This window comes from Rhizobium sp. BK289, assembly GCF_014193575.1.
In the GTDB taxonomy this organism is placed as follows: Bacteria; Pseudomonadota; Alphaproteobacteria; order Rhizobiales; family Rhizobiaceae; genus Rhizobium; species Rhizobium tropici_C.
Genome location: NZ_JACHZO010000018.1, coordinates 1 through 55,265 on the forward strand (window position 1 = coordinate 1; position 55,265 = coordinate 55,265).

A 55,265-nucleotide genomic window follows, 5' to 3' on the forward strand; every position below is an offset into this window, starting at 1 on the left:
CATACTTGCTGACAAACCGCTCGGTCATTGCCGTTTTCCTCCTCCAACCTATCGACAATCCCGTATGCGGATAGAAATAATTTCGGTCATATTCCGCTGCAAGCTTTTGGACTCGCGCCACCAGGCTGTTCGCTTTCGACCGGACAGGACGTGCTCTTGACTCCATTTAAAATGAGAACATAATAGGAACAAATTGCCGGAGCGAAAACCGGCCGCGCAATTTTCATATCGACAAATCAGCAGTTTGGCACCCTATGTTTTTGGGGTGCAGGAGACGTATTGCCTCATGACAACCGCATCAGCTCAAACAGATGAACCGCAATCCGATCAGGTCGCTTCCGTTCTCGAGCTCTTCGAAGGCAATGCTTGTGCTGCAATGGGCGCTCTGCTCGCCGAACTGCAATTCGTTCGAGGACAGCTGGCACTTTGCGAGGCCGGAATGAGCGTTGGCTTTACGCGCGGCTGGGTTCCTAGTTTCGAAATCGGAGGAGATAGCAATGTTTGAATATTCAAGAGATCCACGGCCGAGAGACGGTGTTCTCACTATCGCTCAGGACGAAGCGCAGGCGCTTTATGACTTCGTCGGCTACTTGGGCCGGCATGCCTTCGATACGTTCAGAGACGATGTGCCTGGCTTCCGTGGCAAGTCGCCTGACATGCTTCGCCATCTCGGCAGGATGCGCGACCTCTTGGAAAACGTCATGGACTACCCGACCTTGGACGAGGAGCTTTGCTGGGATGAGCCGCAGCCGCTCGCGACAGACGAGGTTCATGGCTTGCTACTGACGGAGGTCGGAAATCGGTCGGGCATCCGCTTTCTCGAGATCGCGGTTTACTGGAATGACGAACACCGAAGTTTCGGGACGCTTCAGCTTGCCGTTGATGACGAGGCCGGCGAAACTTGCGGTCTGTTCGAGGTCGAGGATCTCGCCGACGAGCAGGTCAATTGCGGTCCGGGCTGGTCGCAATCCGGTGCCGATCTCGGCGAAACAATCCGCATCTTCATCAATGCTTTTCCGATGCAGCAGTTGGAAGCGCGCAACGAAGATTGCATCAACGAAATGCTCGCATCGAAAGTCGCCTGATTGTTCGCCAAAGACGACGTAGATACATGCGACATCGATCCGGAAGATACGACGTGCTGCAGTGACCGTCGCTTGGAACTGAACAATTCGCATCTTTGAGCATTGATCCTTGGTAACCCGAAAAGGAGAAATTGCCATGGATTGGAATCGCGTCGAAGGCAACTGGAAGCAGGTTAAGGGCAAGATCAAGGAACAGTGGGGTAAACTTACTGACGATGATCTTGATCAAATCGCCGGCAAGCGAGATCAGCTCGAAGGCAAGATCAAGGAGCGGTACGGCCTTGCGAAGGACCGCGCCAAATCCGACGTTGACGATTGGTATGGCCGTCAGACCTGGTAAGAAGTCGAACGCACCGGTCTGGTATGGCCTCGGATAAAGCCCTTTAGAGAAAATTTCGAAAAGTCTTTGCCAGCTGGCGATGCGATCGCATCTGCCTGACCCGAATGTCCTTCGCACGATAGATCCGTTGCGTGATCTCACGGCCCTGCCTCGGATCCCGAGGCAGGGCTATTGCTGCTGGGCAATGGGCCGTTCACTTCAGCACATCGGCTCATTCTCGGACAAGACGTCGTCACCGTGCATGCCTTGCTCAGGCGACAATTCGATTTCATCGAATGCGTGCCGACGCAAAAGCGTGAAAATTGCTTCGTTTATGTCTCGTCCGTCGAGGAGATTGGGATTGTCGCACAACACATCAATCGTCCGCTGAGCGGCACGCCTTGCTGCGATGTCGGATGTGGCAAATTTGCGCGCCCAAAGTATCAAAGCTTCGCGAAAACCGGGATCGTTTGGAATATATACGAATTTCCGAAAGGGCATAATGCCATCCGTCCGTGTCGCAGGCGGGAGCACGTATAAGCCCTCAGTCGGCACTGCCTACTTACTCGGTTGGTGACGATGCTTCATCTTACGCTGTAAGAATGGGGAGTCCACCCCTTTCCTATGAGCGAGCAGAGATCTAAGGCCTAAGTCCTTCCACGGCTGGGGCTTTGGTCCGTATCCACCAGCAGTGCTCGTGGCAGCTTAGCGCGCCGGAGCGGTATGTAATTGGAATGGAAAGCCATGAAAAGAATTGCAATCGCAGCGCTGGCGCTCGCCGCGACCTTGGCGGCGTCGTCGGCATTCTCTCAGGTCTATTTTGAATATGGAGTTGGGCCTCGCTACGACTACGATGCGCCGCCACGCTTTTATCGCGATCGGCCGGCCTACGCAGATGATGGATACTATGACGCCCGCGCTCCAGGTATCATCGACGGTGTTGGACGGAGAGGCACTACGGTTAACGCCATCATCATCGGGTCGTCGTGCGCGAAACGGTTTGCGAGTAGTCGGTGCGAAGAACATAGCCCTTGGTCCGCCCATGGCCATCGCCCAATGTGAATGGCGGCATTCACAAACCTGATGGCCTTTCGCTCCCGTCAGTCATCGAGTCCAAGTCGACCGCAGCCCCTCCTACTGAAAGTTCCTACTCTTCACCTTCAACCTCTCAATAAGCCGATCCGGCTCATAAATCTCCCGTGCCTTCATTATCGCCCGCTCCCGCGAATCCGGGCTGCCGGGCGTCCCATGCGCGAACTCGTCGCCGCGACCAGTCGGCAGCCTGAAGGCCTCATCGCGATCGGCAAGGCCGGAGAGATCGGATGTCAGATCGAACAGCTGCTGGGCGACGAGATGGACCACCTCCCCTTCCCGCTGAATGCGGCCGTTGATCGCCATCATCGAGGATCCGAGGACGATGCGCCGGCGGCGCTCGAAGAGGCTGGGCCAGACAACGACATTGGCGGGGCCTGTCTCATCCTCGACGGTGAGGAACATGACGCCCTTGGCTGAACCCGGCTTCTGGCGCACCAGCACGAGACCAGCCGTCATCAGCCAGCGGCCGTCCCGGGCGGACATCGCCTCCTGGCAGGTGACGATATCGCGGGCGGTGAGATCCCGGCGCAGGAAGGCGAGCGGATGCTGACGGAGGGTGAGCCCGGTGTGGCTATAGTCCTGGATGACATTATGCCCCTCCGTCATCTGGCGAAGCTGGACTTCCGGCTCCTGCTGCTCGGCGATCGTCCTTTGCTCGCGCTCGGCGGCCGCGGCAAAGAGCGGCAGGGGCTCGTCGCGCAGCGCCTTGATCGCCCAGAGCGCATCACGGCGCTGCAAATTGAGTGAGGGCAGAAACGCGTCCGCCTCGGCAAGCTCAACGAGGGATGCGGCCGCCACGCCTGATCGCCGCCAGAGATCATCGACACTGTCGAATGGGTGGTCGGCGCGGGCGGCGATGATGCGGGCCGCATCGACCTGAGCAAGACCATGGACCATGCGCATACCGAGGCGAACGGCATGGCGGTCGCTGCCCTCGACCGGTTCCAGCGTGCAGTCCCAGCGCGAGCGATTGATGCAGACCGGCCGGACCTCGACACCATGCTGGCGGGCATCGCCAACGATCTGCGCCGGCGCATAAAAGCCCATGGGCTGCGAGTTCAGAAGGGCCGCGCAGAAGGCGTCGGGATAGTGGCGTTTCACGTAGGATGAGGCATAGGCGATCAGGGCGAAGCTCGCGGCATGGCTCTCCGGGAAGCCGTATGAGCCAAAGCCTTCGAGCTGCGAGAAGGTCTTTTCGGCGAATTCCGGCGTATAACCGTTCCTGACCATGCCGGAGACGAGCTTGTCCTTGAACTTCGACACGCCGCCGGTGAACTTGAAGGTCGCCATCGATTTGCGCAGCTGATCGGCCTCGCCGCCGGTAAAGCCAGCACAGACCATCGCCACCTTCATGGCGCTCTCCTGGAAGAGCGGCACGCCCAGCGTCTTGCCGAGAACGGCCTCGAGCTCCGGTGTCGGATAGTCGACCTTTTCCTTGCCTTCGCGCCGACGCAGATAGGGATGCACCATGTCGCCCTGGATCGGGCCGGGCCGGACGATCGCGACCTGGATGACGAGATCATAGAAGGTGCGCGGCTTCATGCGCGGCAGCATCGACATCTGCGCCCGGCTTTCGATCTGGAAGGTGCCGAGCGTATCGGCCTTGCGGATCATCGCATAGGTCGCCGGATCCTCCTGAGGGATTTGAGCCAGATCGAGATCCAGATGCTTGTGGTCGTGGATCAAGGCAAAAGCCTTCGACATGCAGGTGAGCATGCCGAGCGCCAGCACATCGACCGTCATGAACTTCAGCGCCTCGACATCATCCTTGTCCCATTCGATCACCTGCCGATCGACCATGGATGCCGGCTCGATCGGCACGAGATCGTCGAGCCTATCGTGGGTTAGCACGAAGCCGCCGGGATGCTGGCCGAGATGGCGCGGAGCGCCTATCAGCTGCTGTGCCAGTTTTAGGGTCAGAGCCAGCCTGCGATCGTCTGGATTGAGGTTGAGCTCACGCAGGCTACGTTCGGTCACCAACTCCTCAGACCACGACCACATGCCCGACGACAGCGACTTGATGACATCCTCCGGCAGGCCGAGCGCCTTGCCGACGTCGCGGATCGCGCCCTTGGCGCGGTAGCGCGTGACGGTCGCGCAAAGAGCCGCCTTGTCATGGCCATAGGTCTTGTAGATCCACTGGATTACCTCCTCGCGCCGCTCATGCTCGAAGTCGACGTCGATATCCGGCGGCTCGTCGCGCTCCTGGGAGACGAAGCGCTCGAAGAGCAGATTGTTGGTCTCGGGATCGATCGAGGTAATACCGAGGATATAGCAGACGGCGGAATTGGCCGCCGATCCCCGCCCCTGGCACAGAATGCCCTGGGCGCGGGCATAGCGGACGATCGAAAACACTGTCAGGAAATAGGGGGCGTAGTTCATGATGCGGATGAGATCGAGCTCATGCCGGACCACTTTTAACACCGAAGGCGGCAAGCCCTCGGGATAGCGGTTCGGAATGCACTCCCAGACATAATGCTCGAGAGATTCTTGGGCATTCTTGCCAGGAACGATCGCCTCCTCCGGATATTGATATGTGAGCTCGTCCAGCGAGAACGTGCAGCGCTCGATGATCTCGAGCGTGCGGGCGAGCGCTTCGGGATAGCGCGGAAAGAGTCGCTCCATCTCCTCCGGCGGCTTGAGAAAACGGTCTGCGTGCCTCTCCCTCTCGAAGCCCACTTCATCGATCGTGGTGTTGTTGCGGATGCAGCTGACGATATCCTGCAGCTGCCGGCGCGACGGCTCATGGAAGAGGACGTCATTGGTGACAACCGTCTTCACCTTGTAGCGCGCCGCAAGGTTGGACAACTCGTGCAGCCGCAGCTGATCATTGGGCCGCCGGCGCAGGCAGAGCGACAGATAGGCGCGATCGCCAAAGATCTTGGCAAGCTTCCGAAGCTGAAGGGCACAGGTCTCGTCGGCAAGATCGGGCACGAGAATGCCGATCAGGCCCTCGGCATAAAGAGCGACGTCGTCGAGATGCAGGATGCAGTTGCCCTTGCCGCCTCTGCCCTTGCCAAGCGTCAGCAGCCGGGTCAGGCGGGAATAGGCGACGCGATCGGTGGGATAGACCAGGATCGACATGCCGTCGGCAAGATCGAGACGGCAGCCGACGACGAGGCGCACGTCAGTCGCCCGCGACGCCTCCAATGCCCGGACGATACCGGCGAGCGAATTGCGGTCGACGATCCCAAGCGCGCTGATGCCCAAATCCTTGGCCGTCCGGAACAGCTCGTCGGCCGACGACCCGCCGCGCAGGAAGGAAAAATGAGTGGTGACCTGCAGCTCGGCGTAGCTCATGCGAAGATCCCGTGGCAAAACCAGCGATGCGAACCGGTGGCCGCATCGACACCATCACCGGAGCGGAAGATCCAAAGACGTTCGCCACTCTCGTCCTCCACCACGAAATAATCCCTCACCGCGTCGAATTCGGAACTCCTGGTCCACCACTCCCCGAAGATGCGCTCTGGACCATCGGCGCGTTTGACCCGCCGGCGTTTGCCGCGCCAGGTGACGGAGACAGGCGGATGATCCGGCAACAGCGCGATGACGTCGATTGCTTCCGGCCGCGCCAGCAGCCGCACGGGACGCGGCCAGTGATGCACCCAGGTTTCCGTGATGTCTTCGGCTGCCGCCGAGATCCGCCGGACGCTGCGTTCGGGGACGTCGGAGGCCACCGGCGCGACGCGATAGACGCGCTGGCCGCGATTGCCGAAGGTATCGATCAACGGCGTGATGTCCTGATCGTTCTCATTGATGAGCGCTGACCGCTGCTGCTCGCCAAGCGGTTCGGTCATGACGGCGACGAGTGTCAGCTTCTCGATGCCAAAACCTGGCTCGATCTTTTCCGTTCGATCGCGAAACAGTTTGGTCAGCCATGCGATGTCGCGGGCCGGTTTCGCCGTGCCGGCGCGGATCGCCTGCCTGCTGCCATCGACCTTTTCGACAATCAGATCTGTGCGACGGACACCGAGCCCGTTGCGCTGTAATTCCGCCACCAGCCTGACGATGAGGCGGCCGACATATTTGTCGATGGTCTCGGCCGCACCGATTGGTTCGGCAAAGGCCCTGACGACCTCGATCCATTCCGGCGCCCGGATGGGATCGATCGGCTCAGCGACACGGCCGAACATCTGGTCGAGGCGCCTTCCGATCTCTGGACCGAAGCGCAGCGCCAGCGGTGCGCGCGGTGTTGCCGCCAACTCGCCAATGGTCTTGAAGCCGAGGGTGCGAAGGCTGGCGACGATCTCCGGCGATAGCCGCAGCTGCGAGATCGGCAGGTGTTCGACGGCGCGGGCGGCCTCTCCAGGCGGGATGATGACAGCCTCGCGGCGGGTGGCGCGGGCACAGGCATGGGCCGCACCCCACGTGTCGGCGATCGCCGCGTGGACGGTGAGCCCCCGCGCCCGGAAGCGGTTGACGATCCCGGTCAGCATCGCAAGCTCGCCGCCCCGCAGATGATCAGCGCCTTCCGTATCCATGACGATGCCATCCGTGCCGTCAACGGCGACGATCGGAGAATATTGCGAGAGGGACCAGAGCGCGATGCGTTCGAGCGCTTCCGCATCGGCTGAGGGATCCGCATCGACGAACTGCAAACCATGCACCATCGCCTGTGCCTTGGCGGCCGGCATGCCCACACGAATGCCGGCTTCCCTGGCCTTTGCATCGGCCGCGGATATCCAACGTTTGGAGCCGCTGCTGGCGATCAGCACCAGCGCCCTGTCAGGCGATAATTCTGCTTTCTGATCCATGCGCCTGATCCGCTCGATCGGCAGGTCCGGCAGATAGATGGATACGACCCGTGGCATCGCACGCTCCCACGATAAACTCAGCGCACTCACCCGCCTTCACTCTGATCAGCTCCAGCAGCCATCGCGGCCGCCCAAGGCCCGGAACCGGCAATTCCTCCGATGGCAAGACGCTTACCCGCCACCGCGTCGTCGACGCCGTCGGCTGCCCGAAATCCGATGCTTCCACCTGCCGGCGCCAGCGCCGGACCACCAGGCCCATCGTCCCTGTCTTTTCCGCCGCGAGCTGCAGGCGGCGCGACGCCACCATCGGCAGCCGGACGATCTCACCGACGACGGCGCCAAGCCCACCAAAGGCCAAAGCCTCTTCCATCGAGGCGAGAACGTCTTCCTCGCCGTCGGCTTCGACAAAAATGACCCGATCCGGGTGCAGGCCTGCCTGCGCCAGCGCCGGAAAGAACAGGTCCGGCCGTGTCAGGCACCAGACGATCTTTCCCCTGGTCCGGGCCACAATGCCGGCGGCAAACAGAGCAGCCGCAGCACCATCGACGACGCCTGTTCCGCCGCCTGCGAACTCATGCACGGCGCCATAGGCAAGACCGCCACCCGGCAATACGGCGTCGATCTCCGGCACGCCGAAGGCGAGGCAGCCGCGTCTCCTGTCCGCGTTTCCTTCCAGTAACGCGATGCGGTCCTTCAGATCGGATATCACCCGGTTCCGGGCAGCAGTCATCATTCACGGGTCCTTGCGAGGTCGCGTTAGCATCGACGTGATGTCGGTCAAGTGTATTTGTTCACTAAATGTTCCAACTCGATTCGCGAGTCAAGCAACCCGAAATAGGAATATTATCCCTCTATTTTAGTCGACTTTAAGATTCCTGTTGGGAATCATGGACATGACTTCGACAGGACGCTGGCGAAGCTTGGGAGAAATTTTCGGCGCCAATCCGCCAACAGCTGCCAGTTGGCGTTCCGGCGGTTCGTCGGCTACCATGTCGGCCGGCTTCAAGGGAGGTGGAGCGTCGATGTGCAACTTGTACCGCATGGAAGACAAGGACTGGGTGAACAAGTGGGCTCAGGACGCCGAGAGCCTGATCAACCTGATGCCGGCCTACCAGATGAACCCGGACCAGATGGGGCCGATCGTCCGCAACACCGCTGATGGAGGCAAGCAGCTCGTCCATGCCCGCTGGGGTCTTCCATCACCACCTTTCGCCCTCGTAAAGGCGGCCGAAGCCAAGGCTGAAAAGCTTCGGGTAAAGGGCAAGGAATTCGACTTCGACCAACTGCTGCGTGAGCAGGTCGACCGTGGCGTCACCAATGTCCGCAATCTCAAGCTTCCGCACTGGAAGCGCTGGTTTGGTGTCGAGAACCGCTGTCTCGTTCCCGTCACCAGCTTTGCCGAGCCGGATCCTGCAAGCCAGGAGGCGGGCGGCAATGTGCCGAATGCCTGGTTCGCGCGCGATGAGAGCAAGCCGCTGATGTTTTTCGCCGGCATTCATGTTCCGCAGTGGACATCGGTGCGCAAGGTCAGGGATGGGATGACGACTGACGATCTCTATGGGTTCCTGACCACTGACGCGAACGATCTCGTCAAGCCGATCCACGGCAAGGCCATGCCGGTGCTGTTGCTGACCAGGGAAGAGACCGATGTCTGGATGAGGGCGCCGTGGGAGGAGGCCAAGGATCTTGCGCGGCCATTGCCGGACGGTGCGTTGATCGTCACGGCCCGCGAGCCCTACGGATCGACCATCGTCACCGTGGAAGGCGAGTTGGTCAGTCCGTCAGCTGTGCCATAGCGCTGCCGGAGTGCTGAGAATGTTCGTCATTAGAGAGCTTCTTAATCGAGGCGAAATCCTCGAGTGGGCGGTCATGGAGGGGTTTCAGGAGATCGTTCAGGCCGACACTCTGCATGTCACGGTCAGGAAGTTCACCGACCTGAACCTCTGCCAACAACTGGTGCCTTCCGCCAAAGGTTTGACGGTCCGTGCGAGCCGACGAAGAATTCTCCTGAACTTCGGCGGCGTTGTCGTGCTGGCCTTTGCCTGCGGCAAGCTTTCGCGCCGTCACGCTGAGTTTCGCAGAGCCGGAATGACATGGTTTTATCGAGACTACGCCCCTCATGTTTCGTTTGCGCTCGACGACCTGGATCTACGCGACATCCGGCCGTTTTACGGCGGTCTCCATTTCGGACCGGAGGTCGTCAAGCCAGATCCGCTCCTCAATTCATTGCCGAACTGCTGAATAATGTTCCTGGAGCAACTGTCCAGCACGCCGGAAGGATAACAGGCCCTCCATGAGGCGAAGACGATCGCCCAGGCGCTTGGGCCGGCGGTTGCCGATAAGCTCCACCGGATCGAGGGGCTGTCGCTCGTTAACCGATTGAGCGCACAGGGTAGAGCTATCGCGTCAATATGAGTTGAAGCGGACCCTGAACAAGGGGCTGGGATTGGGGATGTAGTTTGCTAGCAAGTGGGTGTCCCGCATTAAAGCACCAAACCATTTAGCTCGGCGATCCCGACCCTTTTGTGGGCGAGGAGGAGTCTGCTATTGCGCCGTTTGCTGAGCTTCACGCTCACGCCAAGCGTAATGCTGAAAGTCGCCGTCAGGCCGAGAAAATCCGTGCGCTTGTGAGTTTGATTGATGAGTTGTCCGGCGAAATGGGTTCGTCAGACTTCCGCCTGGCAGTTCGCCAGCATGGCTACGACTTCGACCAGACCGCATTCGATTCGCTACCCCAAGGCGTCCGTGACATCATCGTAAAGTCGCCCGAATGGAAGGAGCTGAACGGCCAGCATCGCCCGCGTCACCGCCTGCTATGACGGACGGCCCGTTTGACGACGAGATTTCCTTCTAGCGATGGCGGACACTATCGACGAAAGCCGTGCTTCCCATAAGGTGCGGCTTTCCGCTTTGCGGGATGGATGGATCTCCGCCGAAAATGCGCGGGTAGAAGCTTATCGCGCATTTATGGACGCCAACAAGAACTCGCCACTTCGGATTGAACTTGACGCGCGACCAGAAAGGAACACGCCGCGCTGGAGTGCTATAGGAAAGAGCTTTGCGCAGCCGCCCCTCCTATTACAAAAATTTAATCTATGCTTTTTCTAATTTAAACAAAAATCGTCACCACATGAAATTCATCCGCCGGGGAGTCCCGCGTAAACGCCTGGGAGGCAAATATGTCTGCGAAGGTTAGACGGGCTGCAATAGTGGCTTCGGCATGCGTCATCAGTCTTGCATTTGCTCAACAATCTGATGCTGGAGGTATGTTTGGCAATGTTATTCACGGCGCTGGCAAAATTGCCGGACAGGCAGTGAAAGACGCTGGTAACGGCCTTAAGGCTGTTGGCAAGGTGGTGCACGTGACGAACAATGGGGGCAGCGGTTGGCATAATGGTATGCGCGATGACACCATCGACGACGGCCAATGCTCAATACCTCAGGAACATACAGGGGGTGACGAAATGCTTAAACCTCTTGCGCAAGGGATTGCCGTATCGTCCACCGCTCTTTTGACTCCCGCAAAAGATTTGAAACCCGATGAAAACGTGGGAAAACCAACAATTGAAAAGGGAGATCCCAATGCACATGAAACAGTTTCCAGCACGAAGCAATGCACCGGCATGGATTGCCCTTCAGCTGTTGACGTCCCTTGGGGAGACTTGCCATTCGCTCACGAGATAGACAATCCTGACAGATGGCATCCTGCTGAATCTCAGGAAACATCCGAACCCATCGATTAATGCACTTCGGCCGCCCTAAGATGCCCTGAGAAAGGAAGGGGAATCCCTTTTGCCCATCCGTCGCCTGATCTCGGACATCTGACTATCATCTACTCCGTAGACGAACTTCTTTGCCTGCCCTATGGCCGCATCGTTTGCGCCTCGAACCAGTTTACCGAGCGGGACAGCTTCCACCTCACTGAGATATTGCTGGGTGGTACAAGCGATAAACAGTTTTGTCGGGCTGATCGGAATGGCAAAATGTCCGTCATACCGCCCAAGCCCGTTGGTCATCATCACAGGCCGGTCGGATGTGACAAGTTTTCGAGCCATTCGGCCCGTGTCGATCACCCGCCAGTACATGTTTCGGATCAGTCGCAGAACATTGCGGTGTTCGACGAGACGCGCCAATGTCAGGACCGCAGATCTTTCCGCATGTGTCGGATCGTGCCGATTAATCCACTCCTCGAACCGTTCCGGATCATCCTCGCGCCGATACTCCTCATATCTTCGTTGGATTTCGGCATCTGGTGCCAGCAACATCTCACGAAATTGCCGCTTGAACTTCGCCACTTCTTCGGGATTCCGGAACACCAGGGACACAAGGAAACGCGCCCATGAATGGCGCAAGTTGGCATTCGTGGGGATTTCTCCTGCCAACAACAGGTCCCTGGCCTTTACGGCTGAATCATCCACGAAGCTCATGAAGAACCGCTCGACGTTCTGCTTGGTTTCCTCCGTCACACCCGGCAGCGTATACAGATTGATGGCGTATCCCGTCTGCTTGGTAAAGATGCGCTTGGTCGAAATCTGGTTATGATGACCCCGCTTGAACTCCTGAAGCCGTTTGTCATGGTCACTCAGCCACGGCCGAAGATAGAATTGTGGAATATAGTGATGTTTCAAGCAGACTCACTTTCCGGGTGCAGCCCGGCCTTTATACCACTTGTTCCAGTTGGTACCCTTCCCCTTCGCGGATCAAACCACTCTCCACCAAATTCTTGCATGAAGGCCTGCGCGTCTCCTCGGCTTGAAAAGCAATGCACCAGATAATGCTTATCCTCATAGAACACGGGGTGTCCGCGCTTGCAGCGGGACGAGCCTTTGCAGAATTCCTCGTGAATATAGAAGTTCGTATAGCCGCAGAGGTCAGCCAGCAAGGCGACCTGATAGGGCCATCCACGGTCTACGGCAGCGGGAGATAGTTCGCCCTTACGTCCGGTCATACGCTGTATGCTCACTAAATGTTCTGATGGGTCAACTGGAGCCACCTCGTTACGCCGAAAAGCAGATTTTACGCGTTGTGCGATCATTATTATGGCAAGGTAATACACGTTTTTGGCTTCACCGGCTCCATTCGCACCCGCCCTCAACGTCAAGGCTCGCATCGCCCGGGTCGAGAATCCTTCCGACAAGGGCCTGCAGTTCCGCCTCTATGCCGGTAGCGTCGAGCTGGGCGCCGCCTGACAGAAGACCTCCGGTGAGGGCCGCGAGTATCTCTCGGTCAAGCTCGACGATCCGAGCTTCCCGGCCCCGATCTATGCAACGCTCGCCGAGGTGGACGGCGAAGACGGTCTCCAGCTCATGGTCCCGCTCGAACCGGATTGATTGACATCACGAGGCTCCGCCAGCGGCGGGGCCTTTCCCGCTGTCGGATGGCGGTCCGCGATCAATGCACGTCGAACCTGGCGAGCATCTTGCGCAACTGCGCGTTCTGTTCGACGAGCTTCGTTGCAAGCTGACGCCGCAACGTAGCGACCTCCGCATCGAGGTCGGCCATTTCATCCGCGAACGATCTTGGACCGGCAGCGACGGCGGGAGCCTCCTCTAAAGCCGTACCGATCGAGTCCACCGGCTCCACGATCGACGCAACCTTCTTCCGCCGCGTGGGCGCTCCCTTAGTCGTTCCCTTGACAGCCTCGGCTCCCGCGGAAGCAGTTGATGTTTTATCGGCGCGCTGTGCGGTAGTGAGGCTTGCGGGTTCGTCGTCACCGACTGCGACTACAGGAGCTTCTGCCGCAATTGATGCCGCTGTTCCGGCTTCAGTCATAGCGGTATCAGGTTCGGGTCGGCTTGCCTCGACCTGCGCCTCGGAGCCGTCGACTGCCGTCGCGCCGATGCCAGATTGTCCCTCTTCGGGGACAGGCTTGTATTCGAGAGCAATGGTCTTCGCTTCGACTGTTGGGCTCTCGTCACGACTGTGTGGTTTCGGTTTACGCGACACCAGGTCAGCTACAAATCTCCATGGTGTTCTCATCACATGTAACCTTCAAAGCATGGCGGCAGACATTGCCACGGTCATTCATTGTCACCGGGACCTATTGATCCCGACCAATCAGACGAAAGATCGGCGACGCCATCGCATGGAAATACGTGGCGCCGCTCCAAACCAGAAATCAGGCCTTGCCGAGCCGCTTGCGCAGATCTGCATTTTCGGCGCGCAGCTTTTCGGAGAGCTCCTTACGAAGCTGCTTGTTCTCTTCCTCAAGCTTGATGAGGTCGGCGACATCGTCAATGACGTCGGCAGCGGTAGAGACCGGAGCGGGAGCAGCAGCCTTAACGCGGCGCGCGCGAGCGGCTGCCACCTTCGGTGCGGCAACCGCCTTCTCGGCCTTGACCGGAGCCACTTTGGAGCCACGCTTTGCGCGCGTCTTCTTGGCCGGCTTTTCAACGGGTGCAGCAGTAGCATCGACGGTAGTGGCTTCGGCAGCGACTTTCGGCTTCCGTGGCTTGCGTGTCTTCTTCTCAGCGGGGGCTGCGACCGGCTGTTCTGTCATCGCAGTGGTCTCAATCGTGGTTTCATCGGCCATCAGTGTTCTCCTCTGTCAGGCGGGCAAGCATTTGATTCGTCGTGACTTAAAGTCAATGCGGAGAACCGTGTTTTCGCGTACATTTCGTGCTTGCAGCGCCGCCATGTGCGAATTCCGTTCGTTGCCTGACAATGGTCCGATCCATGCCCGCTCGGTGAGGTATGACTGACCGAGGAGCGGCTGTGCATCGATCGGCTTTCCGTTACGGCAAAGTCTCTTGTTCTTAGCCTTGTCGGCTGAGCCGCCGTTACTCTCCGACGAAAAAAGTCAGCCAGGTGATTTGCCAAACACCGCCCCTGCTTCGACGGTAGGACAGAATTTTTTTTGGGGTCTTCCTCACTTTGTGTGGTTAACAAATCGTTGGCATTCGCGCCGCTAAGGCCGGGCATGCGAACGAAATCGAAATGGTCGCCCGGTGCGGGCATTAAGGTGCAAAGCGTCGTGTCTGACGGCGGGGGTGATTGGATCGTGTCTGCTTGCGGACCATCGTCGGGCATATGCCCTGATTGCGGACATCGGAGCGCAAGTCGGCACGGCTGGTGGTACCGCAGTCTCCAAGACCTGCCGATCCAGGGCAACGACGTGACAGTAAAGCTCCAGTTAAGCCGCTTGCGTTGCAGATATCGGCAGTGCAAGCGGCAAACATTCACGGATCAGATCCCGGCGATTGCCTCGCCTTACGCAGGTAGGACAAGGAGGGTCGCCGAATTAGTCGGCCTGCTGGGTCATAGCACCGGTGGACGGCCCGGAGAGCACTTGATGAGACGGCTTGGGATGCCGATCAGCGACGACGCCATTCTTCGGCACGTGAAGCGAAATGCTTCACGGCTCGATGAAGAACCCTCGGCACGGATCATCGGTATCGATGACTGGAGTTGGCGAAAATCGAGGCGCTACGGCACGATCATCGTTGATCTCGAACGCCGGTGGATCATGGATAGATATCGCCGGCGCCGGTCCTCAAATTGCAGTAGCCAAACTCACGTATGTTCGACATGGAATGTTGGGTCAACAAGCTAAGTACGCAAAGATCTGGTTGATGTTTTCGATGCGGCACGAGAAATCGAGGGACTCTGCCGCTTCAAAATCGGAACGTCGCCCTTATCAAGGCCGTTGTTTCGGTCAGCAATGGCCAGATACTAGAACCATTAAGAACGGCGCTCTTGAAAGGATCAGAACCGCACATCATGCTATTTGGATCGGCTCAACGTCAGCCTTAAGATGCAAGGTAGATCAATAATTTAGCGTCCCGTCGATACCAGTTTTTCTGGCACCGCCGACGTAAACGCTTCCATTCTCATCTACCTTGACTTTGATCCGCCCATTTCGGCCAATGCAACGCCCTTGGGCCGCGACATACTCCTTGTCTGGAATCTCAACTGTTACGCGGGCATATCCCACGGATTCATGAGCATCACCCCCATGCCATCGAAATCCTTAACGTTTCGCGTAACCAGTATCATGCGCCGGGTGAAGGCTACCGCAGCAATGTAGGCGTCATTGATCGGCTTGGGATCGGGAACATGCCATTTCGCTGCCTGAACGGCCGACGCCTCGTCCAGCGGCAGGATGCGGCCGGAAAATGCCGTGAGGACGATATTTTCCAGCCAGCCGCGCAGCACCTTGCCTGCGACTGCGTCATTATGTTCGACCAGCCGGACGCCAATCTCTAGCTCGTGCAGAACCACGGATGAAATAAAGCATTCGGCCGGATCGACTGTTTCGTTCCAGACCACGACATTGGGGTCGGCCTTGCCGCTCGCGACCTTGCGGAGCTCGGACACGACGTTGGTATCGAGCAACAGCATCAGGACAGGTCAACCGGCCTGGCATATTCAGTACGCTGCGGGAGCGGCAAATCAACGTCATCCCCACCTGGCGCGGCCAGCATATCACCGAGAGTCCGCATTTTGCCGGTAAGCCGCTTGTACTCATCGAACGACAAGAGGACGTGCGCGGGGCGTCCCCTGTCAGTGATGATCACAGGTCCTTCCTGTGCGGCCCGCTTCGCGCGCCCAAGATCCTGATTGAGTTCACGGCCTGAAAGCATGGTGACGGTCATGGTAAGCTCCAAAGTTCGTGATCTCGATATTTGTGGTTACGTAACTACATTTAATTCACGGAAGCCGGAAACGCAAGGGGAGCGGTGCAACGGCTCGTCTCTCAGAGTTTTGGGGCCACCGTTTTGATTATCACCGGGGTAAGATTTGAGAGGTTCAGGGACGGCAACGCCCACAAGTGCGGAAAGCCTTCGAAGCCACTGTCGTCGGGACGGCAGGCTTTGAAATCATGTCGACCCGAGCTTAGTGACTGAAATAAAGGCGCAGAGCAGTCGTCCCGCACTTGGCTGTAGGGCCACTTTTCAAAGATCCACCCACAGTTAACAAAATCGGGTCCGTTAATGTGAAGGGATACGAACTTTCAGTGCAACAGAAAAAGCGAGCTCGACCCGCGTTTGAAACTACGAACTTTTGAGGGGCTTGGGTTTGCAAACAGCGTCATGACCAGATGGGCGGTGATCCGATAAAGGCCTTGAGCCTCTCCGTGAACACTCGAACCTTCGCCGAGGGCTCATGGAGCGCGCGCAGGAGGTGGATGCCCGGAGGCTTGCCGTTCCACGCCTCGTCGTCCAGCGGAATGCGGATCAGTTCGCCTGCCTTGATCGATGGTCCTGACACCCAAGCCGGAAGAAGGGCGATCCCCATTCCAGCGATCGCTGCACTGTTCAATGCCTCGAAGTCGTCCGAGCGGAAGGCGACGCAGTCGCAGACCTTAACGCTGGCTGGGCTGCCCAGCAGATCCGACCAGCCCAGCAGATCATTGCCGTGAAGCTTGTCGAGCAGTCTGTGCCTTCCCAGGTCTTCTGATGACTGTGGCATCCCCAAGCGCTCGAGATAGACCGGGCTTGCGGCCAAGACCCGCGTTAGAGGCGCGATCTTTGTGGCGATCAGCGAGCTGTCTTGAAGCTCCCCCATGCGGATGACCAGATCGAGTCTTTCGGCCACGGGATCCGCGAGGCGCTCTGTCAGATCGAGTTCCACCCTAAGAGCTGGATATTCGAACATCAACGGACCCAGGATCGGAATGACGTATCGTTTGCCGAACGTCGGGAAACAGGCAATCCGCAGGGTGCCACCGACAGCACCGTCGAACGCGGCAACTTCGGCATGAGTGTCGGCCAGGTCATCGAGCAGACGCTGGGCACGGTCATAGAGATGCCGGCCGGCATCGGTCATGGAAAGGGCCCGGGTGGAACGAACCAGCAGTGGAACGCCAAGATCCTGCTCGAGTGCATCGATCTGTCGAACAATCGCCGAAGGGGTTACCGCACGCCGACGGGACGCAGCTGAAAAGCTCCCGGAGCGAACAACCTCGACATACACGGCCAGATGTTCGGCAAAGCGTGGATCTCTCATCTTTGCCTACAGCGCAAAACGGTTTCGAGCATTGAGGTCGTTATCACCAAAGAACATCCGGAGCACATTCCTTCTCGTCAACAGGGCGCTTGTCTAGCCCATCACTCAACAGAAGGAAGTCCCCCATGGTCAAGGTTCTCGACACAATTCTCTCGCAGTCGGCATATTCGGCCGAGATCGATGTCCCCTTCGAAAAGATCGATATCGCCGATTGGCTCTTCACGCTGCCGGAAGCCGAATATCTGCGCTGCTGCGCGCCGGATCATATCGCAGCCGGCATCACGTGGACGGATGATGGGCGCCGCATGTCGATCAACGTCGAACAGATCGGCTCCGGGCTGGTCGTCCAGCACTATGTCGCCGAGGTTGCCGAGGCTGCCTATTGCCGCATGAACTCCATCTCGGATGTGTTCACAGCGAACGGCCGCACGCAGGTCAACGTAGTCTGGGAACTGATCGCCGAGAAGATCGACGAAAACCGGACGCGTTACACCAATCGGGTGACCGCGCATCCGACGGATGCCTTCATGACCTTTTTGGAAGAGCACGGCGTCACTTACGAGGACGCGGCCGCCGCCCGGCAGGCGGCCGGTGGCGATCACAATCGACGCGAAACGCCGTTCTTCGCCGCAAGCATCGCACGCCGTGCTCTCGCCAGGTAAGGAAAAGACCAATGAAGGCGATCATCTTCGACGACTTTGGTGGGCCGGATGTGCTCCGGCTTGCCGAGGTTCCCTATCCCGAGCTCCGGTCGACCGACATCCTCGTGAAGGTCATGGCATCTGGCGTCAATCGGGCTGACCTCCTTCAGCGCGAAGGCCATTACGGCTCGCGCGCCTTTGGAGACAGCCCTATCCTCGGCCTCGAGGTCGCCGGAGAGGTCATCGCTGTCGGCAAAGCCGTCTCGAAGTTTTCCGTCGGCGACCGTGTAATGTCGATCGTTGGCGGCGGAGCCTATGCGGAAGTTGCCAGAGCAGACAGTGGCCTGTCCATCCACATACCAGGTGCTATGTCCTATGTAGAAGCGGCGGCTGTCATGGAGAGCTTCGTTACCGCCTACGAAGCTCTGTGCCATCTCGGCCAGATACGACTACAGGAGAGCGTGCTCGTCCATGCCGCCGCCGGTGGGATCGGATCTGCAGTGGTCCAGCTTGCAGTGGCGATGGGAGCCAGAGTGTTCGCAACCGCCTCCGACAGCAATATCGACAAGGTTCGTTCTCTTGGCGCCGAGGCTGTGTGGGATTACCACCGGCAGGATTTCGAGGCGGAGATCATCGATGCGACTGGATCCTGCGGCGCCGATGTAGTCATCGACTTCGTTGGCGGAAGCTATCTCGCCCGGAATATCCGCAGCCTTGCTGAAGGCGGGCGCCTTGTGCAGGTCGGGCTGCTGGGCCGGGACGACAACGCGATCATTCCGCTCGACACAGTGCTCTACAAGCACCTGAGGGTGATCGGGACGGTTATGAAGTCGCGCGCCATTGAGGAAAAGCGCGCCATGGTTCGGCGTTTTGCGGAGAACACGCTACCGATGTTCGGTGACGGACAGCTTCGACCACTCGTCGGGGAAGTCTTTCCACTTGATAGAGCCGCAGATGCCCATCGTCGCATGGAAGCAGGTGGTGGGTTTGGGAAGGTAGTTCTTGAGGCGGGATGAACGGCGGGGAAGGGGTGAGCTCTTAATAAGGAATCGAACCGATGTTTTCGTGTCGCATCCCATTGCAGCGCGACAACAAAGATGAGACGCGGATCTCAGCCAGATTGTCGCTCTACATCCCATATTCTCAATGGCTTAGGCATCCAATCCGGCATAGTCGGATTTATGGAACCGGCGTGCACCTTGGACTCGGTTGAAGGATCGGAGCCCGCTGTAAACCTCCAGGAATATGACGATTGAAGCACATTATACCTGGGCATCGCGGTCTTTCAGATTCGTTCCCTGCGCTTTGGCGATGGGCGCTCAGCCTGCTGGCGGAACGCCCCGACAGATCAGGCCGCTTTCTCAGGCATGTTCGCCAATCGATAGGCGATCAGGTCCTCGATGGTGATCAAGTGAAGATGGTGACGTTCGGCAAAGATCTCGAGTTCCGGAAGTCGGGCCATCGTGCCGTCGTCGTTCGCTACTTCGCAGATGACGCCGGCCGGCGAAAGGCCTGCAATCCGAGCCAAATCCACGGCTGCTTCCGTGTGCCCCGGACGCGACAAGACGCCATTTGGATGGGCGCGAAGAGGGAAAATATGACCAGGACGGGCAAATTCCTCCGGGCGTACACCATCCCTGACGAGAGCTTGGACGGTTGCTGCTCTGTCAGCGGCGGATATTCCGGTGGTCGTTCCGGGGATGTAGTCGACCGAAACGGTGAAGGCGGTCTTGAGGACTTCGGTGTTGCGCGGCACCATCAACGGAATGTCGAGTTCGTCGAGCCTCTCACCCTCCATCGGAACGCAGATGAGACCGCGGGCATGGTTCATCATGAAGGCGATCGCCTGCGGTGTGACCGCTTCCGCAGCAATCACCAGATCGCCTTCGTTTTCGCGGTCGCGATCATCCACAACTACGATGATCTCGCCCCGCGCAATCGCAGCGATCGCATCTTCAATTTTCGAAATTGCCATTTTCCTGCCTTTCAAGGGTTGCCGTTCGAAACGGCGTGCATGGCCGGTCAAAGCCACCATTTTCCCTTGGGCGAACAAGCATGTGAACGCCGCCACGACGCGGCGTCTCCTGCGTTGCTCTCTTCCATCCGGACTATACCGTCGGCTCCGGCATCTCACCGGATCTGCTGACCCTTCCGAGGGCTCGGAAGGCGCTCGCGGGCTCGAGGAAACTCCCCATACCGCCGGTGGGGAATTACACCCCGCCCTGAGAACAATTGAAAGATAAGGGATCAATGCCTCATTCCGCAAGAGGCTTTGATCGCCAAATCGTCGAGAATCCGATCCGCCCAATGAACGCACCGTTCCTCATTGTCGAACTACGACATGATCAAGCCGCCATCGACATTGATCGTCTGGCCGGTGATATAGGCCGCATCGTCGCTGGCAAGGAAAGTGACGAGACCGGCGACGTCCTCTCCAGATCCGGCCCGTTTCATCGGAATGCCCTCGACCCATTCCTTCATGAGTTCGCCGGGGCCGTAATTGCCCAAGAGCTTGCCCCAAGCCTGGTCGTTATAGGCCCACATGTCGGTTTCGATGATGCCGGGGCAAAAGGCGTTCACGGTAATGCCGTCTGTCGCGACCTCCTTTGCAAGGCTCTGGGTGATGCCGACCACGCCCATCTTCGATGCCGCGTAATGCGGTGTGTAGATGAAGCCGTCCCGCGCCTGGCCGGAAGCGGTATTGATGATGCGGCCGCCGCGGCCATGTTTGCGCATGCGGGCAATCGCCTCCTGGGCGCAGAGGAAGACGCCCTTGGTGTTGACCGCCATGACCTTGTCCCATTCGCCCTCGGTCATGTCCTCGATGCGGGCAATGGTGATGACGCCGGCATTCTGGATGGAAACATCGACGGCGCCGAAGGCTGTCTCGGCCGCCTCGTAGAGACCCTTCACACTGGCCTTGTCGGTCACGTCACCGACGAAGGAAATCGCCTTTCCGCCGTCAGCCCTGATCGCATCGGCGACCGTATGGACGGAATCCTCATTGGCCGAGACTACGAGATTGGCGCCCTCGCGCGCGAACCGTCTGGCGATCGCGGCCCCGATGCCGCGGCTTGCGCCGGTGATGACGACAGTCTTGTTTTCGAAGCGTTGCATTCTCTATTCCTTTCGCGATGACAGCCACGCCAGGCGCCGGCTCAAGGGGCCGATCGCCCTGCCTGTTGCTGGCGATTTCAAGCGGCCGCCGTAATAATCCCGGCAAACTCCGATGCCTTCAGCGACGCGCCTCCGACGAGAGCGCCATCGACGTTGGAAACGCCGAAGATCGCCTTTACATTCGACGCCTTGACCGAGCCGCCATAGAGGATTCTGACACCCTGCCCATTTTCTCCCAGCCGCTTTTCAAGTGCCTGGCGGATAGACGAATGTATCTCCTCGATCTGTTCCAGGGTCGGAACCAGTCCTGTTCCGATCGCCCATGCTGGCTCATACGCGATTGTCGTGTTCGAACTGGTTGCAGTGTTGGGAATTGATGCTTCTAGCTGGGCACGAACCACTTCGATCGCCCTGCCCTCGTCCCGTTCTTCTCGCGTCTCGCCGACGCAAATGATGCTTACCAGCCCCGCCCCATGGACGGCGGCGGCCTTGGCCGCAACTGCGGCATCCGTCTCCCTATAAGCCGAGCGCCGTTCGGAATGTCCCAGAATTACGAAACGAGCACCGATTTCGGCGAGCATCTCGGCGGAAACATCTCCGGTATAGGCGCCTGAGGTCCGCGCGTGGCAATCCTGTGCCCCAATGGCAATCCCTGATCCTCTCACCCGTTCGGCTGCTTTCTCGACCAGCGTGAGAGGCGGGCAGACGACGATGTCACATGCCGCCTCGCCCGTAATTCCCTTCAGCGCCTCGATCTCAGCTAGGGAGGAAGCGAGACCGTTCATTTTCCAGTTGCCGGCAATCAGTTTCTTCATCACATCACCAGCAGCAGAAGCCACCATCGACGAGGAGATCGACGCCCGTTACGAAGCTCGCGGCATTCGAAAGCAGGAAGACGGCGGGGCCGACCATCTCATCGACCGTTGCCATGCGCTGCATCGGCGTCTGCTCTTCGAAAAGTTTGGTCTGGTGAACCATTTCCGGACGCGTGTTCATCGGCGTCGCCGTATATCCCGGCGAGATGGTGTTGACGCGGATGCCGCGACCGACCCACTCCATCGCCAGCGACTTCGACATGTGGATCACACCGGCTTTTGAGGCGTTGTAATGGGCCTGGCTCAGGCCGCGATTGACAATGACGCCGGACATGGAGGCAATATTGACGATCGATCCGCGTCCATTTTTCAGCATGGCGCGCGCTTCTGCCTGGCAGGACAGGAAGACGCCCTTCAGGTTGATGTCCATCAGCGTCTGGTATTGGTCCTCTTCCATCTCCTCCGCAGGGTTGGCGTTGGCGATACCGGCGGCGTTGACGGCAAGCGTCAAGGCGCCAAGCTCCGCCTCTGTGCGGGCAATCGCATCCGCAAGAGAAGATTTGCTGGTGACATCAGCCGCGATCTGGATGGAATGGCGACCGGCCGCTTCGATATGCGAAGCCGTGTTCGCTAGACCATCGTCGGATCGACGGTCCAGAAGCGCGACGTTGGCGCCGCACTGCGCAAGGCCGATTGCGATGCGCTGCCCAATCCCGCTTCCAGCGCCGGTCACAAGCGCGACCTGTCCACTAAGATCGAAAAGCTTCGGGGCATTCAGAGTGATGTCGGACACCGCTCTTCCTTTCTGTTTGTCTAGATTGTCGCGAGTTCCATGACAGAGACGTCATTGGCCTCGTCGCGGTTCAAGATACCTGCCTGCTTGCCCTGGGCGAGCACGAGAATGCGGTTTGATACACCGAGAACCTCTTCGAGATCGGAGCTGACGACGATGACGGCCACCCCCTGCTTTGCGAGGTTGACGATGATGTCGTAGATGCTGGCGCGCGCGCCGACATCGATGCCTCGGGTCGGCTCATCGAGGACGACAACTTTGGGATCGCGCATCAGCCACTTTGCGATAACGACCTTCTGCTGGTTGCCGCCTGACAGGTCCGAGGCATATTGCTCGGCCCGACCTTTGACGCCGAACTTCGCCACAGCCTTCTCGGCGAAAGCACGCTTGATGCGTGATGTGATCCAACGCCCACCGAGCTTGTCGAGATTGGCATAGATGATGTTCTCGCTGATGCGATGGCCGACGACGAGGCCCTGCTCCTTACGATCCTCGGGCACCATGACGATGCCCTTGGCGATCGCATCCGCCGGATCGCGAAGCTTGAGCTCTTCGCCCTCCAGTTTGATCGAACCGGCGCTGATCGTGTCCGCACCGGAAATGGCCCGAACAAGCTCCGTACGACCGGCACCCACAAGACCGGCGATGCCGAGGATCTCGCCGGCGCGAACATCGAACGTTACGTTTCGGAAGGAGTCATCAGGCGAGCTCAGTCCTCTGACCTGCAGAACAGGGCGATCCGTCGGTTCGGGAAGAGCCGGGAACATCCGGTCCAGCGAACGGCCGACCATGCTTTCGACGATCGTGCGAACGGGTGTGGCACTGTCGGCGAACTCCTGGACGCGCTCGCCATCGCGCAGGACGACGATGCGATCGGTGATCTGCTTGATCTCCTCCATGCGATGGGAGATGTAGATGATACCGACACCTTCCGAGCGGAGCTTCCTCACCTGCTCGAACAAGGCCTCGGTCTCCGCCCCGCCAAGTGCAGCGGTTGGTTCATCGAGGATCAGCAACTTGGCATTGAGCGCCAGCGCCTTGGCGATTTCGATGAGCTGCTGATTGGCCGTCGACAGGCCCGCGACCTTGCGCGTCGCTGGAATATGCAGGTTCAGGCGAGCAAGTTGTTCCTGCGCACGCCGAACCATCTGGGGGCGATCGACAGCCCCGTTCTTCATCGGCCATCGACCGATGAAGACATTTTCGGCGATCGAAAGATGCGGCAGGAGCTGCAGTTCCTGATGGATCAGGACGAGGCCCTTGTCGATCGCCTCGCGTGGAGTGGCTGGGGCATAGGGCTGCCCCAGCCATGTCATTGTTCCCTCCGAGGGTGCGCGCGAGCCGGCGATAATGCCCGACAAGGTCGACTTGCCGGCCCCGTTTTCGCCGAGAAGCGCGACCACCTCACCTGGATAGATATCAAGGCTGACATTCTTCAGCACCTGAAGCGGTCCATAGCGCTTGGATATGCCTCTCAGGGAAAGAACGGGCTCGGTCACGGCGCACCTCCTCAAGATTTCAGGACCATTACGGATGGTTGGCGATGAAGCCGGCCACGTTTTCCTTGGTCGTCAGCGTCGCGTCCATCAATTGCACCGCAGGCACCTTCTCGCCGGCGACGAGCTTGACGGCATTGGCGACCGCATCGCGGCCCATCTTCTGCGTCTGCTGGGTCGCAGTGACGTCGAAGACACCCTTGCTGACCGCTTCCAGAGCTGCCGTATCGCCATCGAAGCCGCCAACGACGATCTTCTGGGACGGGTTTGCGACCTTGATCGCCTGTGCGGCGCCAAGTGCAAGTGCATCGGCCTGAGCAAACACGATCGATACATCCGGATTTGCCTGCAGCATGTTCTGCATGATCTGGAAGCCCTCGTCCTGGGCCCACATGTTGGAATATTGCTCGGCAACCACCTTCACGCCGGGATTTGCCTTTAGCGATTCAGCGCAACCCTTGCTGCGGTCGACCTCAGGCGTCGTGCCCTTCTGACCGTGAATGATCACCATCTTGCCCTTACCGCCGGCCTGCTTGAGGATGTAGTCGCAAACGGCCTTGGCCGACGCGACGGAATCCGTTGCAAGGAAGGTGTCGCCAGGCGCGCCGTCGGCATTGCGGTCGACGTTGACGACGGGAATACCGGCATTCTTAGCGAGCTTTACGGGAATACTCGCCGCCGCAGCACCAGCCGGAATGTAGATCAGGGCATCGATATTCTGGGTGAGCAGATCCTGAATCTGGTTGATCTGCGTCGGACCATCCCCCTTGGCATCCACCGTTACGACCTGAATGCCACGCTTCTTGGCTTCATCCTCGACGGACTGCTTGATTTGGTTGAAGAAGTTTGCCTGCAGGTTTGCGACGGCAAGGCCGATCTTCTTGGTGTCTTTTGCCTGAACAGAACCCAACGACATCGCCAGCACGGCGGCCGAGGCCAGAAGAATGCGCGCAAGTTTCATTTCATTTCCTCCTTTTTTGTGAACCCTTGGGCATATCCTCCCCCTCGGGCAAATGATCCGCTCCAAACCTCTCGGAGAGGAAATCGCTGGGATCCGCCGAACGCGGACCCGAATGTCAGGCCCGTCGCCTGCGGATCGTCTCGGCACCGACCGCAAGCACGATGACGATGCCGATGATAACCTGCTGCAGGAATGGCGAGACGTTGAGCAGATTGAGGCCATTGCGCAGGACACCGATGATCAGGACGCCGATCAGCGTGCCGCCGATACCGCCCGATCCACCGGAAAGCGAAGTGCCGCCAATCACGACAGCCGCAATCGTATCGAGCTCATATCCAAAGCCGCTGGACGGCTGAACGGAGTCGAGACGAGCCGCCAGCACGATGCCGGCCAGACCGGCAAGGACTGCGCTTGCGACATAGACCGCAATCGTCACGAGCTGAACATTGATGCCGGCAAGACGAGCCACTTCCGGATTGCCGCCCACGGCATAAAGCATGCGACCTTCCGAGCGGAAGTGAAGGAACACCCAGGCCACGGCGACGACCGCCAGCATCAGGAAGACCGTTGCCGTCAGCACGCCGAAATGGCGATCGATCGCGAGCATCATGAACCAGTCGGGAAATCCGACGATCTGCTGCCCGTCCGTAATCATGTTCGCGACGCCGCGCGCGGCTGACATCATCGCCAATGTCGCGATAAAAGCCGGGACCCTGAAGAGGGTGACGAGAAATCCGACGATCAGCCCGCTGACCGCGGAGGCGACGAGCGCGACGGCAATCCCTGCGACAAGCGGCAGGCCGGCGATATTTGCCGTCCAGCCCATGACCATCATGGACAGCGCAAGAACCGAACCGACGGAAAGGTCGATGCCGCCGATCAGGATGACGAAGGTCATGCCGACGGCCATGATCCCAAGCACAGTGATCTGATCGAGAATGTTGAGGCCGTTGCGGAGCGAAAGAAACGCATCGGTGCTGAGGCTCAAGAAAACGCAAAGAGCGAGCAATCCGACAAGCGGTCCGGTAGCGCCGGTGAGCTTTTTCAGCCATGTCACGGACGGACGCTTTTCTTCGCTGACGTTGATCGCCACCATCATTCCTCCCAGAGACCTGAGGCTAGCGGCCATGCCTGGCGGCTAGGTTTTCAAACTAGAATATTTATTCACACATGCTGGAAAATGCATTACCAACTCACCTTGGCGCTGTCAACCGAGTCTTTTCGGCCTGTTTTGACAACAACTCATCCACGGGGGCTTGACTAACGACCCTCCTGTGCAAAAATATAAATAGATGAATATTTATGCACAAGAGGAAATGATGGAGCCTTCCGAACTTGAACGCGTTGCTCGGCAGATACGTCTGCGAGACCTCCAGGCAGTCTACGAGGCAGGGGCCGGACATATCGGCGGCGAGATGTCCGTAATCGATCTCCTGACCGCGCTGTATTTCCGCGTGCTGCGTATCTGGCCGAATCAGCCGAAACATCCCGATCGGGACAGGTTTGTGCTTTCGAAGGGGCATACTGCATGCGCGCTCTATGTCACTCTGGCGAAACGCGGCTTCATTCCGGAAGACGAGATTTCAACGTTCCTGAAGCCGCATTCGCGGCTCAATGGCCACCCCAATTGCAACAAGGTGCCGGGCGTCGAAACCAATACTGGTCCTCTCGGGCACGGCCTGCCGGTTGCGGTTGGCATGGCCAAGGCGGCGAAACTGTCGGGCGCCGGCTACCATACCTACGTGATCACCGGCGACGGCGAGATGCAGGAGGGCTCCAACTGGGAGGCGATCATGGCCGCGGCGCAGTTCCGGCTTGATAACCTCACCCTGATCGTCGACCACAACCGTTTCCAGCAGGGAGCGGCACTTTCGGATACGAACGACATCGCGCCGCTTCGCCCGAAGCTCGAAGCCTTTGGCTGGGACGTCAGCGAAATCGACGGCAACAACATGCATGAGGTCGTCCCGGCGCTCGAGCGCCGAAGCGATCGTCCCCACTGCATTGTGGCCCACACCAACAAGGGACACGGAATCTCTTTCATGCAGGACCGCGTCGACTGGCACCACAAGGTTCCGAACAAGGAACAGTACGAAGTCGCATTGGCAGAATTGTCGGAGGCACTTTAATGAACGCGCCCGTGAATGCACCCAAGCTCCATGACTGCCGCGACGCTTTCGCATCGACGCTCGAACGCCTTGCCGCCGAGAACGAAACGATCGTCGCGGTCTGCAACGATTCGGTCGGCTCTTCGAAGCTCGGCGGCTTCAAGTCGAAGTTTCCCGACCGCCTGGTCAATGTCGGCATTGCCGAGCAAAACATGGTCGGCGTCGGCGCGGGCCTCGCCAATGGCGGACGCCTCCCCTATGTCTGCGGCGCCTCGCCATTCCTCACAGGTAGATCGTTAGAGCAGATCAAGGCCGACATCTCCTACTCGAATGCCAACGTCAAGCTCGTCGGTATTTCCTCCGGCATGGCCTATGGGGAGCTCGGCCCGACCCATCACTCCATCGAGGATTTCGCCTGGACGCGCGTTCTGCCCAACCTTCCCGTGATCGCGCCATGCGATCGCATCGAGACGGCGGCTGCGGTGGAATGGGCGGCAAACTACAATGGCCCGTGCTTCCTGCGCCTGTCGCGGGTCGGCGTGCCCGACCTTCTGCCGGAAGGGCACAAGTTCGAACTTGGAAAGGCCAATCTCCTGCGTGAAGGTTCCGATGTCACGCTCATCGCAAACGGAACGCTGACCCATCGGATGATGAAAGCAGCAGATATTCTCGCGCAGCGCGGCATCAAGGCCAGGGTGCTCAATCTCGCCACGGTTCGCCCGATCGACGAGGATACCATCATTGCGGCCGCGAAAGAAACCGGCGCGATCGTGACGGCGGAAGAGCATTCGATCTTTGGTGGGCTGGGATCGGCAGTGGCTGAGGTCGTCGTTGACAATGCCCCGGTCCCGATGGCGCGCCTCGGCGTTCCCGGCATCTATGCGCCGACCGGCTCGGCCGAATTCCTGCTCGACGAATTCGGCATGGCTCCGTCAGCTATTGCAGATGCGGCGCAAGCCCTTATCAAGCGCAAATAGACGAACAGCACGCATTGGAACCGAGGCGGATTGCCGCCCGTCCCTGTCATTAGAGCCGGATGATTTTAGCTCGAATCGAGCTAAAATCTGAACCCGCTCTGAAATCAAAGAAGTAGACCATGATGTCGTCCGAAAGCCGCTCAGACTTTTCGGCACCATGCTCCGGTGGAGGATATGATGCGGGCCATTCTGGCAATCGACCAGGGAACCACCAATTCGAAGGCGGTACTGGTCTCCGAGAACGGAGACATCATTGCCAGAGGCTCGGCTCCGGTAGGCATCTCCTATCCGCAGCCCGGCTGGGTCGAGCAGGATCCCGATCGGATTTACGCATCCGTCTGTGAAGCGATCGCACTATGCCTGCAAGTCGCGCCTGGCGCGACAATCGAAGCGATAGCGATCTCCAACCAGCGAGAATCCGTCACCATTTGGGATGCCGAAACGGGCAAGGCGCTCGGACCGGTCTTGAGCTGGCAATGCCGGCGCACGGCGCCGGACTGCGAGCGTCTCATCGCCGATGGACATTTCAAGCGCGTCGAGGCGCTGACCGGCCTCCCCCTTGATCCTATGTTTCCCGGCCCGAAATTCCGATGGCTTCTCGATCGGGTGGCGCATAGGAAAAAGGTCCGCATCGGCACGATTGACAGCTGGCTTATTCATTGTCTTACCGGTGGCCGCAAGCATGTCTGCGACGCCTCGAACGCCGCGCGAAGCCAGTTGTTCGACCTTGAGGCCCAAGCCTGGAGCGAAGAACTGGGCGCGATTTTCGGGGTCGATATCCGGCTCCTTCCGGACGTGCTCGACAGCTCCTCGGACTTCGGAACCACACGTGACCTTCCCGGCCTTCCGGACGGCACGCCGATCAGATCGGCCGTCGGGGACAGTCATGCGGCTTTGTTTGGCCACGGAGCCTTCAAGCCAGGCGATGGCAAGGCGACCTTCGGAACGGGGTCTTCGGTCATGACCACCCTTCCGCGCTTCATTGCGCCGCGCAACGGCATCACCACGACCGTCGCCTGGCGCATCGCCGGACAACCGACCTTCGCATTCGAAGGCAATATCCTCGTATGCGCTGCGAGCCTGCCATGGATGGCCGGCATCCTGGGTCTTCCGGACGTTGGCTCCCTTGTAGACCTAGCGGCAACCGCCGAGCCCGATGGCCCGGGCTTCGTGCCCGCTTTCGTAGGTTTGGGCGCACCTTACTGGAATTCCGACGCCCGCGCCCTTTTCTCGCAGATCAACTTCAGCACAACTCGCGCGCAGATGGCGCGCTCGGTTACCGACTCGGTCGCTTTCCAGGTTCATGACGTGATTGCGGCGATGCGGGCACAGAGCGGTGGTGATCTCGGCACGCTTTATGTCGACGGCGGCCCTAGCCAGAACCGCTTTCTCATGCAGTGCGTGTCAAACCTGGTGAAGCACGCTGTCATCCAGTGCGAGGCACCGGAAGCATCGGCGCTCGGAGCGGCTTATCTTGCAGGCCTTTCGATCGGCCTGTGGCCGGATCTCGATGCCATCGCGGCGCTTCCGAGAAACAATACGATCATCGAGCCGGAGAGCATCGACGGTCCAGCCCTTCTGAACAGGTGGAATGATGCGCTGGCCCGCTCGACGTTGCGCACAACTCCGGTTAAAGGTGAATAAAAATTCACCCCGGGATCAACGATGGCTCGCCTTAACGAACTCCGCCTCATCTCAAGAGTTGCCCAGATGTACCACATAGAGGGCAAGCGGCAGGCGGACATCGCGCAGCACCTTCGCCTGTCGCAGGCAACCGTGTCGCGAATGCTGAAGCGGGCCGAGGCGGAGGACATCGTGCGCACGAGCGTGATCCCGCCCGTGGGCACCTATAGCGAACTCGAAGGAGCCTTGCGCGCGAAGTACGGTCTTCCGGAAGCCATCGTCGTCGAATGCACCGAGGACCGCGACGGCGCCATCATGGCGCGGATCGGCGAAGCTGCTGCTCATCTTCTGGAAGTGACACTTGCACCCGGCGAGATCATCGGCGTCTCCAGCTGGAGCCAAACCATTTTCAAGATGGTGGAAAACATCCATCCCCAGAAGAGCGCCCAGGCCAAATATGTCGTCCAGACGCTTGGCGGGATGGGCGACCCGTCGGTCCAGACGCATGCCACCCAGCTGACCACTCGCCTTGCACGGCTGACCGGCGCCGAGCCGAAGCTTCTTCCGGTACAAGGTGTTACGACCTCACGCGAGGCCAAGCTTTTGATGCAAGCAGATCCGTTCGTACGGGAGACCATGGATCTTTTCGGCAGCATCACCCTCGCCATCGTCGGTATCGGCGCCGTCGAGCCATCGGAACTGCTGGCAAGATCCGGCAATATCTTCTCGTCGCGAGAGCTCGCCGATCTTGCCGAGGCAGGGGCAGTCGGCGATATATCGCTGCGGTTCTTCAACAAGGACGGCAAACCTGTCAAAACGCCGCTCGACGAGCGCGTGATCGGCTTCCCGCTAGAAGATCTCGAACGGGTCGATCGGGTCATCGCGCTTGCCGGCGGAGCGAAGAAGACCGCAGCAATCGCCGGCGCCCTAAGGATCGGAGTTATCGATACGCTGATAACGGACAAATTCAGCGCCGAGCGCCTGATCGAACTCTAGGCAACGACCGACAGATTGGGCTATCTCATTCTACTGATCCCATGCTGGGAGGCCCCCGCGTGCCGATCCCGAGGAGAAGCGAGGGCCTGCGAGCGACGTCAAACTACCGAGAAGCCGAAAGCTCAAAAGCGCTTGACTTCAACACGCCGAATAGAGAAGAGCCACAATTCTCGCGTTGCAAAAATTGTCACGACGCATGCCGCATCGACGACGCGTTCGACCACCTGGTCATACCTTTGCAACCAACAAAGCCGCTCCTGTTTCCACATCGAACAAATGCATCTGGTTCATGTTGAACGACAGCGGCATCGTCGTCTGTGGTTTAGGTTTGCTCTCCGGGTCGATGCAGGCGCATAGATTGGCATCGCCGATGGAAAAATAAACCATAGTTTCCGGACCAAGGGGTTCGACCAGATTAATCCTAGCCTCAACGTCTGCCAAACCTGGGCGCTGCTGACGATCGCAGATTGATTCCGGCCTTATGCCGAACACAACCGACTTCCCGGCATGGCGGGCGCACTCGTTGACGCGCGCGTCTGGAACGGCCAGCGAAGTACCATCTTCCAGAACGACCACAAGTCCGCGGCCCCTCGACGCCAATAGCGCCGGAAGGAAGTTCATCGCTGGCGAACCGATAAAACCAGCAACAAATTGGCTAACCGGACGATGATAGAGTTCCTGCGGAGGTCCCGCCTGCTCGATCAGGCCGCCATTCATCACGACGACACGATCAGCCATCGTCATTGCTTCCACCTGATCATGGGTGACATAGACCGTCGTCGTCGGCAGCAACTGATGCAAGCGTTTGATTTCCGTGCGCATCTGAACGCGCAATTTCGCATCGAGGTTGGAGAGCGGTTCGTCGAAGAGAAAGACCTTGGGATTGCGCACGATGGCGCGACCCATCGCGACGCGCTGGCGCTGTCCACCTGAAAGCTGGCCTGGCCGGCGGTCGAGGAGTTCGTGAATATGCAACGTCTCGGCCGCACGCTGGATGCGGGTGTCGATCTCGCCCTTGGCGAGCTTCTGCTGCTCAAGGCAAAAGGAGATGTTTTCCCTGACGGTCATATGCGGATAGAGCGCATAGTTCTGGAACACCATGGCGATATCGCGCTTACCGGGACCAAGACGGTTCACGACCTGATCGCCGATGACGATATCGCCGGAGGTGATATGCTCCAGGCCTGCGATCATGCGCAGTGTCGTCGACTTGCCGCAGCCGGACGGACCGACGAAGACAACGAATTCATTGTCTTCGATTTCCAGGTTGATACCACGAACGGCTTCATAGATGCCGTATGATTTGACGAGGTTTTTCAGCTCCAGTCGTGCCATGATGCGCTCCTATATTTCCTGCAGCCAGATCGCCATCGCGCCGGCCTCGCGATTGGCCCAGAGATGATACGGGATTGCCCGGAAAGGCCTCGCCTTCAGCGCTGGTGGCAAGATCCGGTAAAGAGAATTGGCCCAATCCGCGGTATCGGCCTCGAGCGCCGTTCCCTCGAGGACGGCAGCACCACCGAGCAGTGCCGCGTCGTACCGGACACTGAGCTCCGCGGACGCTTGAAGACGAAGTCGTTGAGGCTCGCTTCCAATATCAGTCTCTTCAACGCAGTAGACGACTGGCCCGCGTCTAAGGGCGACACGACCGCCGTTCTCAGAGACCGCGGGATGGGCGTACAGGCGGTCGACCGGCATTGACAGGGCGATACGCACTTCATCACCATTGCGCCATTCCCGATCAAGTGCCGCATAGCCTTTGAAAGTGCAGGCGTCCAAGGCGATCACTTCGCTGTTGACTGACACCGAAGCCTCCCGGCACCAGGAAGGAATTCTCAAGCGCATGATGAAACTGGTCGGTTGGTCGATCGAAACCTGGAGCCTGATGTCGCCGTCCCATGGATAATTCGTATCCTGGCGCAGTCGCAGCAAGCGCTCGCCAAATGAAAGCTCCGCTACGTTCGTACCATAGAGATGAACGGCAAGCTCACCCGGCTTCGTGGAATAGAAATATTGTCCGAGCGAGGTGATGAAGCGGGCGATATTCGTTGGGCAGCACGGGCAATAATGCCATTTCCAGCGGCGGTGCTGCCCATGACTTTCAAGCACATTCTCATAGAAATAGTGCTCGCCGTCCCGCGCGATGCCCGAAAGAGCGCCATTGAAAAGAACCGTTTCAAGCTTGTCGGTGAACTTGCCGTCGAGATCGGTCTGGGCCATGCGATGGCTCCAGAAGCCAAGGGCGACCGCAGCGCAGGTCTCGGCATAGGCCGTTTCATTCGGCAAGTCGAATTCTCTGGTGAATCCCTCGTTCGAGGCAGACGGGCCGAGACCGCCGGTGACATAGAGCTGCCTTCCGGTCAAATTGTCGAAGAGCTTGTCGCAGGCGTCCTTCAGGCTCCGATCGTTATTCTCGTAGGCAAGGTCCGACATTGCCGAAAACAGATACATGGCGCGGACGGCGTGGCCGACGACCTGTTCCTGCTGACGCACGGGCATATGCGCCTGGCTATAGGCGTAGGTCTGGTAGACGTAGTCTTCCGGACGCTCACCGCGCTTGATCGCCTCCTCATCATAATAGGACGGCATCTGTCCTCTTTCATCAACGAAATAGCTGGCAAGCTTCAGATGTCGTGGGTCCTTAGTGACGCGATAGAGCTTGACGAGCGCAAGCTCGATCTCCTCATGTGCATCATAGCCACGCAGCTTGCCGGGCTCGCGTCCAAACGTATCGATAATATGATCGACAGCGCGGATCATCACGTCGAGGAAGCGGCGCTTGCCGGTTGCTTCGAAGTATGCGACGGCGCCTTCCAGAAGGTGACCCATTGAATACATCTCATGCAGGTCGCGCAGGTTCGTCCAACGCTTGTCCGGCTCCCGGCGGATGAACCAACTGTTCAGATAGCCGTCCGCCATCTGGCCCTGTTCGAGCTTTTCTACGATGGCGTCGATCTTGGTTTCCAGGTCAGGATTGGGATGCGCCCTCAAGGTATAGCTTGCGGCCTCGATCCATTTTCCAAAATCGGAATCGAAGAAGTGCTGCATAGACAGCCCGCTCGGCTGGATTGGCCTGGCGAGAGGGCCGGCTGGTTTGTCGAAGTCGAGGACTTCAAGGAAGCCCTCCTCTTTGAGCCGCTTGTGTTGGGTCGGAATGGTGACGTCGCGCACCGTTTCCGTCCAACCCTTCCAGAAGCCGCCATCGAAGGTGACGCGGGAATGGTCGACGGGCACAAAGCGCTCTGTTTCCGGCGCCGGATTGGATTGCTTGAGGGAGGACGAAGACATGGGAACTCCTTGGGCGGCAAGGCCGCCGTCATTTCACGGCGCCGGCGGTAAGGCCGCGCACGTAGTAGCGTTGCAAGAGTAGGAAGAGAACGATGCAGGGGACCATCGTGACGGCGATGCCGGCCTGAAGCGCGCCCCAGTCGATGATGCCGTAGATGCCGGAGGAGACGTTGACCAGCATGATCGGCAACGTGAACTTGTTCTGATCGGAGAGAAAGATCAGTGCTGCCAGGAATTCGTTCCACGAGTTCAGGAAAGCAAACATAGCAACGGTCGCAATACCGGGAAGTGCGATCGGCAGCATGATGCGCCGCAAAATGGTCCCTTGCGATGCTCCATCGATGCGCGCTGCTTCGATTAGTGCCTTGGGCACCGCATCGAAGGCATTCCGCATCATGAAGACTGAGAAGGGCAGCTGGAACGTAACGTAGATCAGCACCAGCCCGAAGAGGCTGTTCTGGAGGCGAGCCACTTTCAGAATGAGGAAAAGCGGCGTCAGAATCGATTGAAACGGGATCATCATCGTCGCCATGATCAGCGCGAAGAGCACCCCCTGCCCCGGAAAGCGAAATTTCGAGAAGCCGTAGCCCGCCGGAACGGAGACCGTGACCGTCAGCAGCACCGTGCCGGCGGCGATCAGGACCGAATTGCTGGCATACACGTACCAACCAGCGCCGACATGTTCGAGGCGGCGATAGTTCTCCAGCGAAAAGGCTTTCGAGAACAGCACAGTCGGATTGGCAAGGGCCTCGGCTGCCGGCTTGAACGAATTGGCAAAAGACCAGACGATCGGCATCACGAAGAAGAGCGCGAAGGCGACCGATAGCAGGATGAAGGCGGCGTAGCTCAGCCGCTCGACGGTAGGCTTGGGCTGCGGCGTGTAATTTAGACGGTCCATCAGCCCTCCTCCGGACGCTGTCGCAGAAAGACGAACTGAACCGTACTGATTGCGACGAGAACGATCAGCAGCGAAAGCGAGATCGCCGAACCATAGCCGAGGCGATAGGACGAGAAGGACGCAAGATAGATCGAAAAAACCGCGGAGATCGTGCTGTTGGACGGTCCGCCCTGTGTGATGATGAAGAACTGGTCGAAGGCAAGCATCGACGAGGTGACATTGAGCACGAGAGCGAGCACCACGGAGTTGCGCATCAATGGCAGGGTGATACGGCGAAAGCGGCTCAAGACGCTGGCCCCATCGATTTTCGCCGCCTCGATCACGTCTGTGGAGATGCTTTGCAGGCCGGTCAGCAAGATGATCATCGTAAAACCGGACGTCTTCCAGACCACCATCAGGATGATGACGGCAAGTGCCGGCCAGAAACTTTCGAGCGGTCGCGGCGCACTATCGACCAGACCGACGGCGCGTAGAACCTGAGCAAAGACGCCATTATCGGGATTGAGGAGCCACATCCACAAAGTCGATGCCGCGCCAAAGCCGATAACGACCGGCATGAAGTAGATCGTGCGGAAGAAACCGGCAATGCGAAGAGGGCGATCAACCAGGAGCGCCAACGGAAAGGCGACCAAAAAAATCGCTATAGTGACCAACAGCGTATAAAGCAACGTAAAGCCGAGGGAATGCCATAGCTGGGCATCACCCAGAAGCTCGGCATAATTGGCAAGCCCGATGAATTTCGCCCGACCAAGAAGTGGCCAGTTATAGAAACTCATCCATACCGTCATGATCAGCGGCACGAGGAAGAGTAAAACGATGAACAGGAAACCCGGCAGGATGAAGGCAAGGCCAAGCCAGCCTTTCGGCTCTGGCTCACCATGCATGACGGCAGGCTTCCTGCCGCGACGCAGCGACAGGCTCACGGCACCGCTCCTTTTTCTTGATCCGTCGAAAGGGTGTGGAGGCAAAGCGTCACGGGACGCCTTGCCGTTGGTCAACCAGGAGAGTTAGTTCGGATTGGTTCGCTCGAGGATGCGGGAAAAGTCCGCCTGGGCCTTGGCGATCGTGCCGTCGACATCCTCGCCAAAAATGGTTCCCTGGATCAGATTGAGGAACGGGCCGGTGCGGCTAACGAAAAGCTCATCGGACGAGAAAGTGTAGGGCGTGCGTGCCTTGGTCAGCACGTCATAGGCGACGAGGTTGCGCTTGTCGAACTTGGCATAGGCCTCGTTCGCAAGGTTGGTTCTGGAAGGCATGCCCGATTCCTGGGTGATGTAGACTTGCTGCTCGGGCTGCATGTAAAAGTTGACGAAGTCGAGGGCGACTTTCTTCTTGTCACCGCTGATGCCTTTCATCAGCGCCAGTGCGTCGCCGCCAGCAAAGCTTGACGCGCCGCCCTTCGGTCCGGGAATAGGCGCGACGTTGAACTTGACGTCCGGATACTTGCTCGTCAGCAGATTGACGATGTAGGAGCCGGTCATGAGAATGCCGACCTTGCCGGATGCGAAGGCTTCCACCGCATTGTTGCCGTTGCCCGACCTCGACGTCGGGTGGATTGCACCAGCCTTTGCCATGTCGCGATAGGCAGCAATGGTGTCGCGCAGGGCGGGAGTATCGACCGTAGCCGTGCGACCGTCTTCGCTGAGGATGTCGGCTCCTGCCGCCCAAAGATGGGGCAGGAAGTCATAAATGAGCCAGCTGCCGGAATTTGCGACGAAGTAAAAACCGTAGGTGTCGTTGCCAAGCGCGGTAATCTTCTTTGCATCCGCGGCGATTTCTTCAAGCGAAGCAGGCGCCTTCTTCGCGTCAAGACCAGCCTTGGTGAATAGATCTGTGTTATAGGCGATGATCGAGGCGTCCGGCAGGGCCGGCACGCCATAGATCTTGCCGCCATAGGTCGCAAGGCGTACGTGCGAAGGGCTAAGGGCGGACGCATAGGGCAGGCTCTTGACGAAATCGGTGATATCCTCAAGGCTGTCCGCGGCAGCAAAGGTCGGAAGGTAGATCAAATCGAGCACGGCGCCATCCGGCGCCGCACTGCCAGCGATCGCGGCTCCAAGTTTCGGCACCATCTGTTCGGCGGTAATCTGCGTGACGTTCACCTTGTCGACATGGGTCGCATTATACTTGTCGGCCAATCCCTGAAGCACCGCACCCGAAGAGGTGCGCACCCACAGGGTGATGTCGGTCGCATTGGCTAGCGTCGCACTTGCCATCAATGCGATCGCAGAAATCGTCAACTTTAACTTGAACATGGAAGTTCCCCTTTTCCTTGTCGCCAACAGCCTGCAGATGGCGTGATCGAAACGTTAGTGGACATCCTTTTCGATGTCGACAGTCTGTATACAGGTTTTTGGAAGGAATCTGATAAAACCTTTTAACGTCACGATTATTTCTGCTAAAAGGTTTTATCTGCAGTTTTCAAAAGAACCGATTCGAGCCGAGAGAAAAATGCACCGACAGACTATTCGGGATGTTGCCAGGGCAGCGGGTGTCAGCATTTCGACCGCTTCAAATGCATTGAACGGCACCGGACGAACGAATGCGGAAACGGTAGAACGCGTTAAACGTGTGGCCGAGGAGATCGGGTTCAGGCCGAACGCGCTTGCGCGTGGGCTCTTGACCAAGCGCAGTCACGCCATTGGCATGCTGACGAACGATACCTATGGCAGGCTGACACTTCCGATGGCCGCAGGCGTTTCGGAAGTGCTTGTCGATCACGGTCTGTCCGTCTTTCTCTGCGCGACAAACAACGACCCGCGCCTTGCTCGATTGCATCTCGAAACGCTCCTGGACAGGCAGGTGGACGGCATCATCTTCACGGCAACCCGCCTTGACCTGAAACCGCCGCCAGAGCTTGCAAAGCTCTCGATACCCGTCGTCTATGCTTTTGCCGAGGGTCCAGAAAACAGTATCAGCTTCTTTCCCGACGATGCCCAAGGTGCTCGCCTTGCGGTCGAGCATCTACAGGCTTTGGGCCATTCGCGGATCGCGCACATAACCGGACCAGAGGATTACCTTGCGGTGCGCGTCCGCGCGAAGGCCTATCGCGACTGTGTCGGCCCTGGCGCCGTAGTCCTTTATGGAGACTGGTCAGAAGAATGGGGCCACGAAGCCATCGAGCAGATATTGTCGCGCGGCGGTGATTGGCCCGACGCCGTATTTTGCGGGAACGATGAAATTGCCCGTGGCGTAATCGACGCATTGCGTGACAAGAATCTCACCGTCCCGGGAGACATCGCGGTCGTCGGCTTCGATAACTGGGAAGTCATTTCTCGGCAAACCAGACCGCCACTGACCACGATCGATATGGAATTGAAGGAGATCGGGCACAGTGCCGGTCTCACCATCCTAAGTCTCACAAGAGGCGAAACCGTTCCCGCAGGAATTACGCGCCTGCCATGCCGACTGGTTGTGCGCCAATCCAGCGGTGGCCAAACTGACTAAACTTGTGATCGGTCAAGCCAGCACCAGACCGTCAGTCTCAATCAGGTCGAGTCTGGCTGCCGAAACTGGCGCTCTTGATGGGATCAGAACCGTCGACGCGCTGAGGTGAGAGAGCTAAGCGCTGTATTATGAGGAACTATCGTCAGCCTTAACCGCGTTCGCGTAGAAGCCGCTGGCCAGGAAGCGGAACCACTCGATAGCGGCTCCACGAGTTATTTTTAGCCCGGATATACCGACCTCAGACCGTTTCAAGAAAGGTGCTGCCTATGACGGATCCGGTCCAGACGGTGGGAAGTTCTTCGGACAATGACCTCACCATTTCATTTCATGGCACTGCAAGACGCCCTTAATGGTATCCGTGTGAAGTCGATGGCGGCTAATCTGGCATGGCATATAACCATCGAAGACGTGTTCATCAAGGCTCTCCGTGGAGCGGTGTCCCAGCGCTGTTCCTTTGAGATCGATCAATACTTGTTCACTTCTCTCGCCAGAAGGAGAGGATGCAAGTGCTGGCAGTGAATAATCAAGCCGCCAGGGAATTGATCATCAAGCCAATTCCAACAAACAGGGCGAAGAGCAATATGTCAGCGAGCAATCGCCGGAGAATGCTATAAGGAGTATAACGCAAGCGTCGGATGTAATCTTCGCGGTGGCCTTTCATGCACTTCACCTCACAACATCGCATCTGATTTTTTGCATGAGGCGACCTATCATGAGCTTGTCGCAGGATTTTCCTCGCGGCAACGCGATATGTATCTAATTGTAACGAGATCTCGCATTGCCGATGAATAGGGTTGAAGGGTCCCTCATAGGCTTTTGGGACCTGGAGATCGCTTTGTCGATAGCCACCAGCGTCAAGTCCTTTTTCCTCCGTGGTGATATGTCAGCGGCTTTCCGAGCCACGATGCGTATACTTCTTAAATCCAATCCGACAGTTGCCGATATCGGCTTTTCAAAGAAGGTATACCTATTCAGCCGCAGTCAGACCCAATGTCACCACAGTCTCTGCGATTTTCGGGAAGTCTCCGGCAACGACTTGCGTCCGCCCATGCGTCGCCTTTCTTAGCGCGTTAATGCGAGCACTCGCGTCGTACCTGCATGGACAGGTTTTACCAACGCCACAACCGAATCTTGGCCCCCGAATAATGGCCTCTGATTTGAATTTGTACTCCCGGCTAACTGGGTCGAGAGCAATAGGTGTCGATTCCGCTGTCTTCAGATACAGCCGATTGGGCGGTTCAGGCTCACCTCGGCCTGCTTGTATCTTCGTTGCAGACTGTTTCCTGAGGCGACTATGCGGATCGTATGGTGCGGCTGGCATATTCATTGTGGAGGCGCTGTTGATTCAAAGCATCCTGTTTGGGCGCAATGCCAAAGGTTCTTGAATACTCTCGGCTGAACTGAGACGCGCTCTCATACCCCACCTTGTAGGCCGCTTCGGCAACATTGGCAGCCTTCGTGACCATGAGGCGGCGGGCCTCCAACAGGCGGAGTTGCTTCTGGAACTGAAGTGGCGTCATCGAGGTCAGCGCCTTGAAATGCTGGTGAAACGAAGACGGGCTCATCCGCGCGACATCAGCCAATTGATCTACGCGCAAAGTTTCCGCGAAGTTAGTGTGCAAAAGGGCTACGGCTCTTACAACACGCTCGATGTTTGATTCCGGGCAGGCAAGTTTGCAGATCTCTCCGCCATGTGGGCCACTCAACAGCCAATAGCAAATCTCGCGCACGATCGAAGGCGCCAGGATCGGGATTGCCTTCGGCGTTTCCAGCAGCCGAACCAGGCGGAGGATGCAGTCGGCAAGTGGTTGATCAACTTTGGCGATAAAAGCGCAAGGACCGGTCGTTTCCGATTGGGCTGGCGGTGTGTCCAACTGTTCAAGGACTTGCCGCACAGTTGCCACATCGAAGTCGATCAAAACGCCAACATAAGGCGTTGCGGAACTTGCCTCCACGATCCTTCCGGTTGCCGGGACGCCAACACTGACGACCAGGCACTCCATGCTGCGGTAATTGAGATGTTCATCGCCGAACTGCAACTCCTTCGCCCCTTCCAGCACGACACAGAGCGACGGCCGATAGATGTTTCGCATCGGCATCATCGACTGAAACGAGCGGACGATATTGAAACCTTCTATGGCCGTCGGGAACAGGCCTTGCCCACCACCCTGTTCTTCGATGTAGGCGGTGACGGCTGAGAGCAATGGGGTATTCAAGCGAGGCTCCGGCTGTTTCAGGGGCCACGGCAACACGTGGCTCCTCGCCGGCATCATCGCCTCTCCTGCAGGAATAGGCAAGTTTCTTGAAGGTTCGGGCATTCTGGTCATTGGACACTCCATCTAGCTTAAGGATGCAACCAAGCGAGGAGTGACCCCAAGATGACAGAAATTGTCGCTCGGTCAATAGACCCTTTAGAGACACGAGGACCGCCTGATGCCTCCAGCCGGGAATATGTAAAAGGCTTGCGTATGGCCGCCATATGCATGGTGCTTCTGTTGATCAATGCGTTCTCGCAGATCGATCGGATCCTTCCCTTCATCCTTGTGGAGAAAATCAAAACGGACCTGTCGCTGACCGACACCGAGATGGGCCTACTGACCGGCCTCGCCTTCGCGGTTTGCTACGCGCTTCTCTCTTTGCCGCTTGCCCGTGCAGCAGATCGGAGATCTCCGCGGTTCGTGCTGGTGTCCTGCGTCCTGATCTGGAGCGTCATGACAACACTCGGTGGTTTTGCAGCCAGTTTCATGTTCCTCGCCCTCACACGCTTCGGTGTCGCGTTCGGCGAGGCTGGCGCCGTCCCCGCAGGTCATGCTCTCATTGTCCGCAAAATCCGACCTGAGCGCCGCGGCCTCGCTATTGGTCTGTTCGCAATGGGCATCCCACTCGGCACGATGGTGGGATTTGCCGCAGGCGGCGCGATTGCAGACGTCTTCGGCTGGCGCGTGGTTTTAATGGGTGCCGGAGCCATCGGCATCTTGATCGGGTTGCTAACAATTCTTGTCGCCGGTCCCACGCCACCGCTTCACGGCAAAGCCGCTCGCAATGAACCCTTCCTGCGAACCAGCCTTGACCTGTTGTCGTCTCCGGCGTTCCGCTGGTTCACTGGCGCCATTTTCCTGGGCTTCGCAGGTGCCCCTTTCTACGCCTTTTCCATACCGTTTCTGATCCGCACCTACGGTTTCACCGCGACAGAGGTCGGCGTTTCGTTCGGCATGTTGCAAGGGTTGATGGGGATCATCGGGACATTGGGCGGGGGACGCTGGTTTGATCATGCTGTCCGCTCAGGCACCGGCAAGGTGCTCGGTCCGCCGGCGATTTTATTCTTGATCGCCAGCGCAACGACGACTGCGGCGCTGTTTGCACCGACCGGCTGGATGTCCATTGCACTCTTCGTGCCTGGAATGCTCTCGTTTTCATTCATGCTTCCGTGGGGCTTCGGCGCCGCGCATCTGATCGCCGGTCCTGGGCGTCAGGCACAGGCGACCAGTCTCGTCATGATCGGCTCCGGTCTTGCCGGTCCGGCGCTTGGCCCGTTGATCGTCGGCATCGTCAGCGATGCGGCCACAGCAGCCGACATTCCCAATGGCCTCGCGCTCGGTTTGCTCATCGTACCCCTGGCGAGCGTCATGGCGGGGATTGTCTACCTGATCGCAGACCAGCGGATCGCGAATTTCCTTCGCCAGCGCTGAGCGCGAAGCGCGGCTGCGGACAACGGCTGCGGCACCTCGAAACTTTCTCAAAGGAGATACCACGATGTCTAATACCGATAATTCTCGCCGCTCGTTTCTGGCTCTGGCCGCCGCTGTTCCTTCAGCTCTCGCCATGGCGAGCGTTGCGTCGGCGCAGACGTCCGACGCTGGCACGCGACTCGGCGACAAGGGTGGCGCGGTGGTCACCGGCTCTTCGCGCGGCATTGGCGCCGCGACGGCCCGACGCTTGGCGCGAGATGGGTATGCTGTGACGGTGAACTATCTGACGAACCGGGATCTTGCCGAAGCGGTCGTGCGCGACATCGAGGCGGCTGGCGGTCGCGCCATCGTCCGCCAGGGGGACGTTGCGGATCCAGCTGCAGTCAAAGCTCTTTTCGATGCCAATGACGAAGCCTTCGGCGGCGTCGACATCGTCGTCAACAATGCCGGCATCATGAACGTTGGTCCTTTCGCTCAGATGACCGACGAGGCCTTTGACCGGATGATGGCCACCAACGTCAAAGGAAGTTTCAACGTGTTGCGCGAGGCTTCACGACGGGTCCGCGATGGCGGACGGATCATTAGCCTGAGCTCAAGTATCATCAAAATGAGCCCTCCCGCCACGGCGGCCTACGCTGCAACCAAGGCGGCGCAGGAGATCTATTCAAACGTTCTTGCCAAGGAACTGGGCGGCCGCAACATTTCGGTCAATGCGATATCGCCGGGTGCCGTCGACACTCAACTCCTGCGCCAGCATGGGGAAGAGGCACTTCGCGGCATACCGGAGGCTACCCCGCTTCGTCGCCTGGGTCAGCCGGAAGATATCGCCAATGTTATCGGCCTTCTCTGCTCGCAGGACGGGGCTTGGATCGATGGTCAAAACATCTTCGCGAATGGCGGCATCGCCTGATGGGCAACCGCTGCGGCGTGTATTGGCGCTGACGTCGTCGATCCGGACGCTGTCAGCGAGATAACTCCCGAACATCCGGCCTGGATGAGGTGAAGGGGCCGGGCGCCGCCTCGGCAGGTCGGTCGATACCATCGAATAGGCTCGGATCCGGAACCACCCCATTCTGGAGCCGCGAAAGGTCGCTTCACCCCACGGCGATCTCCCGTCCGTCCGCCGAAGGCATGCTCCAACAACACGTCTTCGGCGGACGGCTTTTGCCCCATTAGAAACAGAAGGAATGGACGATGCCACAACCCTGGACACTAAACGATATGCCATCTCAGAAGAGCCGGACGATCTTGATCACCGGAACGGGCGGTCTGGCCTTCGAAGATGCAGTTGCGATGGCTGAAGCCGGTGGCGACGTGATCATCGCGGGGCGCAATCCAACGAAAGGCGCCGAAGCCGTTCGGCGCATCAAGGAAAGGGCGCCGCAGTCATCGGTCACTCTTGAAATCGTCGACCTCGCCAGCCTCGCATCGATCGAGGCGCTGGCGAAAAGACTGAAAGAAACGCGCGACCATATTGATGTTCTCATCAACAATGCCGGCGTGATGACGCCGCCGACGCGTCAGACGACCAAAGACGGCTTCGAACTGCAGTTCGGCACCAACTACCTCGGCCACTTTGCCCTGACGGGCCAGCTCCTGCCGCTGCTCATGCGGGCACAGTACCCGCGGGTCGTCACGCTTTCCAGCATTGCTGTTCGAAGCGCAAGCGCCGCAATCAATTTCGACGACCTGCAAGCGGAGCGTGGCTATAAGCCGATGCCTGTCTACACTCAGTCGAAGCTGGCATGTCTAATGTTTGCGTTCGAACTGCAACGGCGGAGCGAAGAAGCGGGCTGGCGGGTTACCAGTATCGCTGCCCACCCAGGCGTATCGCGCACCGATCTGCTTCACAATGCCCCTGGGCGCCATAGTGCCCAAGGCCTCCTCAGGACGTTCTTGTGGTTTTTGTTTCAGCCTGTTGCACAAGGCGCGTTGCCGACTCTGTTTGCGGCTACGTCTTCCGATGCCCGCGGCGGCGGCTATTACGGGCCTGACAGGCTAAGCGAGACCCGTGGTCACCCAACGGAAGCACAGATTCCGCGACAGGCGATGGAAAAGCATGTGGCGCATAGGCTGTGGGAGATTTCAGAGAAGCTCACGGGCATCTCGTTCAGTGCGCAGGTTCCTCTTCCCGAGCGCTCCAGTCTGGACGAGACAACGATCAGACGGGAGGGGTGAGAGATGGACCCGCTCGGAAATCTTGTCGGCTGGATTGCGTTATATGGCATGTTTGGTCTCTTCGCGATCGGGCTTGCGGAGCGTTTCTTGCCTGCCCTGCCCTCCTATGGGGTCCTCGTCGCCATAGGTATTGCGGCCGACGATGAGGTCTGGTCGCTCCACACTGCCGTCATCGGGACGACGGTTGGAAGCTTGATCGGAGCTCTCGGCCTCTATCTTCTCGTGCGTGCAGTCGGAAAAAAGCGGACTTCGGCGCTTCTCTACTCTGTCGGTGGATGGGTGGGACTATCACGACCCCGTATCGACTGGACACTATCCTCCCTGCGCGAGCGTGAACGGGCGCTGACGATCCTGTCGCAGCTCATTCCTACCGTGCGATTGATCTCGCCGGTGGCGGCTGGGCTTTTAGGCACAAGTACGCTGCGGTTTGTCGCTGGCGCATCGATCGGCATCGTCCTGTGGAACGGCTTGTTTATTGCCGGCGGTTACCTGGCTGTACTGGCCATCCCCGGCATTAATTCGTCCGCACTCGCCCTGAAAATACTGATCCTGCTTGTTACTGCGGAACTGCTCGTCGCCTCGGTGTGGCGGCTTCAGCGGCGATATCGAGCGCGCCCGGCTTTTGGAGCAAGCAAGCGATGATGAACCGAACTGCAGATGCATTTTTGTTTTTTCGGGCGTGGCTTTCTGCTCCCCTTCGCGTTGCCTCCGTCACTCCGTCAGGGCGCGCATTGTCTTCCCTTATGACCGCAGAGATATCGGCGCAGACGGGCACAGTCATCGAGTTGGGTCCTGGAACCGGGGTCTTTACGGAAGCCTTGCTGCAACGGGGTGTTGCCGAAGAAAATCTCGTGCTGGTCGAATATGGTGCGGAATTCGCGAACCAGCTCAGCAACCGCTTTCCAGCCGCAAGAACTGTTCAGATGGATGCTGCTCGGTTGCGAAAGTTGCCAATTCACGCGAAGGCGCCTGTGGGTGCTGTTGTCAGCGGCCTTCCTCTTCTATCGATGCCGTCGCGCAAGGTGCTCGCGATCGTGGAAGGGGCATTTTCGCTCCTACGCCATAATGGAGCATTCTACCAATTCACCTACGGACCGCGATGTCCGATTGCCAGACCCTTGCTCGACCGTCTAGGCCTGAAGGCGACGTATGTCGGCTGGACCTTTGCCAATATCCCGCCCGCAGCCGTCTATCGCATCACGCGACGAAGACTGCGGCAGGGCGTGCAATCGGAAGCGTCTAGATCTGTTACCTTATGGTAGAAGGACTCAGCTGCACGATCCTGAGCCTTTCGGATGCGAGAGCGCCAGTTGCGTCAGAGTTTCATCACGCTAATCGGCTGCAGCACCGCTTCTTCCAGAGCCGACATCCGGATTGGATCGGCAACGGCGTAGGCCGGGTCGGCGATCATATCGACGAAAGTTGACCGGTTTGGATAGCGCACCAGCGCCACCGCATCCCAGGATTGGCCGGGTTCGGCGCAGAGTGCGGTCGCCCCATCGCCGGCAAAAAGGATTTCGGCGCCGTAGCGGGCAACGATGGGACCGGCCATGGCAAGGTAGTCGAGATAACGCTGCCTTCCGCCGTCAGCTTTGAACCGAAGCAGGTTCAGCATGACGATGGGCTGGCCGTCGTCTTCGGCAAGAAAACGGTCAATATCGGCGGCAGTGACTTTGATCAACATTATTCTCCGGTGAAACGGCCCCGAGGTATAGGGGTCTCGTGAAATCCTCCGGCAAACTATGCTATCGCTTCTGCACGCTCCATAATGCAGACTCCAGAAGACTTTATCTAAAGCCCAAAAATGGATCCTTTTCTTGATCTAATTCGACTGCTGCAACCGCGCGCTGCTCTTTTGGGTAGAGGCATGGACGCCGCCGGTGACTGGGGCCTGAGCTTTCCGGCGCTGGGAGATCTTTTGTTTTTCTGGATAGAAGGCGGCAATTGTCAGTTGATACGACCCGGTTGCGATCCGTTGCTGCTGGAAAAGGGCGACTTCGTGCTGCTGCGCACAACGCTTTCCTTTACACTGACCTCAAGTCAGGAAGTAGAGCCATTGGACAGCGTCGCCGCGGTGGCCGCTAAACAGGGGGGCCGCTTGAAGCTGGGCTCCGGTCCGGAAAGGCAGATTTCGCTCCACATGGGCAAATTTCTGTTCTCAGCAGCCAACGAGGATCTCCTGGCAGGGCTTCTTCCGCCCATGGTTCAGATACCCTCGCATTCGCCCAAACTCCACCGGCTTCACAACCTGCTCACGCTAATAGAATCCGAAGCCCGCGACCCTGGGCCGGCAAGCGAATTCATCATCATCCGTCTCGTCGAACTGACGCTGGTCGAGATTCTCAGGATGCCGGCCTCGGATTTTCCGGAACAAAGTCAGGGAGCCGCCGGTCCGGGCCTGCTCGCCGGCCTTCGCGACCCCGTTACGTCCAAAGCCATTCGGGCCATGCACGAAAATGTTGGGCAAGATTGGACGGTCGGAGCTCTGGCAAAGCTTTGCGGTGTTTCCCGCTCTGCTTTGGCTACCCGTTTCCAATCGCTCGTCGGGATCGGACCAATCTCGTATCTTTTGCGGTGGCGCATGGCGCTTGCGAAGGAGGCCCTCAAGTCTGGGACGGCAAGGGTGGAGGAGATCGCCTTTTCAATTGGCTACAAGTCGGCAAGTGCGTTCAGCACTGCCTTCACCCGCGCCGTCGGCTGCTCGCCAAGCCGTTTCGCAGAAAGCTCGTTCCGCTCTTCATAAGAAGAGCAGAGTTGAACCATCCAAAATTCTTATCGGTTCGGGTCGACGCTCAGGCCCTGCGCTCCGCGTGCTGATCGACGTTACCGGCCATATTCTCCCAGCCGGACAGCGCCATTTCCGCCGCGGCATGCAGTTCGACCCGTTCCGCTCCATCGCGAGCGCGGATCGCCATGCCGCTTTGGACGATCTGCACGAACCTTGCCAGCCTCGTCGTATCTGCCGAGGGGACAAGATCACCGTCGCTCTTTGCTCTGTCAAAGCGCGCCTTGAGGATGTCGAAACCACCTGCGCGGGTCGCTCGCATGAGTTCGCTCAGGTCGGAGTGTCCTTCACTGCCCACGGTGGCGAGTGTCGCCATGCACCCGCGAGGCAGATCGCAATCTCCACCGGTCATCGCGACCGCGGAATCCTCGAGGAATGCGAGAGCCGCCTCTTTCGCAGTGGACGCCTTTCTGAACCGCGTCCATACGAGCCCCTCGTAGGTCGTGTAATAGTACTTAAGCGCTTCGGCATAGAGCTCATCCTTCGAACCGAAGGCAGCATAGAGGCTCTTCGTGCCGATCCCCATCTCATCCGTCAGATCAGCGATGGAAGTTGCCTCGTAGCCTTTGGTCCAAAAAAGTCTTGTCGCTTTGGCGAGTGCTGTAACGCGGTCGAATTCTCGCGGTCGACCGCGCGAGCGGAGGGGCCGTTCTGAAGCTTTAGGTGACGATGGAGAATTATTGTGCATCGACCACTGCATAATTCAGTTGACGGCGGTTTGCAATGGCCATACGTATTTCTACATCGATCACTGCATAAAAGGAAAGATCATGGAATTGCTTGGAAAACGCGCCTTGGTGAACGGCGGCTCTCGCGGAATAGGCGCTGCGATTGCAATTGCTCTTGCTGAGAAGGGCGCGGATGTCGCCTTCACCTATCAGCGTTCGGCGGACAGGGCTGCGTCAGTGGTCAAGACCATCGAGGAAAAAGGCCGCAGTGGGCTTGCCATTCAAGCCGACAGTGCCGACCCGGACGCCATCCGCCGCGCCGTCGGCCAGACCGTCGACACACTTGGAGGGCTTGATATCCTCGTCAACAGCGCGGGTATCGGAACCGCCGGCATGACCGCGGATCTGGCACTCGTCGACCTGCAGGCCATGCTTGATGTGAACGTTCGCGCCCCGGTCCTTTTTGCGCAGGCAGCAATCCCGCATCTTTCATCCGGTGGCCGGATCATCTCTCTCGGCTCCTCTCTTGCAGAGCGCGTTCCTTTCCCGGGTGTGACGGCTTACGCGATGTCGAAGTCGGCACTTCTGTCGTTCACTCGGGGCCTTTCGCGCGAACTCGGACCTCAAGGCATCACCGTCAATCTCGTTCTACCGGGTTCAACTGACACGGAAATGAATCCCGCCAATGGTGAGAATGCTGACTATCAGAGGAGCCTCACCTCGCTTGGGCGCTTCGGCGAGCCCCGTGAAGTCGCCAGCGCGGTGGCGTTCCTGGCGGGTCCCGCTGCAAGTCTGATTACCGGCGCGGTTCTCAGTGTAGACGCGGGCTTCAACGCCTGATTTGAACCCTTGCTGTGTTTGGACGTCGGGCATCACGACGTCCGGCAAGCAATTTCAAACAACCAATAATGCGTGAGGACGGCTTGTCTCTGTCAACGAGGCTCCGTAAAAGAGCTCAATGGCCGAATTTGGAAAAAGTAGGCTGGCGACTAAACACTCCCCTCCCTAGCGGCTTTCCTCGTTAGATCACGAAATCGAACCGTCCAAACTTTCCATCGCCGGTTTGCTTGATGTCGAGGAGCAGTGCCTCATCAAACAATCTGTCTCCGGCATTCCTCGCCTCGCCGGGAAAATAGAGCTGCGTGGTCAGGAGGCGCCCACCGGGACGCTGGACCTTGAAATGGAAGTGACGCGTTCGTCTGGGATATAGCGCGGGCACGATGGTGTTGAACCACCAGCGTCCCTGCGTGTCGGCGAATTGGTATCCGCGCAAGCGGAAGCCCACGCTGTCATAGTCGCCGTTTTCGTCCGCGTGCCAGATTTCGACAAGGCTGCCGCCAAGCGGCCGGCAACGATTGTCAAACACGAAACCGGCGACGGTTATTCGCTCGCCTCCGGGTGCATCCGAATAGAGATCCCGATTGAGCGGTGAGTTCAGCCTGAAGAAGGGACCGGCTTCCCGTTCGAGGGTCAGTTCGTCTTCATCGTCACATGCGGGGGTGAGCGGCAGTTCGGGAGCGACGTGCGCAAACGCCCTCATTCTCGCCGCCTCGATGAGAGGCAGCGTCAGAAAGGCCATCAGAAGCGAGCGTCTGGTGGAGGGCAAGTCCGGTCTCCCGGTGTGATGGCGGGTTAATCGACGCGCCGTTACTGCAGGCGCTGCGCGGCGTTGGCCTGTGCCTCTCGGATCAGGCCGGAATACATGTTCTCCTTGCCGGGATACCACGGCATCGTACCGATGGAGCCGAAGCCGGGAAGGGTCTCCATATGTGCGACCATGCGGGCGCGCATGCGCTCGTCAGGTAGCGGCCCCGTCATCGCCTGGACATTGTCGCTCATGTGGTCGGGGTTGGACGTACCGCAAAGTACGCTCGTGACGGCCGGATGCGCCATGACCCATTTCAGAAAGAACTGCGCCCAGCTCGTCGCACCGAATTCGGCTGCGAAACCGGGAAGCGGCTGCCCCTCGACTACCTTCATCAGCCGCGCCTTTTCGAGCGGCAGATTGATCAGGACGCCGACGCCCTTGTCGGCGGCGGCCGGCAGCAAGCGCCTCTCTGCGTCGCGGTTGAAGATCGAGTAGTTGGTCTGGATGAAACCGACATCGTCGCGTTGGATGATGGCCAGCAACTGGTCCTGCGCCGCCGACTCGTGGTGGGTCACGCCGACGTGGCCTATGAGCCCTTCCTTCTTCCAGGCTTTCATCAGCGGAATGATGACCGGCGCATTGGTGATGCTGTGGCATTGCATGAGATTGATTGTGTCACGCCATGTCCGCATGCGCGACTGCCGAAAGCTTTCGATCGCGTGGCTTTCGTCTCCAAGATATTCTCCCCTCGACCAGACCTTGTTGGCGAGGAACAACTCGTCGGATCCTTCAAACTCGCCCATGAACTGGCCGACGCTGACTTCGGCCGAGCCGTAGAGAGGTGATGTGTCGACCACGCGGCCGCCTGCGGCGACGTAACGTTTGAAGACTTGGCGGAGAGCGTCCCGGCGATCCCCGGGCTTGAGGTCGAAGGTCAGGAAGGTTCCGAGACCCAGGGCAGTGACCCGTTCGCCGGTGCGTGGCAATGTGCGAGTCAGGACATCCTGATTTGCTCCAGAAGCTGACAACGCCGCATTCGTTCCCGAGGTCTGCGCGGTAGCGTGGGTGGCGAGAGCCAACCCTGTTGCCGCCGCACCCATCGTGCCGAGAAAGCCGCGTCTGTTGATATTCAACTGTTCCATAGGTGTTTCCTGTTTCTGAGCGTCAGAACTGCCAGTTGGCGGGAACCCAGGCGTAGCCGCCATCGGTCTTCAGCATCCGGCCGAGGCCGGGGAACGGATAGTGGAAGCCAAGAACGGGCATGCGCTCGGCGGCCGCCCTGTCGAAAATGCGCCGGCGCGAGGAAAAGGCCGTTTCCTTGTCCCGGTCCGGGCCCGGAAGCCAGGGCCTGTCGACGTTGACAACAGGGTGATAGGCAAGGTCTGCTGTCAGCAGCAACTGGTCGCTCCCGGAATGGACGAGAAAGGTGGCCATGCCCGGCGTGTGACCGGATGCGGCGATCGTCGTCAGACCCGGCACGATCTCGGCGCCGGCTTCATAAAGCTCGACATCGTTCGCAAACGGCCCAAGGCTGTTCTTGATGTTTGCCGCAAAGCGCAAACGGAATTCCTCCGGCACAGGCATGTAGGAGAGATCCGGATCGGTGCGGACGAAGAAGTCCCAGTCGGCCTTCGGAACAAACACCGTGGCGCGGGGAAAGGCCTTGCCGCCGTCTGCGGTTCTCAGATTGCCGACGTGGTCGGGATGGGTATGCGAGACGACAATCGCATCGATGTCTGCAGGACCGAGGCCGATCGCCGCGAGGTTATCGAAGATACGGCCGCCATTCGGGCCCATGGTCTTGCCGGCTCCGGCCTCGATCAGAATCCGTCGACCGCCGGTTTCGATTAGCAGGGTGTTGAGATTGAGGGTCATGTGGTCGGTCGGCAGAAATGCTTGACGCAGGACCTCCTGAAGCTCGGCTTCCGGCGCGTTGCTGGCATAGACGCGAGGCGGGCCACCAATCACACCATCGCTCAAGACAGTCGCGCTGATGTCTCCGACGCGGAAGCGGTAGTGACCGGCATTGCCCGTCACCGGGGACGCGGCCTGGGCGTTGGCGCTGCTGGAGCCACCCAGGCTTGGGATGAACATGGTCGATGCGCCGGCGACAGCGGACAGCATGATGGCACGTCTGTTGAGGGTAAAGGCACTCATCAGGTTTTCCTCCGTGTGGGCGCTCAATTGCTTCATCGCTTCGCACGGGTCGAATTGACCGTGAAAGCAAACATCAAGCACCGCGTTGAGCTCGGCATCAACCATGACATGGGGCAATTGATCTGATAACCTGCTTTAAGTTTATCGGCTTGATTAGAAAAACTTTGCAATGGATCCTATTCGCCTGGACAGCTTCGATGTGTTCGTGGCCATCGTGCGCTGTGGTGGTTTCCGCGCAGCCGCACATGAGCGAGGCGTGTCGTCGTCGGCCTTGAGCCAAACGATGAATGGGCTGGAAGAGGCTCTGGGTATCCGGCTCCTCAACCGAACGACGAGGAGCGTATTCCCAACGGAGGCAGGACAGCGCCTTCTGGAACGTCTGGCGCCTGCACTGAGCGACATCCGGCTCGCCATCGCCGAGGTGGACGAATTACGGGATAGTCCGTCTGGAACGCTTAGGATCAACGCGCCGGCGCCGGCTGTCGATCATTTTCTTTGCCCACTGGTGTTCGACTTCATGGACGTTTATCCCGAGGTGAAGATCGAGATCATCAGCGATGCGGCCGTCATCGATATCGTAGAACAGGGTTTCGATGCCGGCGTCAGGTTCGGCAAGCAGCTGGCCCAGGACATGATCGCGCTGCCACTCGGGCCCGCGCTTCGTTATGCAATCGTCGCCTCGCCCGGCTACATCAAGAGGTGCGGAGAGCCGCAGACACCACACGAGCTTGTTGATCACGACTGTATAAGACGTCGTTTCCCAGGTGGCACCCTCGTTACCTGGCGATTTTCCGAGGGGGGCGAAGAGATCGAAGTCACTCCAACCGGCCGCTTGACGGTCAGCTCCGCACACAATGAACTGCAAGCTGCGCTGGCGGGCAGAGGAATAGCCCATGTCTTCGACGACTATGCGAAGCCGCATATCCAAACCGGCCGGCTGGTGGAGCTTCTCTCCGACTGGAGCCCGACCTTGCCGCATTGGTTTCTATACTACCCCAGCCGCCGACTTCCGAGCGCCGCCATGCGTGCGTTTCTCGATTTCATGAGAAGCTACGACTGGGAGGCGAAGGACTGAATGGCGCACGCTCGAAGGTCGAGGCCTCAGGGGAACCGCCCTTCAGTGCCTCATTTGACCCGCTGCCATTCGATCCTGATTTCGATGCCTTCCGGCCTGCGGAATTGTTCAGTCATGCGGTCGCCATCGACGACGAGCGTGAGATCATCACGTGTTCGCACGCTGCCAATCCAGTTCGGGAATGTCGATCCCTCGACGCGGTTTCCGCTGAATTCTCCCTTCTCATCGATGGTGTAGGTGCCGAAGAACCCGATGCTGCGTGACATGGCCATGCGATTTTCATCGTCCGTCCCCCCACCGCGGACATTGGAAGCAAACCGCGGGACATCGGCGTCGGTCAGAACTTCCACGAAGTGCATATCGGGCGTGAAGACGAGAAGCCCGTTGGGCTTTTCTCCATAAGCAGCGATATTTCTGCCGCCGGGGTCGATCGTCGCCGACATCATACGCCAGGTTCCGACGACTTGGTTCTCCGCTGCTGTCTGCGCGGATGCAGAAGATGACACAGTCAACACAAGCGCCAATATAGCTGATTGAACGGACATGCTGTTTCCTTTCCTGTGCGTGAGATCTGTGTGTCCCAGCCGTTGCTGCACTTCACAGATCCTGCCTATCGGCGGAATTCGCCACTCCCCGCTGCGCCTTAAGGGCGGCGAGGCGCGCGGACAGCGCCTGTGAGATCGAGGAATAGGCCGTGCTGCCCAGCGCCAGCCGCAATGGCGGCGTCTCGCTCTCGGCGGCTGTTATGATTGCGGACACGGTGCGCGCCGCATCTCCCCTGATTTCGAAGCTACCCTCAGTGATCGCCCGGCGAACGGCGCCGGCAGGAGTTTCGTCATAGGCATCCATCGGTTTCGCGCAGACGAGATTGGCTCCGAAATTCGTGCCGGTTGGTCCCGGCTCGGCGATGATGACGTCGATGCCGAACGGAGCCACTTCCTGTGCCACGGCTTCGAGGAAGCCCTCGATGCCCCACTTGGTCGCATGATAGAGGCTGAACCCGGGATACGCGATCTGCCCACCTTCGGACGAGACCTGAACGATCCGCCCGCCGCCTTGCTTTCGAAGAAGGGGCAGTGCAGCACGGATCAGATGAATGGATCCGGTAAGATTGGTGGCGATCTGCCGGTCGATCTCTTCATTCGTGAGCTCTTCCGCAGCACCGAACAGGCCATAGCCCGCGTTGCTGACGATCACGTCTACGCGGCCATGCCGCTTAAAGGCTCCTTCGACGGCCGAGACAATGCTCTCCGGCTCGATCACATCAAGCTGAATGGTATCCAGGTGCTCGCGATATTCCTGCTCAAGTTGCGTCAGTGGTCCTGAGCGGCGGAGCGTTGCAATCACCTTGTGCCCTTGGGCGAGTAACTGCTGCGCCATTTCGAAACCGAGTCCGGAAGAAGCGCCGGTAATGAACCATGTCTTTGGCATGTGATTTTCCTCATCTGTTCATCGCCGAATGTAGACCCGCACGATTGGTGATATAAGGCTGCCAATTTGAGATGAAGTGGTGAGGATAAATCACGAATGATGCGCCCTAGTCTGAATGACCTTGCCGCTTTTGCCGCGGTTGCCAATCACAAAAGCTTCCGCAGAGCGGCCGACATCATGGGGGTCTCGCGCTCCGCCCTCAGCCACGCGATCATCGGATTGGAAGCAAAGCTGGACGTCCGCCTCTTCAATCGGACGACACGCAGCGTATCTCTGACGCAGGCCGGCGCGCGCCTGCTCGCGCGACTCGACCCGGTTCTGCAGGAACTCGATCGGGCGCTCGACACGTTCTCGGAGGAGCGCGGCACTCCAAGCGGCACACTTAGGATTAATGCGAACAAAAGCGGTGCCCGCATCTTGCTCTCAGACGTGGTGCCGCGCTTCTTGGATCTTTATCCAGATGTCGAGCTTGATCTCGTGTCGGAAGGTCGGCTCGTCGATATCGTGGAACAAGGTTTCGACGCGGGGGTACGTCTGCTGGAAGCCGTCCCGAAAGATATGGTCGCAGTGAAGTTCGGAGGCGACGTCCGTTTCATCACCGTGGCGGCGCCGTCCTATCTGGACGGCAAGGCAAGGCCAAACATGCCCGACGATTTACATGCGCATCGCTGCATCCGCCAACGTCTGCCCAGTGGAAAGCGCTATCGCTGGGAATTTTCCAGACGCGGTGCCGAAGTGGCGATCAACGTCCAGGGCAATCTCACCCTCGATGACAATGATCTTCTCGTGCAGGCGGCGGTGGACGGGCGCGGTATTGCCTATGTGCCCGAGTATTTCGCACGGCCGTTTCTGGCGTCCGGCCAGTTGCTCACCGTACTTGATGAATGGTGCCCGCCGATACCGGGCCTGGCACTCTATTATCCGCGCAGCCGGCACCTGCCGTCCACGTTACGCGCCTTCATCGATCTCCTGCGAGAGGTGGAAAAACAACGATGACAGGGCGGCGGTGAATGGCGTCCGTCCCATCAGGTAGATTGAGGAAGACCTGCGGCACCCAGACCCGTTTCGCATCGCGCAGGCTCGCCCGGTGTTTACGGTGTCGCCGGCTTGCGCCGCAAGATCATGCCGCCATGATGCAGAGTGTTGGCATCGACGAAATCGCCATCAGCGGTGAAGCCGGTGTCGTCCCAATACTCGATATGCGTCCCGTCTACTTCATACCGACCCTCATAAGCTCGCTCGCGCTGACCGCGGGCTTCGATATAGCGTCCGCTCGGCAGAAGTTCGTGGCGAACATGGTTGTCGTCGGTGACCCACGTGCCAACGTAAGGAT

56 protein-coding genes, 2 pseudogenes and 1 riboswitch (1 of these 59 running past the window's edge) are annotated in these 55,265 nt (G+C 58.8%); of the genes and pseudogenes, 26 read left to right on the forward strand and 32 right to left on the reverse strand.

The features are described 5' to 3' along the window. Nucleotides 1-286: 286 nt before the first annotated feature. From FHT84_RS26690 to FHT84_RS26700, 3 genes are all read left to right on the forward strand, one after another. On the forward strand, nt 287-505 hold the full coding sequence (locus FHT84_RS26690; RefSeq protein WP_112345365.1) for a hypothetical protein: 219 nt from the start codon (nt 287-289) through the stop codon (nt 503-505). Next, nucleotides 498-1,085, forward strand: coding sequence for a hypothetical protein (locus tag FHT84_RS26695; RefSeq protein ID WP_183765158.1), 588 nt, complete (start codon nt 498-500; stop codon nt 1,083-1,085). Before FHT84_RS26690 ends, FHT84_RS26695 begins: the two co-directional genes overlap by 8 nt. A gap of 136 nt (nt 1,086-1,221) precedes the next feature. Further along, nucleotides 1,222-1,425 (forward strand): CsbD family protein, encoded by a 204-nt coding sequence (locus FHT84_RS26700; RefSeq protein ID WP_183765155.1) that lies wholly within the window; start codon nt 1,222-1,224, stop codon nt 1,423-1,425. A gap of 198 nt (nt 1,426-1,623) precedes the next feature. Here FHT84_RS26700 and FHT84_RS26705 read toward each other — a convergent pair whose 3' ends face one another. Next, nucleotides 1,624-1,905, reverse strand: a complete 282-nt coding sequence (locus tag FHT84_RS26705) for a hypothetical protein (RefSeq protein WP_183765152.1) — start codon at nt 1,903-1,905, stop codon at nt 1,624-1,626. A gap of 243 nt (nt 1,906-2,148) precedes the next feature. On the opposite strand from FHT84_RS26705, the gene FHT84_RS31555 reads away from it, so the two are divergent. Beyond that, nucleotides 2,149-2,466, forward strand: a complete 318-nt coding sequence (locus FHT84_RS31555) for a hypothetical protein (protein ID WP_246781525.1) — start codon at nt 2,149-2,151, stop codon at nt 2,464-2,466. A 72-nt stretch (nt 2,467-2,538) separates the two neighbouring features. On the opposite strand, the gene FHT84_RS26710 is transcribed toward FHT84_RS31555, so the two are convergent. The 3 genes from FHT84_RS26710 to FHT84_RS26720 are packed head-to-tail and all read right to left on the reverse strand — an operon-like array spanning nt 2,539 to nt 7,983. Further along, entirely contained in the window at nt 2,539-5,799 is a 3,261-nt protein-coding gene (locus FHT84_RS26710) for an error-prone DNA polymerase (protein WP_183765149.1), read from the reverse strand. Continuing rightward, a complete protein-coding gene (locus FHT84_RS26715) occupies nt 5,796-7,310 on the reverse strand; it encodes a DNA polymerase Y family protein (protein ID WP_183765147.1) in 1,515 nt (504 codons plus the stop codon). Before FHT84_RS26715 ends, FHT84_RS26710 begins: the two co-directional genes overlap by 4 nt. Further along, nucleotides 7,225-7,983 (reverse strand): ImuA family protein, encoded by a 759-nt coding sequence (locus tag FHT84_RS26720; protein WP_183765170.1) that lies wholly within the window; start codon nt 7,981-7,983, stop codon nt 7,225-7,227. The genes FHT84_RS26715 and FHT84_RS26720 overlap by 86 nt, the downstream gene beginning before the upstream one ends. 292 nt (nt 7,984-8,275) lie before the next feature. Here FHT84_RS26720 and FHT84_RS26725 point away from each other — a divergent pair, with 292 nt between their 5' ends. From FHT84_RS26725 to FHT84_RS26740, 4 genes are all read left to right on the forward strand, one after another. Then, a complete protein-coding gene (locus FHT84_RS26725; protein ID WP_183765167.1) occupies nt 8,276-9,049 on the forward strand; it encodes an SOS response-associated peptidase in 774 nt (257 codons plus the stop codon). 19 nt (nt 9,050-9,068) lie between these two features. Further along, nucleotides 9,069-9,494: a phage prohead protein gene (locus tag FHT84_RS26730; protein ID WP_183765165.1), complete on the forward strand. Its 426-nt coding sequence runs from the start codon at nt 9,069-9,071 to the stop codon at nt 9,492-9,494. A gap of 284 nt (nt 9,495-9,778) precedes the next feature. Next, nucleotides 9,779-10,072, forward strand: a complete 294-nt coding sequence (locus tag FHT84_RS26735) for a hypothetical protein (RefSeq protein WP_183765144.1) — start codon at nt 9,779-9,781, stop codon at nt 10,070-10,072. A gap of 360 nt (nt 10,073-10,432) precedes the next feature. After that, complete coding sequence (locus tag FHT84_RS26740) at nt 10,433-10,996, forward strand: hypothetical protein (RefSeq protein WP_183765141.1); 564 nt, start codon at nt 10,433-10,435, stop codon at nt 10,994-10,996. A gap of 15 nt (nt 10,997-11,011) precedes the next feature. Here FHT84_RS26740 and FHT84_RS26745 read toward each other — a convergent pair whose 3' ends face one another. Beyond that, a complete protein-coding gene (locus FHT84_RS26745; RefSeq protein WP_183765138.1) occupies nt 11,012-11,881 on the reverse strand; it encodes a DUF4238 domain-containing protein in 870 nt (289 codons plus the stop codon). Beyond that, complete coding sequence (locus FHT84_RS26750) at nt 11,878-12,201, reverse strand: hypothetical protein (RefSeq protein ID WP_246698646.1); 324 nt, start codon at nt 12,199-12,201, stop codon at nt 11,878-11,880. Before FHT84_RS26750 ends, FHT84_RS26745 begins: the two co-directional genes overlap by 4 nt. A 102-nt stretch (nt 12,202-12,303) precedes the next feature. On the opposite strand from FHT84_RS26750, the pseudogene FHT84_RS26755 reads away from it, so the two are divergent. Continuing rightward, nucleotides 12,304-12,587: pseudogene (locus FHT84_RS26755) on the forward strand (DUF736 family protein). Between the two features lie 57 nt (nt 12,588-12,644). Here FHT84_RS26755 and FHT84_RS26760 read toward each other — a convergent pair. Together FHT84_RS26760 and FHT84_RS26765 are read right to left on the reverse strand one after the other, a co-directional pair. Then, the gene (locus tag FHT84_RS26760; RefSeq protein ID WP_183765173.1) at nt 12,645-13,232 is read right to left on the reverse strand and encodes a hypothetical protein; all 588 of its coding nucleotides are present in this window, start codon (nt 13,230-13,232) and stop codon (nt 12,645-12,647) included. Nucleotides 13,233-13,371: 139 nt separating this feature from the next. Beyond that, complete coding sequence (locus tag FHT84_RS26765) at nt 13,372-13,785, reverse strand: hypothetical protein (RefSeq protein ID WP_183765136.1); 414 nt, start codon at nt 13,783-13,785, stop codon at nt 13,372-13,374. A 465-nt stretch (nt 13,786-14,250) separates the two neighbouring features. On the opposite strand from FHT84_RS26765, the pseudogene FHT84_RS26770 reads away from it, so the two are divergent. Beyond that, nucleotides 14,251-14,724, forward strand: a pseudogene (locus tag FHT84_RS26770) (transposase family protein); the annotation flags it as partial. Nucleotides 14,725-15,167: 443 nt separating this feature from the next. Here FHT84_RS26770 and FHT84_RS26775 read toward each other — a convergent pair. The 3 genes from FHT84_RS26775 to FHT84_RS26785 all read right to left on the reverse strand — a co-directional run bounded on the left by FHT84_RS26775 (nt 15,168) and on the right by FHT84_RS26785 (nt 17,201). Next, nucleotides 15,168-15,593, reverse strand: coding sequence for a type II toxin-antitoxin system VapC family toxin (locus FHT84_RS26775; RefSeq protein ID WP_112340189.1), 426 nt, complete (start codon nt 15,591-15,593; stop codon nt 15,168-15,170). Further along, nucleotides 15,593-15,847: a type II toxin-antitoxin system Phd/YefM family antitoxin gene (locus FHT84_RS26780; RefSeq protein ID WP_112340188.1), complete on the reverse strand. Its 255-nt coding sequence runs from the start codon at nt 15,845-15,847 to the stop codon at nt 15,593-15,595. The genes FHT84_RS26775 and FHT84_RS26780 overlap by 1 nt, the downstream gene beginning before the upstream one ends. 436 nt (nt 15,848-16,283) lie before the next feature. Further along, the gene (locus tag FHT84_RS26785; RefSeq protein WP_112340187.1) at nt 16,284-17,201 is read right to left on the reverse strand and encodes a LysR family transcriptional regulator; all 918 of its coding nucleotides are present in this window, start codon (nt 17,199-17,201) and stop codon (nt 16,284-16,286) included. A gap of 125 nt (nt 17,202-17,326) precedes the next feature. On the opposite strand from FHT84_RS26785, the gene FHT84_RS26790 reads away from it, so the two are divergent. Beyond that, nucleotides 17,327-17,863, forward strand: a complete 537-nt coding sequence (locus FHT84_RS26790; protein WP_112340186.1) for a hypothetical protein — start codon at nt 17,327-17,329, stop codon at nt 17,861-17,863. An 11-nt stretch (nt 17,864-17,874) separates the two neighbouring features. Then, nucleotides 17,875-18,858, forward strand: coding sequence for an NAD(P)H-quinone oxidoreductase (locus FHT84_RS26795; RefSeq protein WP_183765130.1), 984 nt, complete (start codon nt 17,875-17,877; stop codon nt 18,856-18,858). A 332-nt stretch (nt 18,859-19,190) separates the two neighbouring features. Here the strand turns inward: FHT84_RS26795 and ribB are convergent, their stop codons facing one another. The 7 genes from ribB to FHT84_RS26830 all read right to left on the reverse strand — a co-directional run bounded on the left by ribB (nt 19,191) and on the right by FHT84_RS26830 (nt 26,120). Next, nucleotides 19,191-19,817, reverse strand: a complete 627-nt coding sequence (gene ribB / locus FHT84_RS26800) for a 3,4-dihydroxy-2-butanone-4-phosphate synthase (protein ID WP_112343067.1) — start codon at nt 19,815-19,817, stop codon at nt 19,191-19,193. Between the two features lie 112 nt (nt 19,818-19,929). Then, a riboswitch (FMN riboswitch) is annotated at nt 19,930-20,076 on the reverse strand. 100 nt (nt 20,077-20,176) lie between these two features. Beyond that, nucleotides 20,177-20,959: a glucose 1-dehydrogenase gene (locus tag FHT84_RS26805; protein ID WP_112342945.1), complete on the reverse strand. Its 783-nt coding sequence runs from the start codon at nt 20,957-20,959 to the stop codon at nt 20,177-20,179. A gap of 77 nt (nt 20,960-21,036) precedes the next feature. Then, entirely contained in the window at nt 21,037-21,774 is a 738-nt protein-coding gene (gene tpiA / locus FHT84_RS26810; RefSeq protein ID WP_169646326.1) for a triose-phosphate isomerase, read from the reverse strand. A 4-nt stretch (nt 21,775-21,778) separates the two neighbouring features. After that, nucleotides 21,779-22,567, reverse strand: a complete 789-nt coding sequence (locus FHT84_RS26815) for an SDR family oxidoreductase (protein ID WP_112342946.1) — start codon at nt 22,565-22,567, stop codon at nt 21,779-21,781. Nucleotides 22,568-22,587: 20 nt separating this feature from the next. Next, nucleotides 22,588-24,066: a sugar ABC transporter ATP-binding protein gene (locus tag FHT84_RS26820; protein WP_183765127.1), complete on the reverse strand. Its 1,479-nt coding sequence runs from the start codon at nt 24,064-24,066 to the stop codon at nt 22,588-22,590. A gap of 28 nt (nt 24,067-24,094) precedes the next feature. Continuing rightward, the gene (locus FHT84_RS26825; RefSeq protein ID WP_183765124.1) at nt 24,095-25,024 is read right to left on the reverse strand and encodes a sugar ABC transporter substrate-binding protein; all 930 of its coding nucleotides are present in this window, start codon (nt 25,022-25,024) and stop codon (nt 24,095-24,097) included. Between the two features lie 115 nt (nt 25,025-25,139). Then, nucleotides 25,140-26,120: an ABC transporter permease gene (locus FHT84_RS26830; RefSeq protein ID WP_112342949.1), complete on the reverse strand. Its 981-nt coding sequence runs from the start codon at nt 26,118-26,120 to the stop codon at nt 25,140-25,142. Between the two features lie 223 nt (nt 26,121-26,343). Here FHT84_RS26830 and FHT84_RS26835 point away from each other — a divergent pair, with 223 nt between their 5' ends. The 4 genes from FHT84_RS26835 to FHT84_RS26850 all read left to right on the forward strand — a co-directional run bounded on the left by FHT84_RS26835 (nt 26,344) and on the right by FHT84_RS26850 (nt 30,728). Then, nucleotides 26,344-27,153 carry a transketolase gene (locus tag FHT84_RS26835; RefSeq protein ID WP_183765121.1) on the forward strand — a complete coding sequence of 270 codons (810 nt, stop codon included), beginning with the start codon at nt 26,344-26,346 and terminating at the stop codon, nt 27,151-27,153. Beyond that, entirely contained in the window at nt 27,153-28,109 is a 957-nt protein-coding gene (locus tag FHT84_RS26840; RefSeq protein ID WP_112342951.1) for a transketolase family protein, read from the forward strand. The genes FHT84_RS26835 and FHT84_RS26840 overlap by 1 nt, the downstream gene beginning before the upstream one ends. Before the next feature lie 177 nt (nt 28,110-28,286). Next, entirely contained in the window at nt 28,287-29,753 is a 1,467-nt protein-coding gene (locus FHT84_RS26845; RefSeq protein WP_112342952.1) for an FGGY-family carbohydrate kinase, read from the forward strand. A 21-nt stretch (nt 29,754-29,774) separates the two neighbouring features. After that, nucleotides 29,775-30,728 (forward strand): sugar-binding transcriptional regulator, encoded by a 954-nt coding sequence (locus tag FHT84_RS26850; RefSeq protein WP_112342953.1) that lies wholly within the window; start codon nt 29,775-29,777, stop codon nt 30,726-30,728. 228 nt (nt 30,729-30,956) lie between these two features. Here the strand turns inward: FHT84_RS26850 and ugpC are convergent, their stop codons facing one another. The 5 genes from ugpC to FHT84_RS26875 form a co-directional block, all read right to left on the reverse strand. Beyond that, a complete protein-coding gene (gene ugpC / locus FHT84_RS26855) occupies nt 30,957-32,063 on the reverse strand; it encodes a sn-glycerol-3-phosphate ABC transporter ATP-binding protein UgpC (RefSeq protein WP_112342954.1) in 1,107 nt (368 codons plus the stop codon). Between the two features lie 9 nt (nt 32,064-32,072). Continuing rightward, nucleotides 32,073-34,016 (reverse strand): beta-L-arabinofuranosidase domain-containing protein, encoded by a 1,944-nt coding sequence (locus FHT84_RS26860; RefSeq protein ID WP_183765119.1) that lies wholly within the window; start codon nt 34,014-34,016, stop codon nt 32,073-32,075. Between the two features lie 28 nt (nt 34,017-34,044). Beyond that, nucleotides 34,045-34,914 carry a carbohydrate ABC transporter permease gene (locus FHT84_RS26865; RefSeq protein ID WP_112342956.1) on the reverse strand — a complete coding sequence of 290 codons (870 nt, stop codon included), beginning with the start codon at nt 34,912-34,914 and terminating at the stop codon, nt 34,045-34,047. Beyond that, nucleotides 34,914-35,798: a sugar ABC transporter permease gene (locus FHT84_RS26870; protein WP_112343069.1), complete on the reverse strand. Its 885-nt coding sequence runs from the start codon at nt 35,796-35,798 to the stop codon at nt 34,914-34,916. Before FHT84_RS26870 ends, FHT84_RS26865 begins: the two co-directional genes overlap by 1 nt. A 123-nt stretch (nt 35,799-35,921) precedes the next feature. Continuing rightward, complete coding sequence (locus tag FHT84_RS26875; RefSeq protein ID WP_183765116.1) at nt 35,922-37,169, reverse strand: sugar ABC transporter substrate-binding protein; 1,248 nt, start codon at nt 37,167-37,169, stop codon at nt 35,922-35,924. Between the two features lie 196 nt (nt 37,170-37,365). Here FHT84_RS26875 and FHT84_RS26880 point away from each other — a divergent pair, with 196 nt between their 5' ends. Next, entirely contained in the window at nt 37,366-38,361 is a 996-nt protein-coding gene (locus FHT84_RS26880; protein ID WP_112342958.1) for a LacI family DNA-binding transcriptional regulator, read from the forward strand. A 1,292-nt stretch (nt 38,362-39,653) separates the two neighbouring features. On the opposite strand, the gene FHT84_RS26885 is transcribed toward FHT84_RS26880, so the two are convergent. Further along, on the reverse strand, nt 39,654-40,577 hold the full coding sequence (locus tag FHT84_RS26885) for an AraC family transcriptional regulator (RefSeq protein ID WP_183765163.1): 924 nt from the start codon (nt 40,575-40,577) through the stop codon (nt 39,654-39,656). Nucleotides 40,578-40,829: 252 nt separating this feature from the next. On the opposite strand from FHT84_RS26885, the gene FHT84_RS26890 reads away from it, so the two are divergent. From FHT84_RS26890 to FHT84_RS26910, 5 genes are all read left to right on the forward strand, one after another. Then, on the forward strand, nt 40,830-42,050 hold the full coding sequence (locus FHT84_RS26890; protein ID WP_246698645.1) for an MFS transporter: 1,221 nt from the start codon (nt 40,830-40,832) through the stop codon (nt 42,048-42,050). Between the two features lie 64 nt (nt 42,051-42,114). Beyond that, complete coding sequence (locus FHT84_RS26895) at nt 42,115-42,960, forward strand: SDR family oxidoreductase (protein WP_112342962.1); 846 nt, start codon at nt 42,115-42,117, stop codon at nt 42,958-42,960. 284 nt (nt 42,961-43,244) lie between these two features. Beyond that, nucleotides 43,245-44,228 carry an oxidoreductase gene (locus tag FHT84_RS26900; protein WP_112342963.1) on the forward strand — a complete coding sequence of 328 codons (984 nt, stop codon included), beginning with the start codon at nt 43,245-43,247 and terminating at the stop codon, nt 44,226-44,228. A gap of 3 nt (nt 44,229-44,231) precedes the next feature. Next, nucleotides 44,232-44,870 carry a VTT domain-containing protein gene (locus FHT84_RS26905; protein WP_112342964.1) on the forward strand — a complete coding sequence of 213 codons (639 nt, stop codon included), beginning with the start codon at nt 44,232-44,234 and terminating at the stop codon, nt 44,868-44,870. After that, entirely contained in the window at nt 44,867-45,490 is a 624-nt protein-coding gene (locus FHT84_RS26910) for a methyltransferase domain-containing protein (protein WP_112342965.1), read from the forward strand. The genes FHT84_RS26905 and FHT84_RS26910 overlap by 4 nt, the downstream gene beginning before the upstream one ends. Before the next feature lie 53 nt (nt 45,491-45,543). Here FHT84_RS26910 and FHT84_RS26915 read toward each other — a convergent pair whose 3' ends face one another. Continuing rightward, nucleotides 45,544-45,909 (reverse strand): DUF1330 domain-containing protein, encoded by a 366-nt coding sequence (locus FHT84_RS26915; protein WP_210209430.1) that lies wholly within the window; start codon nt 45,907-45,909, stop codon nt 45,544-45,546. Between the two features lie 123 nt (nt 45,910-46,032). On the opposite strand from FHT84_RS26915, the gene FHT84_RS26920 reads away from it, so the two are divergent. Continuing rightward, nucleotides 46,033-46,971 carry an AraC family transcriptional regulator gene (locus FHT84_RS26920; RefSeq protein WP_183765110.1) on the forward strand — a complete coding sequence of 313 codons (939 nt, stop codon included), beginning with the start codon at nt 46,033-46,035 and terminating at the stop codon, nt 46,969-46,971. 49 nt (nt 46,972-47,020) lie between these two features. On the opposite strand, the gene FHT84_RS26925 is transcribed toward FHT84_RS26920, so the two are convergent. Next, nucleotides 47,021-47,713, reverse strand: coding sequence for a TetR/AcrR family transcriptional regulator (locus tag FHT84_RS26925; RefSeq protein ID WP_183765107.1), 693 nt, complete (start codon nt 47,711-47,713; stop codon nt 47,021-47,023). Between the two features lie 67 nt (nt 47,714-47,780). Between FHT84_RS26925 and FHT84_RS26930 the strand changes: the two genes are divergently transcribed. Continuing rightward, nucleotides 47,781-48,521: an SDR family oxidoreductase gene (locus tag FHT84_RS26930; RefSeq protein WP_181592383.1), complete on the forward strand. Its 741-nt coding sequence runs from the start codon at nt 47,781-47,783 to the stop codon at nt 48,519-48,521. Nucleotides 48,522-48,702: 181 nt separating this feature from the next. Here the strand turns inward: FHT84_RS26930 and FHT84_RS26935 are convergent, their stop codons facing one another. Genes FHT84_RS26935 through FHT84_RS26945 form a run of 3 tightly spaced genes read right to left on the reverse strand, consistent with a single transcriptional unit; the run spans nt 48,703 to nt 51,426 of the window. Continuing rightward, nucleotides 48,703-49,287, reverse strand: coding sequence for an intradiol ring-cleavage dioxygenase (locus tag FHT84_RS26935; protein WP_112342970.1), 585 nt, complete (start codon nt 49,285-49,287; stop codon nt 48,703-48,705). Nucleotides 49,288-49,328: 41 nt separating this feature from the next. Beyond that, nucleotides 49,329-50,411 carry an aldo/keto reductase gene (locus FHT84_RS26940; protein WP_183765104.1) on the reverse strand — a complete coding sequence of 361 codons (1,083 nt, stop codon included), beginning with the start codon at nt 50,409-50,411 and terminating at the stop codon, nt 49,329-49,331. A 22-nt stretch (nt 50,412-50,433) separates the two neighbouring features. Next, nucleotides 50,434-51,426, reverse strand: a complete 993-nt coding sequence (locus tag FHT84_RS26945) for an MBL fold metallo-hydrolase (protein WP_112342972.1) — start codon at nt 51,424-51,426, stop codon at nt 50,434-50,436. Between the two features lie 169 nt (nt 51,427-51,595). On the opposite strand from FHT84_RS26945, the gene FHT84_RS26950 reads away from it, so the two are divergent. Continuing rightward, nucleotides 51,596-52,501, forward strand: coding sequence for a LysR family transcriptional regulator (locus FHT84_RS26950; protein WP_112342973.1), 906 nt, complete (start codon nt 51,596-51,598; stop codon nt 52,499-52,501). Between the two features lie 50 nt (nt 52,502-52,551). On the opposite strand, the gene FHT84_RS26955 is transcribed toward FHT84_RS26950, so the two are convergent. Both FHT84_RS26955 and FHT84_RS26960 read right to left on the reverse strand, forming a co-directional pair. Further along, nucleotides 52,552-53,097 carry a lipocalin-like domain-containing protein gene (locus tag FHT84_RS26955; RefSeq protein WP_348628022.1) on the reverse strand — a complete coding sequence of 182 codons (546 nt, stop codon included), beginning with the start codon at nt 53,095-53,097 and terminating at the stop codon, nt 52,552-52,554. A 1-nt stretch (nt 53,098) separates the two neighbouring features. After that, on the reverse strand, nt 53,099-53,932 hold the full coding sequence (locus FHT84_RS26960) for an SDR family oxidoreductase (RefSeq protein WP_112342975.1): 834 nt from the start codon (nt 53,930-53,932) through the stop codon (nt 53,099-53,101). Nucleotides 53,933-54,028: 96 nt separating this feature from the next. Here FHT84_RS26960 and FHT84_RS26965 point away from each other — a divergent pair, with 96 nt between their 5' ends. Continuing rightward, entirely contained in the window at nt 54,029-54,928 is a 900-nt protein-coding gene (locus tag FHT84_RS26965) for a LysR family transcriptional regulator (protein WP_183765101.1), read from the forward strand. Between the two features lie 95 nt (nt 54,929-55,023). Here the strand turns inward: FHT84_RS26965 and FHT84_RS26970 are convergent, their stop codons facing one another. Then, on the reverse strand, nt 55,024-55,265 hold the 3' portion of the coding sequence (locus tag FHT84_RS26970) for an Atu4866 domain-containing protein (RefSeq protein ID WP_112343071.1). It continues 85 nt past the right edge of the window; the window shows 242 of its 327 coding nt (coding positions 86-327); its start codon lies beyond the right edge, outside the window; the stop codon is at nt 55,024-55,026.

What these genes read in the sequence shown, in the direction of transcription:
- ribB (WP_112343067.1), bottom strand. Translation starts at nt 19,817, where the DNA reads ATGGCAATTTCGAAAATTGAAGATGCGATCGCTGCGATTGCGCGGGGC.
- FHT84_RS26960 (WP_112342975.1), bottom strand. Translation starts at nt 53,932, where the DNA reads ATGCCAAAGACATGGTTCATTACCGGCGCTTCTTCCGGACTCGGTTTC.
- FHT84_RS26760 (WP_183765173.1), bottom strand. Translation starts at nt 13,232, where the DNA reads ATGAGAACACCATGGAGATTTGTAGCTGACCTGGTGTCGCGTAAACCG.
- FHT84_RS26860 (WP_183765119.1), bottom strand. Translation starts at nt 34,016, where the DNA reads ATGTCTTCGTCCTCCCTCAAGCAATCCAATCCGGCGCCGGAAACAGAG.
- FHT84_RS26710 (WP_183765149.1), bottom strand. Translation starts at nt 5,799, where the DNA reads ATGAGCTACGCCGAGCTGCAGGTCACCACTCATTTTTCCTTCCTGCGC.
- FHT84_RS26700 (WP_183765155.1), top strand. Translation starts at nt 1,222, where the DNA reads ATGGATTGGAATCGCGTCGAAGGCAACTGGAAGCAGGTTAAGGGCAAG.
- FHT84_RS26835 (WP_183765121.1), top strand. Translation starts at nt 26,344, where the DNA reads ATGGAGCCTTCCGAACTTGAACGCGTTGCTCGGCAGATACGTCTGCGA.
- FHT84_RS26695 (WP_183765158.1), top strand. Translation starts at nt 498, where the DNA reads ATGTTTGAATATTCAAGAGATCCACGGCCGAGAGACGGTGTTCTCACT.
- FHT84_RS26910 (WP_112342965.1), top strand. Translation starts at nt 44,867, where the DNA reads ATGATGAACCGAACTGCAGATGCATTTTTGTTTTTTCGGGCGTGGCTT.
- FHT84_RS26900 (WP_112342963.1), top strand. Translation starts at nt 43,245, where the DNA reads ATGCCACAACCCTGGACACTAAACGATATGCCATCTCAGAAGAGCCGG.
- FHT84_RS26720 (WP_183765170.1), bottom strand. Translation starts at nt 7,983, where the DNA reads ATGACTGCTGCCCGGAACCGGGTGATATCCGATCTGAAGGACCGCATC.
- FHT84_RS26715 (WP_183765147.1), bottom strand. Translation starts at nt 7,310, where the DNA reads ATGCCACGGGTCGTATCCATCTATCTGCCGGACCTGCCGATCGAGCGG.
- FHT84_RS26880 (WP_112342958.1), top strand. Translation starts at nt 37,366, where the DNA reads ATGCACCGACAGACTATTCGGGATGTTGCCAGGGCAGCGGGTGTCAGC.
- FHT84_RS26765 (WP_183765136.1), bottom strand. Translation starts at nt 13,785, where the DNA reads ATGGCCGATGAAACCACGATTGAGACCACTGCGATGACAGAACAGCCG.
- FHT84_RS26905 (WP_112342964.1), top strand. Translation starts at nt 44,232, where the DNA reads ATGGACCCGCTCGGAAATCTTGTCGGCTGGATTGCGTTATATGGCATG.
- FHT84_RS26850 (WP_112342953.1), top strand. Translation starts at nt 29,775, where the DNA reads ATGGCTCGCCTTAACGAACTCCGCCTCATCTCAAGAGTTGCCCAGATG.
- FHT84_RS26895 (WP_112342962.1), top strand. Translation starts at nt 42,115, where the DNA reads ATGTCTAATACCGATAATTCTCGCCGCTCGTTTCTGGCTCTGGCCGCC.
- FHT84_RS26945 (WP_112342972.1), bottom strand. Translation starts at nt 51,426, where the DNA reads ATGAGTGCCTTTACCCTCAACAGACGTGCCATCATGCTGTCCGCTGTC.
- tpiA (WP_169646326.1), bottom strand. Translation starts at nt 21,774, where the DNA reads ATGAAGAAACTGATTGCCGGCAACTGGAAAATGAACGGTCTCGCTTCC.
- FHT84_RS26730 (WP_183765165.1), top strand. Translation starts at nt 9,069, where the DNA reads ATGTTCGTCATTAGAGAGCTTCTTAATCGAGGCGAAATCCTCGAGTGG.
- FHT84_RS26775 (WP_112340189.1), bottom strand. Translation starts at nt 15,593, where the DNA reads ATGCTGTTGCTCGATACCAACGTCGTGTCCGAGCTCCGCAAGGTCGCG.
- FHT84_RS31555 (WP_246781525.1), top strand. Translation starts at nt 2,149, where the DNA reads ATGAAAAGAATTGCAATCGCAGCGCTGGCGCTCGCCGCGACCTTGGCG.
- ugpC (WP_112342954.1), bottom strand. Translation starts at nt 32,063, where the DNA reads ATGGCACGACTGGAGCTGAAAAACCTCGTCAAATCATACGGCATCTAT.
- FHT84_RS26795 (WP_183765130.1), top strand. Translation starts at nt 17,875, where the DNA reads ATGAAGGCGATCATCTTCGACGACTTTGGTGGGCCGGATGTGCTCCGG.
- FHT84_RS26870 (WP_112343069.1), bottom strand. Translation starts at nt 35,798, where the DNA reads ATGCATGGTGAGCCAGAGCCGAAAGGCTGGCTTGGCCTTGCCTTCATC.
- FHT84_RS26920 (WP_183765110.1), top strand. Translation starts at nt 46,033, where the DNA reads ATGGATCCTTTTCTTGATCTAATTCGACTGCTGCAACCGCGCGCTGCT.
- FHT84_RS26940 (WP_183765104.1), bottom strand. Translation starts at nt 50,411, where the DNA reads ATGGAACAGTTGAATATCAACAGACGCGGCTTTCTCGGCACGATGGGT.
- FHT84_RS26830 (WP_112342949.1), bottom strand. Translation starts at nt 26,120, where the DNA reads ATGGTGGCGATCAACGTCAGCGAAGAAAAGCGTCCGTCCGTGACATGG.
- FHT84_RS26865 (WP_112342956.1), bottom strand. Translation starts at nt 34,914, where the DNA reads ATGGACCGTCTAAATTACACGCCGCAGCCCAAGCCTACCGTCGAGCGG.
- FHT84_RS26740 (WP_183765141.1), top strand. Translation starts at nt 10,433, where the DNA reads ATGTCTGCGAAGGTTAGACGGGCTGCAATAGTGGCTTCGGCATGCGTC.
- FHT84_RS26750 (WP_246698646.1), bottom strand. Translation starts at nt 12,201, where the DNA reads ATGACCGGACGTAAGGGCGAACTATCTCCCGCTGCCGTAGACCGTGGA.
- FHT84_RS26875 (WP_183765116.1), bottom strand. Translation starts at nt 37,169, where the DNA reads ATGTTCAAGTTAAAGTTGACGATTTCTGCGATCGCATTGATGGCAAGT.
- FHT84_RS26950 (WP_112342973.1), top strand. Translation starts at nt 51,596, where the DNA reads ATGGATCCTATTCGCCTGGACAGCTTCGATGTGTTCGTGGCCATCGTG.
- FHT84_RS26925 (WP_183765107.1), bottom strand. Translation starts at nt 47,713, where the DNA reads ATGCAGTGGTCGATGCACAATAATTCTCCATCGTCACCTAAAGCTTCA.
- FHT84_RS26790 (WP_112340186.1), top strand. Translation starts at nt 17,327, where the DNA reads ATGGTCAAGGTTCTCGACACAATTCTCTCGCAGTCGGCATATTCGGCC.
- FHT84_RS26780 (WP_112340188.1), bottom strand. Translation starts at nt 15,847, where the DNA reads ATGACCGTCACCATGCTTTCAGGCCGTGAACTCAATCAGGATCTTGGG.
- FHT84_RS26965 (WP_183765101.1), top strand. Translation starts at nt 54,029, where the DNA reads ATGATGCGCCCTAGTCTGAATGACCTTGCCGCTTTTGCCGCGGTTGCC.
- FHT84_RS26825 (WP_183765124.1), bottom strand. Translation starts at nt 25,024, where the DNA reads ATGAAACTTGCGCGCATTCTTCTGGCCTCGGCCGCCGTGCTGGCGATG.
- FHT84_RS26805 (WP_112342945.1), bottom strand. Translation starts at nt 20,959, where the DNA reads ATGCAACGCTTCGAAAACAAGACTGTCGTCATCACCGGCGCAAGCCGC.
- FHT84_RS26890 (WP_246698645.1), top strand. Translation starts at nt 40,830, where the DNA reads ATGGCCGCCATATGCATGGTGCTTCTGTTGATCAATGCGTTCTCGCAG.
- FHT84_RS26785 (WP_112340187.1), bottom strand. Translation starts at nt 17,201, where the DNA reads ATGAGAGATCCACGCTTTGCCGAACATCTGGCCGTGTATGTCGAGGTT.
- FHT84_RS26705 (WP_183765152.1), bottom strand. Translation starts at nt 1,905, where the DNA reads ATGCCCTTTCGGAAATTCGTATATATTCCAAACGATCCCGGTTTTCGC.
- FHT84_RS26690 (WP_112345365.1), top strand. Translation starts at nt 287, where the DNA reads ATGACAACCGCATCAGCTCAAACAGATGAACCGCAATCCGATCAGGTC.
- FHT84_RS26725 (WP_183765167.1), top strand. Translation starts at nt 8,276, where the DNA reads ATGTGCAACTTGTACCGCATGGAAGACAAGGACTGGGTGAACAAGTGG.
- FHT84_RS26840 (WP_112342951.1), top strand. Translation starts at nt 27,153, where the DNA reads ATGAACGCGCCCGTGAATGCACCCAAGCTCCATGACTGCCGCGACGCT.
- FHT84_RS26845 (WP_112342952.1), top strand. Translation starts at nt 28,287, where the DNA reads ATGCGGGCCATTCTGGCAATCGACCAGGGAACCACCAATTCGAAGGCG.